Raw genomic sequence first — 54583 nt, 5'->3', positions numbered from 1 at the left:
CTCCCGGACGAAATAAACTTTCGCACCTTCTGAAAGTTCGCCAGTAATCTTGTTGTATTGTGTCCCGCTAACCTCCAATACTATGTCTATTGGAGTGGCCGCTGTGGATAAGTCTGGGCTCAATTCGAAGCTGTCGCTTGCAAGTCTAGCTCCAGTGTAACCAAGTAGTGAGAAGTCGGATCCGTTAAATGTTTTGGGCAGTCCGTATTGTGCTAAGTATTTTGCGAAGTCTTGTCTTTTTCTTGGAGGTACTCGACTCATAAATGCAGAAAGCGCATTGTCGAATACTTCGTTGCCATGAATTGTGAACGCCGGGAAACTAATAAATCCCTCGTTTACCGCTGCGTGATAGTCAGGGGTATCCTTCAAATAGCGAAATACGAAGGAGTCGTCAGTTTTAGTTAACTCTCCTACTATGCGACGATTTCGTGCAACGCCATCGGCCACGCTCGTCCAGACCAAAAAAAGACGTGTAGGTTCAAAAATGTGATCAATGGTGTGCATTTAATTTATCCGTAATCAGTTTCATGCGCCTCAAGGTGAGCCTGATCACAAAGCTGGCCCTCTCTTTCGTCAGTCTAGCATGGGGCGGCATCGGTAGGTCAACCAGGCGCTCCATCAGCTTGATAAATAGAGATTCGTCGAAATTTTTAAGCTTCCGAAGTAACATTGTTCGAACGTTAGGATTGTATTTGGAAATAAAACTCATCGACTCTAAATGACCAACCTGTACCAAATTGTCTGGCGCCCATCGGATATGGTGAGTTCCCTTCTTTATAAAATTGTCTAGGCGAACGTCGTCCCATTGAGAAAATTTTCTTTCCAATATTTGATAGCCCAGGCTCGTCCCGTTGTCGAACCAAGGGGCGAATTTTAATCTCAGTCCGTACTGCTCGCCTTTCCTTCTAGCAACGCTTTTCGTGTTAGGTGAGGAAGTAATCAAATATCCCCAGTTATCTTGATGACGGTCAGTATTGCCTATTACTGCGTCGAACATGAGCATAGACCAGAAATCAAAGATCTGACTGTCACCTATAAATTCTACACTCAATTTTTGTGCTGTAAGAAGGTTGTGTTGTGTTCCTTTGTCTTTGTCGAAGTTTCTTATTTCTCTATAAAAGAAATAGCCCGCAGCAAAAAATACTTCCTCATTGGGTGTATAGAACCATTCGCTAATTGATCCGCATTCGCCTGTCATAGAGTCGAAGGCTGCGTGGGCTGGAGGGACATCAACGTCTAGAAGTAGAGCAATTTGATATGCGATTAGCTCAGCCCAGTATTGCTCAGGATACTTTTCATCCGAAAGCTTGAACATATATTGCCAATCGGGCTTTATTACATCCTGTATAGGGGCATATGGTGAGACGACCAGGCGTTTGGGGCGAGCACCTTCCGGATACGCCTCCGAAAATTCGCGATGTCGCCGCCAATCAGATATGTCGATTGGATTTAGCTGGATTGGCAATTCTGGTCATCCTTGATTAGAGCCAGCCATGTAATAACTGGGTCGCTGGGTTACCGCGAATACATCGCCCACCAGAACACGTGCCCCAGGATCGATATCTGTTGCTCCTGGATCTGCTGGAACGTGTAGTCCTCGTCTGGGTGCTCATCCCGGTTAAAGCTGCGCAGCCTGATTCCCGTGGGTAGGCGGTAAACCTGTTTCACACGGAGCTGACCGTTATGGTTGATGGCGTACATGTCGCCGTCGACGATATCGCTCAGGGTGTTCTTGCCGATGTTCACGCCCACGGTAGCACCGTCACGCAGCACGGGAAGCATGCTGTTCCCACCAACCTTCACGCATTTGGCGTTGCTGAACTGTACGCCGTTTTGGCGTAGGTCCTTCTTGAAAAAGCGCAACCTGGCGCTGTCGCTTTCCTCAATTACAAACCGGCCGGATCCGGCAGCCAGCTCGACTTCCTGAAGGAAAGGGACGTAGACCTCGTCGTCGTCGAGGGGCGTTTCGTCGTCCCAAGTCTCAATGGGCGCGAGCGGAATATCGACTTGGATCCGATGCTTCGCGGCTCCAGTCGCAGACGCTGCCGATAACTCACCCTCGCTCAATGGACGATCAAGCGACCCAGGTACGAGACCGCACTTCATTTCGAAGTCGCGCGCCATTTTCTCCCCGATATTTCGGAGATGCTCAGTTTTGTCGGTGAATAGCCTGGAGATGTATGAAGGCTGTTTGTCCACCTTGGCGGCGAAGTCAGCATCTTTCCCACCGAAATCGCGATCGATGATCTGGCGGACCCGGGCCCTTCGTATGTCTTTGATATCCATCCCCCATTAGAACCTTTATTTCCCTTTAGGGAAATTACCTTTACTTGGTAAACATTTATGGTAAATTCATGCATAAATGAACCAGAAGGTAAATCCATATGGACTTCCCCACGTACGCAAAGCAGCTTCCGCGCGGCGGAAGAAAACGCCTCGCCTTCAGCCTCGGCATCCCTGCGAGCTACCTGTCTCGACTGATCTCAGGTGATCGCTCCATTACTGCCGAGCGCGCCATCCAGATTGAGCATGCAACAGGCGGAAAGGTGACGCGACAGGAATGCCTGCCGGACATCCAGTGGAAGCACGCTAGTTAAGCACTGCTTCCGCACCCCAACCCGTTGAGCAAATGATCGCCCGCGTACTGGCAGGGCGCCACGGAAACAGTTTTGAGGATTTACGAATGGAAAATTTTCTGCGGGCCTGCCAGAGCGCTGTCCTGGACAACGAAGCCAAGACCCTTGCGGGAAAGATGGGCGTTCCGCACGTCAGCCTGCTTCAGCGCGCCAACCCTGACAACGATGCTCACCACCTGACGGTGGAGCATCTGTTCGGGATTCTGCTGCACACCGGTGACATGCGGCCGCTGCAAGCGCTGGCAAATGAGTTTGGCTTCGACCTGGTTCCGAGGGCCGCACCTGAGCCGCAAGCGCTGACCCGATCGCTTATCAGCGTAGGCAAGGAGGTTGCCGACCTGACCATCGCCGTGCATCAGGCCTTGGAAGACAGTCATGTCAGCACGTTTGAAAAGGCCCTGATCCGCCAGGAGATCAACCATGTCCGCCAGAGCCTGGACGTGATGGATGCGTCGGTAAAGGTCGCTTGAAAATTTCCCGCGCATGCGCGGGTTTCATACACCCAAATCGGTGTACTTCAGGGTTGCACTATCGATTAGCGGACCCGAAGCGGCAGGCATGAAAAAGCCGACGGTCGAGAGTCGGCTAATTCGATAACACTTGAGAAGCGCAATTATGCAGAGCCAACCTATTTCAAGCAACACCCGGCCAGATGTCGCGACACGTTTTGGCAATACAGAAAACGTGTCGCGTGATTCGTCAGTTATTCCTTTCGACTTCGATGGCGCAGCCGTCCGGGTAATCACGGACAACCTTGGCGATCCCTGGTTTGTCGCACGTGACGTCGCCGACGCGCTTGGCTACTCCAAGCCAGAGAACGCCGTAGCCCGTCATTGTAAAGCTGCGACCACTACCCCGAAACAGGGTGGTGGTTTCATGACCATAATGCCGGAGCGCGACCTTTACCGCCTAGTGATGAAATCCAAGCTGCCTGCCGCGGAAAGGTTCGAGGATTGGGTAGTGGGCCAGGTCCTGCCGGCCATTCGAAAAAACGGCACGTTCTCCACCCAGGGCCCGAACAATTCCAAGATCGTCGGAGAGCTCGCCATCCTGGAATGCTTCGACCGTCTGCTCAAGCCTGCGCCGTCCAGCAAGATGATGATGCTGGCCCAAATCGCCACCAACAACGGGCTGGACGCCAAGTTCCTGCCGGGCTACGCCGTGGATGCCGCACCTGATGCCGCTGGCGGTTCTTCGATGCCTACCAAGGCAATCACCGCCCTGATCAAGGATCACTCCATCGCCAGCACCCCGCGGGCCTTCAACCTCGCACTCAAGGATCACGGCTTCTTGGCCCTGCTCCAGCGCAGAAGCTCCAAGGGCGACATGGTCGATTTCTGGTCCGTGACTGAAAAGGGCCTCCAGTACGGCAAGAACCTCACCAGCCCTCAATGCCCTCGCGAGACGCAGCCTCATTGGTATGTGGATCGCTTCCTTGAACTGGCCAAATTGGTCGGGAAGGCCTGACATGCAATACACCGTGACGATCAACCAAGCGAAGGCGCTGGAGTGGGGGCTGAATTCACAGCAGGCCCTGCTGTTCGCCTTCGTCTACGGCTGCCCGAGCTGGACCAAGCCAATCAAAACCGATGACGGGATCTTCTTCGCGTTGAGCAAGGCCAAGATTATTGAGGAGCTGCCGCTGCTCACTGACAAGCCAGACACCGCTTACCGCATGCTGAAGGCCCTGGAAGAGGGCGGTTTGATTGAGCTTCGCTCTGAAGCATTCCGGCTCACCGAAAAAGGCTGCGAGTGGAACCCGTACCGTATGGGCCGCGTCACCGCTCACCAGCCGCCAGTCCTCCCACCTCGACGGAAGACGAAAAAGAAGCCCATCCCGTCTGGTCTGCGTGCACAAGTATTCGCTCGCGATGGTCACGCCTGCCTGCCCTGCGGCTGTTCGGTACTGATGCGCCTGAGGGCTGATCATGTGATTCCTGAAAGCCAGGGCGGAGAAGCCTCTTTGGGCAACCTTCAAACACTTTGCATGTCCTGCAATAGCTGGAAAGGCGTGCAGACGATTGATTTTCGCGCCTTCGCTGGAGGTGCAGCATGAGCATGGGTCTTATGGTCGCCGCGATGAAAATTCGCGTCGGCAATCCGTTGCGCAAGCTGGTGCTGATCAAGCTGGCAGACAACGCCAGCGACATGGGCGAATGCTGGCCTTCCTATCAGCACATCGCCGACCAGTGCGAGATTAGCAAGCGTTCCGTCATGAACCACATCACTGCTCTGGAGCAGGCCGGCCTGCTGCGCAAAGAAATCCGCAAGGGCGGCCCCAAGGGTAACTCCTCCAACGTTTACTTCCTGACACTGGATGGTGGTGCACCTCCTGCACCAGGGGTAGCGCAGAAGATTTACCAGGGTAGTGCAGCAGGTTCACCCCCTAGTGAATCTCCTGCACCAGGGGGTAGTGCAGCAGTTGCACCCAGAACCAGTCACTCTTCTGAATCAGTCAATGAACCGGTCATTGAACCAGTTATAACCCCGGCTCACGCCGAGGCCGCGCCGGCTCAATCTCGCAACCTGGTGCTGGTGGTTGATCGCATCGAGGCGCCCCGGGTCGAGATCCCTGCCGACATGCCTGGCCCCAAGGACCGGACCTGCAAAACCTTCAAGGTCTGGGCGAACTACGCCATGGCCTACCGCAAGCGCTATGGCACCTGGCCGGTCTGGAACGCCAAGGTCGGCGGTCAGCTCGGTCAACTGGTCGATCGCCTCGGTGCCGATGTGGCTCACCACGTCGCTGCCCACTTCCTGAAGACCAGCGATGCCGCCGTACTGCGCAAGTGCCACAGCCTCAACGAATTGCTGGCCAACGCCGAGAGCTACCACACGCAATGGGTGACCGGGCAGCGCATCAACGGCACAACCGCCCGCCAGATGGAGCGCACTGAGGCGAACGTCTCCGCTGCCGAGCAGGCTGCGCAAATGGTCTTGGCCAAGCGCCAAGCAGGGGAGCGCAATGAATACCTTTGAAATGAACGATCAGCAGGTTGCCGGGCTGGCCGCCGCCATCTGCGCGACTGCTGAGGCCATGGGGCAGGAAATGAATCCGGGCACCGCTGCGATGATGGCTGAGGACCTTTGCGTTTACCCGGTGCCTGTCGTCAAGGCCGCTTTGAAGGCCTGTCGCTTCGAGGTGAAGGGCAAGCTGTCCATGGCCGACATTCTCCAGCGCGTCCAATCGTCCGACGGCCGTCCTGGCAAGGATGAGGCTTGGGCCATCGCCATGACCACGAACGACGAGTTCGAAACCGTAGTGTTGACCGATGAGATCCAGCTGGCCCTGGCCGCGGCCAAGCCTGTACTCGATGCCGGCGACAAGATCGGCGCCCGCATGGCGTTCATCAGCGCCTACGAGCGGTTCGTGGGCCGGGCGCGGGAAGACGCCAAGCTAGTCAACTGGCACGTTTCTGTGGGCTTCGATGCCAACCGGCGCATCCAGGCCGTCACCAAGGCTATGGAGCTGAAGCGAATTCCCAGCGAGCACGCGCAGAAATACTTGGCTGACCTGAGCGTGACCCCGGTCACGGATGACGGCCGTACCATCGCTGGGCTGCTGACGGGCACGGTCACGCGACCGGCACCGGCCATGCGCCAGAAGCTGGAGCTCGTCAAAAACTCGATGCTGCAAATGCGCCAGGCCAGCGCTGAAAAGAAAACAGAAATGCGGATTGAGGCCGCCAATGAACTGGCTGATCGCCGGGCTCTGCTGATCAAGCAGGCCCAGGAACTGGAAGAGAAGAGGGCGGAGCAATGAGCATCGACAAACAAAAACTCCAGGCCCTGCTGTGGGCCGAGGTAGCCGCCTGGAGCGCATCGTCGCCTGACTGGCTGAGCAACTCTGAAGCGCTGGAAGAGTTCCTGGGCAAGCAGACGCTCGAGGAGGTGGCGCTGGAGCTGTTGGACGAGAACGAGCGGCTCGCAGCAGGTGGGCAGCTTCTTGTGCGCGACCGAGACGAACTTCGGGCCGAGCGCGACCAGCTCAAGGCCGAGAACGGATTGTTGCGCCAGTTAGCGATCGATACAGGGCTGGAGCTGAGGAGGGCCTCGAGCTGGATTTGCCGCGAAGTGGAGGCTGGAACCAAGTCCGCAACCCACTGGGCAGTTCGTCTGCGCGAAATCGCTGACAAGATCGACGCCGCCGTGGGCAAGGCGGTGCAGCCATGACCAACATCATTTACAAACCCCGTCACTTCTGGTCGTCCGGTTCGAACCGCATCCGCGAAGTGTTCCGCCTAGCCTACCTGTTCGCCACCGAGCTCGCCGCCGCCGGCGCCGTCGAGATCATCGTTCGCCCGGTGAAGTCCCGCCGAACCCTTGAGCAGAACGCCAAGCTGTGGGCAATGCTGGGCGACATCTCGCGTCAGGTCGATTGGCCGGTAAACGGAGTGATGCATAAGCTCGACAGCGAAGACTGGAAGGCCCTCATGACCGCCGCAGCCCGCCAGGAGATCCGTATGGCCCAGGGAATCAACGGCGGGGTAGTGATGCTGGGCGAGAGCACCAAGCGCATGACCGTGGCCGAACTGGGCGACGTCATCGAATGCATGTACGCCTTCGGCGCCGACAAGGGTGTGGTCTGGAGCGAGCCGAAGGGGCAGATGCCAGAGCAGTGGGAGGCGGCGGCATGATCAATTACAGGGAGCCGACGCTCGCTGAGCTACTGACCAAGTGCATGGTGACTTGGAATCTGGGGGCTGATCGCATCGCATTGACTGCTGAAGCAAACCCGCCCAGTTGTGAACAGGTATTTTTCAAGGATGGCGCTCGCTACAGGGTCGTCGCGGTGTGCGGCCCCTACAGCTACCGCTGGGCTGACGTCCTTCTAGTGAGGATGGAGGGCGAACCATGCGCGTAGCCCTCAAGGAGAAGAAGGCGCCCCGGGCGAAGAAATGCCGAGTTGCAGAGTGCAGGGCCTCTTTCGTCCCTGCGCAGCCGTTTCAAACCTGGTGCTCGCCTGACTGCGCCGTGACGATCCTGCGTCAGCGACAGGAGAAGCAGCGCAAATCGTTTGCCCAGCGCGAGCGCCGGGAGATCAAGGTCCGCAAGGAGAAGTTGAAGACCAGGGCTGACCACCTGCGCGAAGCCCAGGCCGCGGTGAACGAGTACGTGCGCCTGCGTGATGCGTACCTGCCGTGCATCAGCTGCGACTCGATGCCGAACGACAACGACCTCATGACCGGCAGCCGCTGGGACGCCGGCCACTACCGATCCGTCGGCGCATGTCCGGAGCTGCGTTTCGAGCCACTGAACATCCACCGTCAGTGCGTGAAGTGTAATCGCAATCTATCCGGCAATGCCGTTGAGTATCGCATCCGCCTGGTGCTGCGCATTGGTGCCGACCAAGTGGCCTGGCTCGAAGGGCCTCATGAGCCCCGCAAGTACACCGTGGAAGAAATCAAGGCCATCAGGGCCGAATACCGGGCCAAGACCCGCGAACTGAAGAAGGGGCAGGCAGCATGATCTATCGCAACGTGATTTCCGCAGTGGTCCGGGCCCTGGCCGCAGAGACCATCAACTCGGCCGGCGGTTGTGATTTCGAGCCGAAGGTCCAGTGCGTCAAGCAGAAGGGGGAGATTGTCGGCAAGGAAGCTGCGTTCCTGATTGATTGCTGGGTGTTCGGTCGGCTACACAAGACTCTGGCCCCGGCGCACTGGCGCGCCCTGGTGGCGAAGTACTCAACCCACGACGAGCGCAAGCATGGTGCAATCCTGGAGCTGTTGAATTCGGTTCAGTCACCAGCGCCACAACGGTTCCGCGAGTGCGCCATTCTGACTTGGGCCATCCCTCAGGTGGCTGGTGCAGAGGGCAAGCGGTCGGCAACCGTGCTCCCAGCAGCCTGGTACGACATCACGAACTGGGACAACGACGGGAAGCCAGAATCCACCCGGTACCGGTGGCGGTCGAACATCCGGAAGGCTTTGGACGATCAAGTCAACGAGGCGCTTACCGCCGCGCAGGAACTGCTGGATGCGGAGGGGCTGATCGAAAGTTGCGCGGCGTAGCAAAAAGCCATTGCAATGAGTGAGAAAGTGAGAGAGTATTTATCCATCCTGTCGATCTTGCGCGTTGCGGATTGACAAAACTTCTCCCTGGAGCAGCGGCATCCGTTGTTGTGGCTGGAGTCGTAGCCGGCACCGTTGGAATCATGGCATTAGTGGCTGTATACATGCTTTATCTCAAGGTGCAAGAGCCGACCGTAGCGGCCTCGACTACGAAGGAGGATAACGAGATGGTAAAAAAAACCGATTTGGCGTTTCTCAACACGATTCACGCTACCGGTGCCGGTCTCGTCTCCAGCCTCATCATTGCCGGTCTGATTCGAGCCTAGCGGCTCACCGAGCCCCGCCAAGTGCGGGGTTATTTTTAAGCCCGCCCTGTGCGGGTTTTTTATTGCCTGAGATTTACCTGTTGCCAGGACAGCCTTCTGGGCAGCCTGGACGCGGTATAGCCGGAAGTCACGCGTCACGAAAGAACACCGGCAGCCCGCGCACTCTGTTCACATCTGACTTCCAGAGTGGCGCGAGACAGGAGCAGCGAGATCGATGCAAAGGGGTGTCGACGGTGCGAAGGTCTTTGGCGGACCGAGGGGAAAGACCCTCACATCATGCGGATGAATGCGCAGGCTGATGCGCTAATCAGGTGAACGAGATCCCCGCCGGTCCGTGATGCGGCACATTAGTGCCGGTCGCATCTGCTGCGGTTAGGTTGCCGAGCATTTCGGCAAGCTGGTCAGGGGGTAGCCGCGTAAGCGGAGGAAGTAAAACGAGGCGCCGGTACGCGCCTATCGTCACTAAGCCGGAGATCAGCGCCGGCCATCCGCACCTATTCAGGCTGCCTCGACAGACAGCGTTATGCGTTTGCCAAGTGCAGCGAGGGCTTTCTCGATCGCTTCCATCTTGGAGGTATGGAGAAAGTCCACCAGGCGATCGCCCTGGGTCTGGGCAACGCCCAGCAGGCGGCACAGGTCGGCCTTGCGCATATCCCGCGCCATCATTTCGTTCCACAGCGCGATCTTCGCAACGGTCACCGCTGGCAGGTGAACTACGTGCTCGCCATCCTGGGGAGCAGACGCAGAAGGAATCGCCTGGCGCTGATCGACATACAGCGACAGAGTCGTCTCGATAGCATCCATCGCCTCACGGATCGCATGCTCGACGTCATCGCCGAAGCTGTTCATCTCTGGCAGGTCCCGGCAGAAGACGGCCACACCGGTGGCATCCTGTTCAAATCGAATTGCAAAGTCGTACATGGTCACTCCTCGGAGGTGATCGTTCAGCTTGCAGAATGGCGAAGGGGGCCCTTAGAGCCCCAGTTGTTTAATGATCGCCTTGCGGGTCGGTTCCGGCATTTCCTTGGAGCCGTGATCCGCAAAGGTTGTCTTGTTGCCGCTAGGGGCGGTGACTTTGAAGTGGCTTCCTTTGCCTGCTTCGAAGGTCACCCCTTGGGCCTTCAACCATCGTCTGAACTCGCTGAACTTCATCACCTCGCCTCGTTGTTTGGATGAGTCCAGTATACAACAGATATGTGGTAATACAACAGTTTTGTTGTATTCGATTAGTACCTATTCAGGGCCTCGACATTGATGGGGCCTTTTCGTATTCGGCTCCCCACACCCATTGCCCCAAGCTGGGAGTGCAGCGGATGCCGACCTATTCAGTCATGCCCACGGAGTCGAGCGCATGGAGTATCTACAGCGCCTGCTCGACAAGATCGACAGGTTCGAATTGGTGATTGCGGGCCTCATTGGTGCCGTGGTCGCGAGCTGGTGGCACAAGGACGACTTGTCCGACTGGCGAGCCTGGATGGTGTTCCTGATCACTGGGGTTGCCTGCTCGCTGTACCTGACAAGCATGGTCAGCACCTACTTGAACGTCACCGAGCCAAAGATCGTTGCCGGTATCGGCTTTCTGCTGGGCACCTTCGGCGGTTCTCTTCTGGCTGCCATCAACCGGGCAATCAAAGCCGCTGATCTCTGGGCGCTTATTCGCCAGCGGTTCGGGGGAGGCAATCCACCATGAATCTTGAACTGATTAACTCCATCGCCTGCGGCTTGATTGCCTTGTGGGCGACCTGGTGTGTCCTCAGTGGCCGGGTGCGGGATGGGATCCTGGGCAAACTGATCTACTCGGCGGTCGCCATCAGCGGCTTTGTGGTGATGACACGTAGCCAGAATGTCTTCTTCGGCCCGACCACGGCCGGCCTGACGCTGCACATGTCCCTGGCGCTTGCCGGGCTGCGCCACATCTTCATGGTTATCTGGTGGCAGCGGGTGAAGGCCTGGCTCTGCCGCACGATGAACTGCGAGCACTGTTTGGGCTGTGACAAGGCCCCGGGCGGAATCGAGCGTCGAGCCAAGTGAGTCGCGACACATTTTGCGAATCAGCAAAATTGTGTCGCGATACCTGAAAGCGAAACGAACTGTCCGCAACTCCCCGATTTGATCGGTCTGAACTTCCACGGGTTCCGACCAATCTGGCCGGCCGATTTGGGTGGCAGCCCCTACAGATCAGAAAGGGGCACGGTTCGATACGATATGAGTTAATTGTTTAAGGGCATCCGAGTACTTTGTCGCCTTCACTCCAGCTTCGGGTGAGCCTGCCAGCGGGCTAGGGCCATGAGTAAAGTTGTTGAGTGTGGTGTTGATTTCTCCCTTTGCGCCGCCTGCACCTGGGGTGTACCACAGATCGACATTGTGATTGTTGCGCACGACTGTCTCAAACAACAGCGTGATCAAGTCGCCGGGGTTTTCGTAACTGAAACCGTCGTCATCTGTGAGGTATAGGTCTTTAATCGCGGGGAGCGGAGCGCGGTAGCGGGTCTGGGCGATGGATCGAACCACATCGAGCATTGTTTTAATGTCTTCTTGGCTCCCAGATTGAAGGTTGTAAAACCGCAATTCTTTGTCTTTCAGCAGCTCAGTTGCGTGATCGAGAACATTTTTCACTATCAGATCCTCAGGATTGGATCCATATCAATACCGGCAACGCGCCACTATTTCAATCCCGCCGTTAGGCGTACCTGGGACAATCTATGAAAATCAAGCAACCCGACTGGGAGGCGATCGAACGAGCCTACCGGGCGGGTTCGCTTTCCATAAGAACCATCGCTGAGCGCCACGGCGTGAGCGACACCGCGATCAGGAAGAAAGCCAAAGCCCTTGGATGGGCGAGAGACCTTTCTGACCAAGTGCGCAAAGAGGTTCGCAGCAAGCTGGTTCGCGGAGAGGTTCGCAACGACCAAGGCGCGAACTGCGAACTGGATGCCGAGATCATCGAAGAGGCTGCCGAGGAGGGCGCCCGGGTGGTTCGCAGCCACCGCCGCGACATCCGCAAGGCAACGATCCTTGCGAACCTGCTGATGGATGATCTGATGACCACCATCCAGCGCCGCGAAGAGATTGAAGACGCGATCGAGGATGAAACCTCTGAGGACAACAATGGGATGCGCCGGGCCTCTATGCTCGCCGCCGTGGCGCTGCCAAGCAATTCCAAGACGCTGTTCCAGCTTTCCTCTGCAATGAAGAATCTGCAGGTCCTGGAGCGCCAAGCATTTGGCCTGGACGAGAAGGAGAAGACGGACGACGCCGACGAACTCTCGAAGATGATGGACGAACTATCGAAGGACGCCTGACATGAAGCCCGAGCACATGAAGCTGCTCCGGGATAAGCGCTGGCGGTTGAACAATCTCTACTTCATCACCGACAAAGCGGGCAAGAAGGTCCGCTTTCGGATGACGGACGAGCAGATCGAATATTTCGACGGGATGCACACCCGGAACATCATCCTGAAGGCTCGCCAGCTCGGCTTCACCACTGAGTGCTGCATCATTCAGCTCGACGCCGCTCTTTTCGAGTCAGCCAAGTGCGCACTGATCGCCCACACCCTGAACGACGCCAAGCGCCTGTTCCGGGAGAAGGTGAAGTACGCCTACGACAACCTGCCGAAAGAGATCCGCGCCGCGAACCCTGCGAGCAACGATGCTGCCGGCGAATTGGTGTTCAGCAAAGGCGGCTCGATCTACGTCAGTACCTCGTTCCGGGGTGGTACGCTGCGCTACCTGCACGTTTCCGAGTTCGGGAAGATCTGCGCAAAGTTTCCGCACAAGGCCCGTGAGATCGTCACCGGCGCCTTCGAGGCCGTGGCCACTGACTGTTTTGTCACGATCGAGTCCACGGCGGAGGGTCGAGCCGGCTACTTCTTCGATTACTCACAGAACGCCGAGAAGCAGCAGTTGTCCGGTACGCCCCTGGGCAAGCTGGACTGGAAGTTCTTCTTTTTCAGCTGGTGGAAGAACCAGGCCTACTGGCTCGACCCGGCCGAGGCGGTCGTCCCGCAGCGTCTGACTGGCTATTTCAGCGAGCTGGCAGCCAAGCACGGTATTGTCACGAACCCGGGCCAGCGCGCCTGGTATGCGGCCAAGGAAAAAAACCTGGGCGACGACATGAAGCGGGAATACCCGTCGATCCCGGCTGAAGCCTTCCAGCAGTCGATGGAGGGCGCTTATTACGCCAAGCAATTCACCAAACTCTACGCGGCCCAGCGCATCGGCGTGCTGCCCGACAACAGCCATCTGCCCGTGCACACGATATGGGACATCGGCGTCGGCGACTCAACAGCCATCTGGTTCGTTCGGATCGTCGGCGAGGAATACCACGTCATCGACTTCTACGAGAACAGCGGCGAAGGCCTGCGGCACTACATGAAGGTGCTCAAGGATCGCAAGTACACATATGGCGATCACTGGGGGCCGCACGACATCGACAACCGTGAGTTCGGTAGCGACGGCAAGACCCGCCGTGAGTTGGCCCGCGAGGGCTACGAGATCGACGGGCAGAAATACAGCCTCAAGTTCAGCGTTGTTCCGAAGCTCGGCATCGACGAGGGCATTGAGCAGGTGCGGGAGATCTTGCCCGCCTGCGCCTTTGATGAATCCAAGTGCGAGCTGGGTATTTCCTGCCTGGAAAACTACCGAAAAGAGTGGGACGACAAGCGTGGCTGCTGGAAAGACAAACCACTTCACGACTGGTCATCGCACGGCGCGGACGCGTTCCGCTATTTCGCCGTCTCGATGGGCAGGCGCAAACGCACAGGCGGAACACGCCGAATTGGAGGCTTGGCCTGATGCCAGTGCAATCGACGAACCCAGACTACGACGCGCACATCGCCGAGTGGGAAATGATGGACGACGCCCTCGAAGGCGAGTGTGCCGTGAAGCGCAAGGAGCGCAATCTGCCCAAGCCGAGCGGCATGGTGGAGGCTGAAAAGCTCGACGGGGCGGGTAACAAGTACCTGTACCAGAACTACACCGACCGCGCTCAGTACGAGCACTGGGTGCGCGACTCGCTGCGTTCGATGATGGGTCTGGTCTCCCGGCTGATACCTGAAATCGAACTGCCCGGCGGCCTAAAAGGGCTGGAGGACAATGCCACGGCGGACGGCTTCGGGCTCAAGCAGCTGTTTTTCCGGATGGTGCGCCAGGCTATCTCCCACGGCCGGGTACCGCTTGTGGTGAACATCGATGATCGCGGCGAGCCGTACTTCTCGACCTATGCCACGCGCAACGCCATCAACTGGGACACTGCTGACCAAGGCGGCCGGCAGGACCTGGTCCTCTCGGTGTTCCGCGAATTCCGCAAAAAAGGTGGTGATCGCTACAGCCATGATTGCGATACGGTATTCCGCGAGTTCTTCATGGAGAACGGCACCTGCCGCACCGCCGTTCGAAACGAAGGTGGTGAGCTGGTCGAGGACGAAAAGCCCCTGGGGACCACGGGCACCGACAACCGGCTGATCAAAGGCCTTGGGTACCTGCCGGTGATCTACTGCGGATCCACGGACAACTCGCCGGAAGTCGACGAGGTGCCGCTACTAACTATGGCGCGTGCCGCACTGAAGTCCTACCAGCTCAGTGCCGATTACTTCACCGCTCTCCATCAGACCAGTCACCCGCAACCGTGGGTTTCTGGGCTGGATGAATCAGTGGAGTTGAGCGTGACCGGGCCGTCGGCCGCGTGGGATCTCGGGCCGAGCGGGCAGTGTGGCTATCTGGAGTTCCAGGGCGCCGGAATTGAAGCCGTGCGCAAGGCCATGGACGACCAGAAGAACGCCGCTCTTGAAGCTGGCGCCAAGGTCATGGACGTGAGCGGCACGGAGTCGGGTGAGGCGCGCAAGACCCGCCAGAACGATCAGCACGCAACATTGCACAGCGTTGTCGTCACGGTTGCCGAGGCGCTGGAGCAGGGACTTCGATACGCCGCCGAGTGGAAAGGATACGACCCCAAGCAAGTCAAGTTCACGGTTAACCCTGAGTTCGTAACGCCAGTGGTTGACGCCCAGGTGCTTGCCGAACTGCTCAAGGGTGTAATGGCTGGCACGATCAGCGCCGACACCTACTGGCAGTACCTGACCACCGGCAAGTTGCCGGAGCGCCCCTATGACGAAGAGGCCGAGTTGATCAGCGATGAGCGCGAGTCGGCCGGCATCAACTTGGACAAAGAAGATGTCGACGGCAAACCTGGAACAGGCGGACAGCCAACTGCTGGAGCAGACGACCCGTCACTCGGTGATGATCGAACGGCTTAAGGCTGGCGAGGTCAGGAAATTCGAGAAGTACCTGCGCCAGATTGACAAGTTGGTGCGGGACCAGTTGACCCGCAAAGAGCTGACCACCTACAGCCGAGACCGGCTTGAGCAGTTCCTGGCCCGTGTGGACGGCAAGCTGCTGGAGATCTACAAGGCCTATGGCGACCTGGTGCAAGCTGACCTGGTGGACATCGCCCTGTATGAGTCGGCCTTCGAGGCAAACAGCCTGAGCAATGCGCTCTCCATTGACGCGGTGGTGCCGAGTAACACGGTGATTCGCGCTGCGGTGTTCTCGTACCCGCTGCAGGTGAAGGGTATCGACAGCGGTAAGCTGCTGAAGAGCTTCCTCAGCGGCTGGACGCGCACGGAGACGATGCGCGTCACGAACACTATTCGGCTAGGCTTCGGCCAGGGCCAGACGAACGCCCAGATCATTCAGGCGATACGTGGCACCGCGGCGCAAAACTTCACCGACGGCATCCTGGCAGTTAGCAATCGCAACGCGGCCTCTGTAGTGCAGACAGCAATCCAGCATGTGGCCACGACGGCACGGATGGAAACGCTGAAAGCCAATAGCGACGTGGTGCTGGGCTACCGCTGGGTATCGACGCTGGACCGCAAGACTTCGCAGCAGTGCAAGGGCCTCGACGGGATGCGTTTCGACCTGGGCAAAGGTCCGCTGCCGCCGGCGCACATCAACTGCAGGTCAACCACGGTGCCAACCACCAGGCTTTCGGAGATGTTCGCCAAGGACGCCACGCGCGCCTCAGTGGGTGATAACGGCGGGGCCCAGGTAGACGCCAGCCTGAATTATTACGAATGGTTGGCAACCCAGCCGGCGGGCTTTCAGGATCATGCATTGGGTCCGGTTAGAGGGAGGCTCTTTCGCAATGGCGGTCTGACGCCGGAGAAGTTTGCCAAGCTGCAGCTCGATAAGTCGTTCAAGCCGCTGACACTGGCCCAACTCAAAGAGCTGGAGCCTGACATGTTCATCCGTGCAGGCGTTACACTCGGCGCTCAACCAGGCTGAGCACCCTATGCTGATCATTGTCGAGGATGGAACAGGAAGGCCAGGCGCCAATAGCTTCGTGCCCTTGGAAAAGCTGGTCTTTTACCGCGATTATTATGGCTTTCCGCTTCCTGCTGGCGAAAACGAGCAGAAGGCGTTGCTATTGCGGGCTGCTGCCGATATGAACGCCATGGAATGGAAGGGCGTCAAGACACGGGAGTCGCAGCCGATGGCCTGGCCCAGGCGTCACTGCAGGGTTGGATTGGAAATCCTGTCTGAAACGTTTGTCCCGTTTGAAATTGAGTGGGGTCAGTTGAGGCTTGCAGTAGAGCTGTATGCAGCAGACAACGGTTTCGGCATTCCCGAGCCCGCATTTGGCACCGAGAAAGACGGAGAGCGCGTGACATTGCTCCGCGGCAATCCCGGCGCCATGCTTCGACCTCCGCCGTATGCGCCGAGCAGGGCGCAGTTTGCTGATTACCTTGTGATGCGAGGCTTACAGGTCATTTACTCTCGGTAGCGACAGTGCCTTTATCTGGTTTTGGCTTGGGAAGCACGAACGGGAAATGCAGAGTTTTGCTTTCATAAAGTGTGGTCTCTTCGACGCACTTGCTTGAAATCGACTTATCAGCAATCAAGGGAGTTAAGGCCGTTATTGTCTCAGGGATTTTAGTGTCGGTTTCCTGTCCGATACTTGTGATCATTCCATTTGCTAAAGTTACATTTAGTTTGGCTGTTCCAAGCCCGCTTTTGAATTTCAGTGACCTTTTCTCTCCTGGGAGTGTGACTGCGGTTACGCTTTGCGAGCAATCTGCTTTGTTTGATACCAGTAGATAGGGAACTGGGTCGTAATAGGTAAGTCCGTCTTTCCCTAGGTCGATACCTGCACAGCCCATAAGCGCTGCTGAGCCACCCAGTGCTACGAAGCCTTTTATGATGGTTTTCATGCTTGTCTTCCTGCTTGAGCCGAAATGGCCACCTGGGAAGTGTAGTTAGAGTTTAAGACTTATGTCGGCTATTAATCGCAGCGAACTGACACGTTAATTTTTCCTAAATAATTATTTGCGCCTCGACTATGTCGGGGCTTTTTTATGCCTGCAAAGCGGGCCGACCAAACCCAAGGGGTGCACCAAGTGGCAGACGAAAACCAGATTGATCTTGAAGACCCGGCAGTCAAATCCGCGATCGCCGAAGCGGTGGAAGCGGCCACTCTGGGTCTGAAGAACAAAAACACCGAGCTGCTTGGCTCGCTCAAAACGACCAAAACTGAGCTGGAAGGCTTCAAAACCCAGTTCGAAGGGCTGGACATCAATGCGGTGAAGGCCCTGCTCACCAAGGTGGGCCAGGACGAGGAGACCCGTCTGCTGGCGGAAGGCAAGCTCGACGAGGTCATCACCCGTCGTACCGAGCGCCTGCGCACCGACTACGACACCAAGCTGGCCGCCGAGAAGGCCCGCGCCGACAAGGCTGAGCAGTTCGCAGCCAAGTACAGCGACAAGGTGCTGGCCGATTCGATCCGCGCTGCCGCCATCAAGGCCGGTGCGCTTCCCGAGGCCGCCGAGGACATCATCCTGCGCGCCAAGGGCACGTTCAAACTCAGCGACGACGGTGAGGCGATCGCTACCGACCGTGATGGCGAGGTCATCTACGGCAAGGACGGCAAGACGCCTCTGTCCCCGCTCGAATGGGCGGAATCGCTGCGTGAAACGGCAACACACCTCTGGCCAAGGGCTCAGGGTGCCGGGCAGACCGGCGACAACGGTGGCAAGGCCACGAAGAAGTGGGGTGAGTACACGGAAATCGAACGCGCTGCGATCGCCCGTGACAACCCCGAGCTGTTTAAGAAAATCCAGGCCACCAAAGGAACCTAATTCATGGCAACTACCCAACTGACCGACATCTTTGTCGGTGACTACTATGCCTCGCTGGAGCCGGTAAACAGCCCGGAAAAAACCGCTGTTTACGAGTCGGGCATCGTGACTCGCTCGCCTGTGCTGGATGCAATCGCCTCCGGCAGCCAGGGCACCGCCGAAATCAGCTACTGGCAGGATCTCAATGCTGATGAAGCGCCGAACATCAGCAATGATGACCCGAACGACCAAGGCGAAGTCGGCAAAGTCACCCAGGACAGCATGCGTGCCCGCGTCCTGTACCTCAACAAAGGTTACGGAGTGGCTGACCTGACTGCTGAACTGGCGAACAGCGAGCCTCAGCAGCAGATCCGCAACCGCTTCGGCACCTACTGGACCCGCCAGTGGCAGCGTTACACCCTGGGTGCGGCTCGCGGCATCATCGCCTCGAACATCGCGAACAACGGCGGCGACATGGTCATCGACGCGGGCGCGACCATCAGCGCGAATGCGTTTCAGGACGCCGCGTTCACCGCCGGCGATGCCGCTGACCAGTTCGGCGCGATCGGCGTGCACTCGGTGGTGATGAACCAGATGGTCAAGCAGGACCTCATCGAGTACCTGCGTGACTCCGACGGCAAGATCATCCTGGCCACCTACCTCGGCAAGCCGGTGTTCATGGACGACGCCCTGGTGTACGGTGCAGGCAAGTACCTGTCCGTGTTCTTCGGCCAAGGCGCTTTCGGCTACGGCGAGGGCACGCCGAAGGTGCCGGTAGAGCTGGAGCGCAAGCCTGGTGGCGGTAACGGCGGTGGCGCCGAAGTGCTGTGGGAGCGGAAGACCTACATCCTCCAGCCCGCCGGCTTCAGTTGGAAGGGCTCCGAGGCTCAGAACCTCAGCCCGACCGCGACCCAGTACGCCGCTGCTGCCAACTGGCAGCGGGTGTTCAGCCGCAAGCAGGTTCCGTTCGCCGCTGTGATTAGCGGTACCACCACGCCGTAACTCGGCCCACACAGCCAGGCGCCCTTATGGCGCCGGGATGCTTTTGAGGTGACTCATGAAAGTGATCTACACGGACAAGCCGGGCAAAGAGCGCGGCGTGTGCTACCGCCTGCTGAGCGAGTTTTTCGGCGTCATTGGCTCCGCCACTGAGGTGGTCGTCGATGGTGATGCACCGGATATCTTCGATGCCTACCAAGCAGCCGGCATCAAGGTTTCCGATGGCAAGGAGCAGGAAACCCCGGAGACCGACCCTCTGAAAATGAAGGTCCCGGAGCTGAAAGAGTGGCTGACCGGCAAGGGCATCGCCTTCGACGCGACCGCCAAGAAAGAAGACCTGCAGGCCCTGGTGCCAGCGGAATAAGGACAAGCACATGACCGACTTCATCACCGTTGCCGATGTTGATGCTTCGCTGGGTCCTGGCTGGGCCGGCACCGGTGATCCGGTCCTTGCTGTGACCATGGCCAACGCCTGGCTCACAGCCAAGATTAAGCGGGCTGTTCCTGATCCGGTCCCTACCGAGATCAAAACAGCCGGTGCCCAGGTCGCCAAAGAGGCGGCGGCGGGCAAGCTGTACACGTCCACACAGAAGGAAGTGCAGAGCAAGACGGTTTCAGCGCAGTCCGGCACCTCTGTGAGCAAGACCTATGTGGCCGGCTCTACTGATCAGTCGGCGGGTGTGAACTTCGCCTTGGCGCTGCTGGAGCCTTGGATCAAGCGTTCCGGCGTGATGATGCTGAAAAGGATCTGATCATGGGTATGCGCGAAGAGATTCAGGCTGAAATGGCTGAGGCGTTCGATGATCCCGACGGCCTGGCTGACGCAGTCCAGCCGGTGGTGGGCGTGCGGATGGTTCCCGGTGAGTATGACCCCGACTTGGGCGGCGAGACGCCGGAGACCACCGTCATGTACATGGGACGAGGTGTCTTGGGTAGCTACTTGTCCAAGGAAATCGACGGCTCCCTGGTCCAAACCACCGACAAGAAGCTACTGGTGCTGCAAAACGAGCTGTTCGTTTCGGAGGTTGGCGTGCCGACTGCGGTGCCTGCCGCGCCGGCCATCGGCGATATCGTCAACGGCATGCGTGTGATGGATGTGTCTGCCGATTCTGCTGACGCGACGTGGACAGCGCAACTGAGGAAATGACATGGCCGCACAATCCGGCAGCTTCGCCCTGAGCCTCGCCGAGTTCGCCGCCCAGACCGGTGAAGCAATCGACGCCAGTGTGCGCGAAATCATCATCGAGGTTGGCACAAGCCTGATCCGCATGTCTCCCGTGGGTAACCCGGAGATATGGGCTCAGAACCCTGTGGCGACCCAGTACAACAAGGCTGTCGACGACCACAACGCCGCTCTGCGCAGTGACCCGGCCAATCTCACCAAGGGCGGCAGGCTAAAAAAAGGCCGCAAGCTCAACGACGGCATGGACGTCAAGGCACCCGAGGGATACGTCGGTGGGCGGTTCCGTGCGAACTGGCACATCTCGCTTGGCGTAGTCGAGAACGTCACCTTTGACGAGGTGGACCCGAGCGGCGTCGAGACTAACGCCGCTCTGGTGGCTGCGATGAGCGACTTCACCGCAGGCCAGATGGCATACATCATCAACGATTTGCCCTACGCGATCCCGCTGGAGTTCGGCCATTCCACCCAGGCCCCCGGCGGCATGGTGCGGGTCACCGTGGCGCGTTTCCAACAGATCGTGCTGGAAGCTGTCAGGAACAACCAGGTATGAGCCACGCAATCATCGCCTCGATCTACGAGGCCAAGCTCATCGCCTGGAACAATGCCAGGCCGCAAAAGTTGAAGATCGTGTTCGAGAACATGGCCTACACCCCGGCAGCGGATGAAACCTACTTGCGAGCGTTCACGATCCCCGGCGATACCGCGAGCAACACGCTGGGCGGCGACCACCGTCTGTTCACTGGTGTGTTTCAGGTGAGCATCATCGCGCCGGCGGGCACCGGCAAGACCAAGACGAATCCCATTGCCGACGAGCTAATCGGACTTTTCCCCCTCTACGTGCGGGATACCAAAAACGGTTTTGTCGTCACGCCAATGACCCCGGTAGAGATGGGCCCAGGCATCACGGGCGATTCAACCTACACCGTACCGCTATCGTTCTCATACCGGTCCGACACCACTCCATAACCCGCCCGTTGGGCAAATCCTGGACCCGCCTTTGAGCGGGTTTTGTCATTTCTGCAAAGAGGAAAACCCATGTCTGTTTATTTCCCCAACGGGGCAACACTCTCGATTTCCACCGGATTCGCTGCCGCCAAGCTGATTTCTTCAATCAGCAACGCGAACCCTGGTGTCGCTACCAGCGCTGCAAACGGCTTTGCCAATGGAGATATCCTTCTGATCACCTCCGGCTGGGAGGACATCAATGAGCGAGCCGTCCGTGTATCCAACGCGGCCGCAGGCGCATTCACCCTGGAAGGCATCGATACATCCAATGTTGCTTTCTTCCCGGACGGCATCAGCGGCGGTACTGCCAAGAAAGTTACCGGCTGGGTAGCCGTCAACCAGGTGATCGGCAACTCCATATCCGGCGGCGAGCAGCAGTACTGGACTTATGCGCCGCTAGAGGCGCGTCGCGACAAGCAGATCCCGACCACCAAAAATGCGCAGGCGTTCGCCTTCCAACTGGCCGACGACGACAGCCTGGCCTGGTACGAAGAGCTCGATAAGGCCGATCGCGAAAAGGAAGTGCGGATCCTGCGCATGTCGCTGCCCAACGGCAAAACGATCTACTACGCCGGCTACGCCTCTTTCAACAAAACCCCAACGCTGGTGCGAAACGAAGGCGCGGCAGTCTCCTTTGGCTTCACCATCAACGCTGAAATCACCGCGTATCGCGCGCCTGTGGCTGCCGGCGGCGGGGCTTAATCATGGCTAAGTTCAAGATTGCCCAAGCACCGACTTTCCCGGGTACGGTAATGATTCCCGTGGTTGGCCAAGATCCGGTGAAGGTTGAGTTCACCTTCAAATATCGGAACCGGATTGAGCTGGCGGCATTATTCGATGAGTGGAACCAGCGTCGTAAGGATGGTCTGGATCGGTTAGGCGACACGCCTACCGTGTCCGAAATTGTTGCTGTCGACACCGAAAACCAGATGCGGCAGATCAAGGATCTGGTTGTTGGCTGGGAGTTTGACGACGAGTTCAACGACGAGGGAATCAAGGCGCTGGTGACCTCGTGCCACGGAACAACCGAGGCTGTTGTAGATGCTTACCAAGCTGCTTACGCCAAGGCCCGCACGGGAAACTGATTCGCGCCGCCCGCGCCCTGTATGAGCCTCCTCCCAATGCGGAGCAGCTTGCCGCATTTGGCTGGGACGCTGAGGACGTAGAGGAAGAGTTTGAGATTTGGCCATGTCTTTGGTCTGCCTTCCTCCTGTTCAACAGGATGTCCACTCAATGGCGTGCCGGCGCCGGCGGCGCAATCGGCCTCGACTACAGCTGCATCCGCGACGTGGCCGGCTTCCTCGGCATCAAGAAGAAAAAGCTCGCTGAAATCTTCCCTGACCTGCAGGTGCTGGAAGGCGAAGCCCTGCGCGTCATGGCGGAGGAAAGGGAAAACCGCCCGTGACCACGGGCATTTATTCAAGGTGAGTCGATGAACATTGCAGAGCTCGGCGTCAAGATCGACTCGGCCGATGCAATCCAGGCAAAAACGAGCCTGGACGAAATGGCGAAGGCCGGTGGCCGGGCCGAGCAGTCCGCCGTTTCGCTGATGAACGAAATGCAGGCGCTGGAGAAGTCGCTGTCCACCAGCGCTAAAACCACCCAAGACCTGGCGAAACAGCGTGACGCGCTGGCGAAGCTGACAAGGACAGGCGCCTATGGAGAGGCTGAGGCCGCGAAGATCTCGGCGCAGCTCGACAAACAGCAGGTAGCCCTGGCCAAGTCGGCCATGGATGAGCAAAAGGCCCTGAACAGCCTGCTGGGCGCCATTGATCCTGCTCGCGCTGCGCTGGCCAAACTGGATACCCAAGTTGAGCAACTGGGCAAGCATCTCGACGAAGGGCGAATCAGCCAGGAACAGTACAACAGTGCCCTGAGCAAGATCGATAAGGACTACGAAAAGCTCGAAAGGACCGCTACCGGCTTCGACAAGCTGCGCCTCGGCACTCGGCAAGCTCAGGAGAATGTCGTACAGCTCGGTAATGCGCTTTCTTCCGGCGATTGGGGCAGTGGTGCGCGCGCCGTAGCCCAGTTGGGCGCCGGAGCAGGAGCGGGCGCTGCAGGGCTGCTCGCTATCCTTGTACCGCTAGCTCTCGCCACTGCGGCCGTCGGCGGTTTGGCCTATGCCTACCACAGGGGCAGCGAGGAGCAAGACACCTATAACAAGGCCCTGATCCTGACGGGGAATTTTGCTGGAAAAAGTGCTGCTCAGCTGGGGGATATGGCGCGCCAAGTTGGCGCAACCGACGGGACGACAGGGCAGGCTGCTGAAGTACTGGCCCTGCTGGCGGACAACGGCAAAATCGCAGGCGACAGCTTTCTCGGCATCACCCAGGCTGCAGTGTCGATGCAGGAAGCCACCGGCAAGGCTGCCAAGGAAACGGTCGCCGAGTTCGCAAAGATTGCTGACGACCCGGTGAAGGCATCGGCAGCGCTGAACGAGCAGTATCACTACCTGACGGCCTCGGTCTATTCGCAGATTGCTGCGCTGGAGAAGCAGGGCGACCACGCCGGTGCTGTGAAGCTGGCGACCGAGCAGTATGCCGACGCCATCAACGAGCGCACCCCACGGATCCTAGAGAACCTCAGCTTCTGGGAAAAGGGTTACAACGCAGTCGCTAGGGCGGCGGACAGCCTAAAGAATATCGGCCGGCCAGACCTCAATTCTGACATTGAGCAGGCTCGCCGCGATTTGGCCGGGGCGCAGTCCGGCGATGTTGGCTTGTTTCAGAACAAGCAAGAGATGATCGATCTCTATCAGAATCGTCTGAACATGCTGGAGGATCAGAAGGCTGCCCAAGCGGATATCGCCAAATGGGAGGGTGAGCAGGCTAAAGCCCAAGCCGACGCCATCTCGTCGATGGCAAAGGTCGATGCTCTCGCCAAGTCTGCGTGGACGAATGAGCAGAAGCGCAACGATGCGATCAAGGAGTACAAGCGGCAGCTCGAGGACATCCGTAAGGTCACACCCAACGACCCGCGCCTGAATCAGGCGGTAATTGACAAGAACCTGGCGAACATCAACGACCAATTCAAAGATCCGAAGGCCGCCGGAACCCAGGTCGATTTGACCGGTTTCAACAACGCCAAGAACAACTTGGCGGTCATCACCGAAGAGTACAAAAATGCCCAGAAGGAACTGGACGCGGAGCAGAAAGCAGGACTTGTTTCCCAGGCCGACTATGCGCTTAAGCGCGAAGCGCTGATCGGTAACGAGCGCGACGAGGTAACCGCTGCCTACGAGGCGGAGATTGCGGCTCTGAAGGCGGCCAAGGGCAAGAAGACCACGACTGCCGCGCAAAGCATTCAGTTGGATCAGAAGATCGCCGATGCGCGTGCTGGGATGGTCAAGGCGCAAAAGGATGCGGATAGCCAGCTTGAAGTGTTGGCGACCAATGAGACCGGGCGACTCGCCAAGCAAGAGAGGGCGATTAGTTCCTACGTCCAGGCGCTAGGCCAGCAACAGCGCGCCCTCGAACTGGCTGGTCAGCGTGCTGTGCTGGGCATAGGTCAGGGAGACCGTCAAAACGCGCTCAACAGTGAATTGAACAGCCAGCAAGACCGCTTCGCCCTGCAGGCTCTGGAACTTGAGAACCAGCGTTCCGACCCTTCGAGAAACATGTCGGATGAGGAGTTTGCTCGCAAGTCCCAGGCTCTCGCAGACGCGAACAAAAAAGCCACTGATCAAATCCGCCAGAACTATGCAGATGTTGAAGCCGCCCAGGGCGATTGGACGAAAGGCGCGACATCGGCGTGGGCCAACTACTTGGATTCGGCGCGCAACATTGCCGGCCAGACGAAAGCGTTGTTCGGTAACGCCTTCAGCTCGATGGAAGATGCCGTCGTCAACTTCGCGATGACCGGGAAGGGCTCGTTTTCGGATTTCACCAAGTCGGTGTTGGCGGACATGGCTCGGATTGCTACCAGGACGGCGGCTTCGGAAGGGTTGAGTGCGCTTTTCGGGCTGGCTGCATCCGCTGCTGGCTCCTACTTTGGCGGTGCTTCGTCCGCCGGTTCTACCCAGGCGGGATACTCCGGAGACCTATCAGGCTTTACCCCGGGCAGCATTCAGGCCAAGGGCGGCGCCTGGTCGGGCGGCGTGCAGATGTTTGCCAATGGCGCCGCATTCACCAACTCCGTGGTCAGCAAGCCGACAGCGTTCGGCATGGCTGGGGGCGGGATCGGGATCATGGGTGAGGCCGGGGAAGAGGCGATCATGCCTCTGACTCGCACGGCTGGCGGCCAGCTTGGCGTGCGAGCGGTAACTGGCGGGGGAGGAGGTAGCGGGGGGAACATGTACAACTTCCCGGTCGCTGTATCGGTCCAGACTTCTGGCGCTGGCGGCACAACCCAGGAGGACACAACCCAACTGGGCAAAGGCATCCAGCAAGCGGCCAAGGCTGAAGCAGAAACTGCGATTGCCAGAGGCTTGCAGCCAGGCGGCGCCATCTGGCGCGTTATCAATGGGAGGACCTGATGGCTATTGAAACGTTCACTTGGCTCACCCAGCGCGGCGACTCGCCAGAAATCACCTACCGGGTGCGGACCTCGCAGTTCGGGAGCGGCTACAAGCAGACGGCAGGCGACGGGCCGAACAACAAGGAAGACTCCTACCCGATAACGGTCATCGGCCAGAAGGCCGTGGCACTGGAGATCATGGGCTTTTTGGATCGGCACGCCGGCGCGAAGGCCTTCCTATGGACGACTCCGCTCGGCGAGCTGGGCCTGTTCACCTGCGTCAACCCTGTTCCGACCCCAATCGGCGGCGGGGTTTACAAACTCACCGCCACATTCAACCGGGCTTTCCAGCCATAAGGGGCAACCATGCCGCTGATCAGTGACATCCAGGTTCTTGAGCCTGGCAGCGAAGTGCTGCTCTTCGAATTGGACGGGTCGGACTACGGCGCGGATGTGCTGCGCTTCCATGGGCACGCCATCCCGCACACCGAGGCCGAGTTGATCGTCGCCGGTTCGGCTGCGGACGAACTTCCGGCCAAGGCCATCTGGTGGCAGGGCAACGAGTACGGCGCCTGGCCGATGCAGATTGACGGCATCGAATCCAACGGCGACGGCACGGCGGTCCGACCAACGCTGTCGGTGGGTAACGTCAACGGGCGGATCACGGCGCTGTGCCTAGCCTTCGATGACCTGCTCGAGTTCAAGCTGACGATGCGGCACACGCTGGGCACGTACCTGGACGCCGAGAACTTCCCCGATGGCAATTCTCAGGCCGACCCAACACAAGAGACGATCGAGGTCTGGTATATCGACCAGAAGACGAACGAGGACGGGGAGACAGTGACCTGGGAACTTGCCAGCCCGGGCGATGTTGGTGGTGAGTCAATCGGTCGCCAGGCCACGACGCTGTGCCACTGGTGCCTCACCGGCGGTTACCGTGGGCCGAACTGCGGTTATACCGGGCCCTACGTCACCAAGGACGGCGTCGTCACTGACAACCCAGAACTGGACGAATGTGACGCGACCCTAGGCCGTGGCTGCATCCCGCGCTTCGGTGAGGGAAACCCGCTGCCGTTCGGTGGTTTCCCTGCTGTTTCCCTTATTGCCAGGAGCTGACCGTGCGCAAACACATTTTGAGCGCCATTCAGGCGCACGCAGCGGCTGAGTACCCGAAGGAGTGCTGCGGGCTTCTGCTGGCCGTCGGTCGAAAGCAGCAGTACTTCCCTTGCACGAATACCGCGACCGAGCCGAACGAGGAGTTCCGCATCGATCCTGAGGAATACGCCGCGGCGGAAGATCTGGGCGAGGTGATCGGCATTGTTCACTCCCACCCTGACGCCACCAGCAGGCCTTCGCCCCGGGACCTGGCCATGTGCGAAGCAACCGAGCTTCCCTGGCACATCCTGAGCTGGCCGGAGGGCGACCTTCGGACGGTTGTGCCCACCGGCGAGACGCCACTGCTCAAGCGGCCATTCGTCCACGGCGCGTGGGACTGCTGGCAGGTTTGCGCGGACTGGTACAAGCGCGAGTGGGGGCTGGAGTTCGAAGCCTTCAAGCGCGCCGACGGCTGGTGGGAAAGCAAGGACAACACCAGCCTCTACGAGGCGAACTATGAAGCGGCCGGCTTCTACCGGGTCGACAAGCCGCAGCGCGGCGACATGATCGTGATGGAGGTGGGACGGACGGTGCACCCGAATCATGCGGGGATATTCCTCGGCACTGAACCAGCACTGCCTGGCGAGCACGCTGAGACGTTCGGTCCCGGGCCTTTCCTGCTGCACCATCTCTACGGCCGGCCGAGCGAGATCATCGTCTTCGGCGGGCCCTGGCTGGATCGTACTCGCCTGATTCTCAGGCACAAAGATGCACAACCAATCCCATAACGCGGCAACGTCGCAGGAGAAATACATGAAAAAGAACATCACGCGGGCCAAGATCGCCGACGTCATTTGCAGTTCTGCAAAAAATCCAGATGGTTCGCCGGTTTGGAGTCTTTCCAAAGACGGCAGCGTTATTATCTCGCAGGAGTTGGTCTATTCTGCTGCCGTCCGAAGCGGGAAAATTACTGCTTAGGCTTGCTCGCCATCGTTTCCAATATGTCCCCGGAAGTAGGCGTCGGCAGTGGCTGGCCCGGGAAACACTTATTCCATAACTCCATTCCGATTTCATCGCCGCTTCCGTCATTTCTAGAAGCGTAAATCGCGGCGCCGATGAAAACTTTGGTCTCGGTTGGGTGGGTGTGAGCAAGAATTCGGGAAAGGCCCAAGACTAGATTACTAAGCTGAGCTATGGCTTTTTCTGCCGTCATTGCTGACATGTTGACCTCCAGGTCATAAACGCGCCGACATTGGCGCAATCCCAGTCCTTGGGCTTGCAGGCAATGGACTGGGGAATCCGTAGCGTGAAGGCAAGAGGCTACTATCGGAGCGAGGCGGGGCGTTACTGGGGATTCGTACAGGGTGGTCGGAATTGTTTGCATGGTGGCTAGGCGATATCATCCAAGCTCTGGTTCCATCCAAGGACGAAGTGTGAAAAAGATTCTCTTGTGCGTCTTGCTGATCCTTAAAGCTTGCAGCTCCCACAACGCCCCGCCAGTTCCACTACCTCAACCTGTCGACTTCGTGAAGGTGGACTACGATCCTGCAACTATGGCAAGAGTGCGCATTTATACAGGGTCTCCGTCATTGGAAGCGAGTTATAGCACTGGGTATTCTTGCGAAGAGTTGAGTAAAGAATTGCCGGTGAAACCTCTAAATAGGCCTGGCCCTAAGGCGCGTTTGCAACGTGTTCAGCACTACTCCAAGCTCAGTATTGGCATGCCCAGCTCGTGGCGACTTTCGGAAGGAACGGCTCTGAATGAAAAATATTCGGAGATGGTAGTGCTCGCAGGCAAGCCGTTTGTAGTGGACATAAAGAACATTGGTGGCGTGCTTTGCATGCCTCCGGCGCTTACATTTATCCCTGAACCAGGCGTCGACTACGAGGCGTATTTCCTCGCAATAGTGGAGGGCGGGAAATTTAAGGGTTGTCGGACGGTAGCCCATAAAGTCAGCCTACTACCACCGAGTCAGATTCCACCAATGCGGTTGGGTGCATGCATCCAGCCGGATAACTCTGTGAAAAGCTCCATTACACGCTGGGATTCGAAGTGACGGGTGTGAGTGATATCTTGCACTCTTCCCCACAGGAGTGACCCCATGAGATTTTTTGTAGGCGCGGTGGCTGTTGCTTTGCTGGCGGGGTGTGTTTCGCCGGGCGACCTGGAATCGAAGGACCCAAGCATATCGGCCAGCACCACGAAGGACCCGAAGCGTTACGCGCTTTGCGTCCTCCCGAGATGGCAGGATGCGCGCAGCGACGTCAACATGTCCGAGACGGAGTATGGCTACCGCCTCATCGCAGCGACCAACAACATGACCGACGAATTGCTAAGCATTCGCAAGACGTCGAAGGGCAGCGCTGTAAAGCTGTATCAGCGCATGGCCTGGGCCCCTGGATATGGGCGGGCCGATATGGAGCAGGCGGTGAGAGGCTGCCTGTAAGTCGAATCAAGTACGTCGAGCCGCCTTCGGGCGGCTTTTTTATGTCCGGAGAAAATCATGTCGGCGATCAACTGCAGCCATCAAACAATGACCACCATCCTGCTGTCGGGGCCCCTGATCAAGTTGTTTGGCCGGGTCCACCGCCGTGAACTTGGTAGCAAAACGGTCGGTGAGGCGTTCAAGGCCCTGAAGTGCACGCTCGACGGCTTCGATGTGGCAATCAAGGATCTGGAGCGACGGGGCATGAGGTTTGCGATCTTTCGCAACCGGAAGAATGTCGCGGAGAAGGAATTCGCCCTTGGTGGCGCCGAGGAAATTCGGATTGTTCCGGTTATCTCTGGTAGCAAGCGGGCAGGTTTGCTCCAGACAATTGTCGGGGCTGTGCTGATTGCAGCATCGTTCATCCCTGGATTTCAGGCTCTGGCACCAGTAGGCATTGCCCTCGTCGCCGGCGGCGTCATCCAAATGCTCAGTCCCCAGGCCTCGGGCCTCAAGCAAAGTGCAGGCCCCGAGAACGCCCCGTCCTACGCCTTCGGCAGCGCCAAGAACACCACGGCCAGCGGCAACCCTGTACCGATCTGCATCGGTGAGCGCAGGTGGGGCGGGATGATCATTTCTGCATCGATCTACGCGGAGGATAAAACGTGACCGACGCTACCTACAGCATCACGATCAATGATCTGCACCGGCTCGAAGGCGGCTTTATTTGCGGCGACGAAGCAGTGGTCGCCGTTCTGGATAACGGGCGCGAGATCCACCGCGAGAGTTTCATTGGGAAATGCACATCGCTAGGCGGCTACACGCGAAATTATCGTGGAAAGCCCGGTCTCACCGCCGCTCTGATCTCAGGAAACTGTCGCATGGATTTCAGCCTGAGCAGCCCGTCAAAGGCGGCTCCCCGGCGACCATAAAATCGTCGGTGCCCAGCCGGTGAGATCCGTAAACGACTCGACATCCCGGACCATGAGCCTCCGCAGCAGTCTCGGCCACATCTTTCGAGGCGTATATGTCGATGAATTGCCATGGCGAGCTTTGTACAACGCCCCAGCCCAATACCCAGCCTGAGTTATCTGGATCCTTCGGAAGGTTTTTAGCAAGGCTTCTGATTGTCATGACCGCTCCTTGGATTTTGAAGGCGTAACGCTACTACCGCCCACAGCCATGGCGTTACTGGAATTTCATCCACTCTGTACAGATACACAGACCGCCCACAAGGCGGTTTTTTTTCGCCTGGAGGAAAGCATGGGCGCAGCACGCAAGATTGAAATTCACGGCGCGAAGGGCGGAGACAAAAAGCCTAAGTCCCCGACCGAGGCCAGCGACAACCTGCGCTCCACGAACATTGCCAAGCTGCTGATTGCTGTGGGAGAGGGCGAGTTTGAAGAGGCGCCCTCGGCGGCGAGCATCTTCCTGGACAACACGCCGATCAACGACGCCAGCGGCAACGTCAACTTCCCGAACGTTAAGTGGGAATGGCGCAGCGGGTCGGTCGATCAGACCTACATCCCGGGCATCCCCTCGGTTGAGAACGAGACCTCGCTCAACATCGAACTGCGCAGCGATGCAGCTTGGGTTCGGTCGGTCACTAACACTCAGCTGTCGGCTGTGCGCCTGCGGTTCGCCTGGCCCGCCCTCCAGCGCCAGGACGACCAAGGCAACATTGGCGGCTACCGGATCGAGTACGCCATCGACGTGGCCACGGATGGCGGCGCCTATCAGCAGGTGTTGGTCGATGCGGTAGACGGCAAGACAACCACCCGGTACGAGCGCTCCAAGCGCGTTGATCTGCCCGCGACCACCACCGGCTGGCAGATCCGCGTGCGCCGCCTGACGCCCAACCAGAACAGCAACAAGATCGCCGACACCATGCTGGTCGCTGGCTTCACTGAGGTGATCGACGCCAAGCTGCGCTACCCGAACACAGCGCTTCTCTACATCGAGTTTGACGCCGAGCAGTTCACGAACATCCCAGCAGTCACGGTGAAGTGCAAGGCCCGGAAGTGGCAGGTGCCAAGCAACTACGACCCAATCACCAGGACCTACACCGGCACCTGGGACGGGAGCATGAAGCAGGCCTGGACCAATAACCCCGCCTGGATCACCTACGGGGTCTGCACCGAGGACCGTTTCGGCCTGGGCAAGCGCATCAAGTCGTTCATGGTCGACAAGTGGGAGCTGTACCGGATCGCGCAGTACTGCGACCAGCTGGTGCCGGACGGCTTGGGCGGGACCGAACCGCGTTTCCTTTGCGATATGAACCTGCAGGGCAAGGCCGATGCCTGGACGCTGCTGCGGGACATTTCCGGCATTTACCGGGGCATGACCTACTGGGCCCAGGGCCAGCTCATTATGCAGGCCGACATGCCGCGCGCTCAGGACTTCGACTACGTCTTCACCCGGGCGAACGTCATCGACGGGAAGTTCTCCTACGGTAGCGCCTCGGCGAAGACTCGCTACACCAGGGCCCTGGTCAGCTACGACAACCCGGCGAACAACTACGACACCGACGTCATCCCGTTTTCCGACCTTACTCTACAGCGGCGCTATGGCGACCGGCCAACCGAACTGAGCGCCATTGGCTGCACCCGGGCATCCGAGGCCCAGCGCCGAGGCAAGTGGGCGATCCTGAGCAACAACCTGGATCGCACTGTCACGTTCAAGACAGGCATGGAGGGCGTGATTCCGCTCCCGGGCCACATTATCCCGGTGGCCGACTCGCTGCTGGCTGGCCGGGAGATCGGCGGGCGCATTTCTGCCGCCGCCGGACGGGTTGTGACCTTGGACCGTGATACCCAGGCCAAGGCCGGTGATCGGCTGATCATCAACCTGCCAGGCGGTCGCGCGGAAGGCCGCACCGTGCAGAGCGTGGCCGGCCGCGCGGTCACCGTGACAGTCGCCTACAGCGAGGCGCCCCGGGCGCAACTTCAGTGGGCGCTGGATGCGGATGACCTGGCGATCCCGCTGTATCGGGTGCTCAGGACCAAGCGAACCACCCAGGGCGACTTCGAAATCAGAGCGCTGCAGTACGAGCCGAGCAAGTTCGCGAACATCGACACAGGGGCGCGCCTGGAGGACCGTCCGATCAGTGTCATCCCGATCACTGTCGTTCCGGCGCCGGCGAGCGTGACGGTCGCGTCGACCTCATCGGTTGTTCAGGGGCTGGCCGTTGCCACCATGACCATCAGCTGGTCCGCCGTGGAAGGGGCAGTGGCGTACGACATCGAGTGGCGCAAGGACAGTGGTAACTGGATCAAGGTTCAGCGCACCGGTTCGACCAACGTGGACGTTGTCGGTATCTACGCTGGTGCCTACGTCGCTCGCGTGCGTGCCGTCAGCGCCTTCGACATCTCGTCCACCTGGCGCAACTCGGCTCTGACTGACCTCAAGGGAAAGGAAGGCCTGCCGCCGGCGGTGTCGTTCCTGACGGCAGCGTCGTTGCTGTTCGGCATCGGCTTGAAGTGGAGTTTCCCTGCTGGCGCAGAGGATACCCAGCGGACGGAGATCTGGTACGGGCCAACGAACGTACTGGAGAACGCTACGAAGCTGGCCGACCTGGCGTATCCCCAGAGCGACTACGCGTTGCAGAGCCTGTTGGCAGGCGCCACGTTCTTCTTCTGGGCGCGCCTGGTGGATCGGACCGGCAACATCGGGCCCTGGTACCCGGTTGGCAACGGAGTCATTGGGCAGGCCAGTTCGAATGCTGGGCCGATCCTAGACCTGATCGCCGGTCAGATCACCGAGGCGGAGCTCGGCCAGCACCTGCGGGACGAGATCGAGAAAATCCCAGGCCTCCAGGCGCAGATCGATGCACTCGACGGCCTGTCAGCCTACAAGCCTGATCAGGTGTATGAGATCGGGCAGATGGTGATCGAGGACGAGCGGATCTACCAGGCGAAAGTTCAGGTTCCCGTTAATAGTCCGCCGCCGAACACCACCTACTGGCTGGATGTTGGTCAGTCTGTTGAAACTGCGAACGGCCTGGCGCAGCAGGTGGCAACCAACACCGCTGAGATTGTTGAGCTTGACGGGGTGGTCACCGCCCAGGCTACGGCATTCGAGGCGTTACGGGCTTCTTACCGCGACGACAACGGAGAGGGCGACCTCGCCGATGCCATTAAGGGCTGGACCAGCACCGCTGCAATCGCTCAGGAAACCAGTGTTCGGGCTTCGGAAAGTGAGGCGACAGCCACCAGGCTTACAACCTTTGACGCCCAGATCGGGGAGAACGCAGCGAACTTAACCGAGCTGGAACAAGTGGTGGCCACGAACGATTCGGCAACCTCGACCAGGATCGACCAGCTGACCGCAACGGTGGGGCAGAACTCGGCAGCGATTCAGCAGACGGCCACGGCCTACGCGGATACCAACGGAAAGCTGAGCACAATGTGGTCGGTGAAAATGCAGCTCACCGCCGACGGAAAGTATGTGGCCGCCGGCATCGGTTTGGGCATCGAAAATACCGCAGCAGGCTTGCAGAGCCAGTTCCTGGTCAGTGCTGACCGGTTCGCCATCGTCAACACGATCGCCGGCGGCGCTGTCTCGGTGCCGTTCGCGGTCCAGGGCGGCCAGGTGTTCATGAACTCTGCGTTCATCCAGGACGGCAGCATCACGATGCTGAAGATCGGCCAGTACCTGCAATCCGACAACTATGTTGCTGGGGTACAGGGTTGGCGCCTGGATAAAGCCGGGAATCTGGAGTTCAACGGGCCTGCGCCGGGCGGAGGCAGGCTGACAATGACAAACAGAGCCGTGAAGGTCTTCGACCAGAACGGTGTGAAACGCGTGCAACTCGGAGATCTTGACGCATGAGCCATGGAGTAAGGATGTGGGGCGCCGATGGGGCGCTCCTGTTTGATACCGGTACCGCGACATGGCGCATCGTTTTATCTCAGCTCGTTTCGTTCGCTGCCTCTCAAGATAAGGAGACCCGTCAGTTCTCCGTACCAGGGTGCAATCCATCAAATACTGTCGCGCTTGCACTTCCAATAACAATTCCAACAGACGACGACAGGCAATTCGAAACAGAAGTGGCGAATGATGTCGTTTACGTGCGCAATTATATAAATGGATATTCTGGGCCCTTCATATCAAAATCCACTATGCGGATTATTATTATGAGGTATTACTGATGGCTTACGGCCTAACAGTGCTCAATGACTCTGGCTTGATTTCAATAGACTCTGAATTTGCACGATTATGTGTCATGCAGTCAGGCTCTTATACGCAGTCTGTGTCTATCCAGTTTAGCCCGACTATTACAAGTCAAGAGCCACCATTGTTCTTTATTCGTCCAAACAACAATGGCGGAGTAGTAAACCTAGGGTGTAGATTTTCAGGATCTGCTGGTAACTGGACAGGGGTCACAGTCGTTTCAAATAGCTCTACTACGGGCAGCTACTTTGTAGCGACTTTTTCGCCGACGCCAAAGTCAGGGTATGGGATGAGGCTGTGGAATTCGGCAGGAGGTCTAATCTTTGATAGTGGGAGTCAGCCAGCAGTTTTTTCAAGATTTGCTCAGAATTGGACATACGAAACATCAACTTTGGATGACCAGGGTTATTATATTAATTGGTACTCAATCCCGATGATTGCTGCCGGGGAGTATCTTCTAATTAATAATGCAGGCATGAGGATGGTGGCGGGTAATGTTCGTGGTAGATCCACAAGTATTTACTTTGATTTTTCATTGTCTAAGTTGTGGTTTACTACAACGGCCCTTAGTAATCCTTTCGCATTTTCGCTACCCGCTGTTCTTGCAAAATTGACAGCCTAATTTTAAGAGATTCCATCATGCCTTGGTATAAAACTGGGACGGTCTCCGTCACTCTGAATTCCAATGCCGTAACAGGCACTGGCACAGCGTTCATTGTGAACAGCCGGGTTGGTGATGCCTTCCGTGGTCCGGATGGCCGCTGGTATGAGGTCACGAATATTGCGAGCAACACCGCGATGTCGATTGATCCGCCGTATTTGGGCACAACCGCGGCCGCTGGCGCCTATGCCCTGGCTCCCATGCAGGGTTATGTAAAGGACTCGGCCGACGCTCTGCGTGCGATTGTCACCACTTACGGAGCGCAGCTAGCCGCCCTCAAGACCACTGGTAACTACGACGTCTTGCCTGTAAGTAAAGGCGGGACGGCGGGCACCACACCGGCAGAAGCCCGCACTGGAATCGCGGCAGCTAAGTCAGGTGCAAATAGCGACATCACGTCTTTGACCGGGCTCACCACCGCGCTCAGTATCGCGCAAGGCGGGACCGGCAGTACCAACGCTTTCGGCTTGGGCAGCCTCACCTCAGTGCCGATTTCCATATCCGATCTTGATTCGCCTACCCTGGCCACAGGCATGTACAGCCTGGTCACTGCATCGGGAGGCACGAGAGGGCTCCCATTCGGAACCTATAACTTGTGGGTCAATCGTTTCAACAGCACAACCAGCGCCGGGCAAATCGCAATAAGCGTAAACACCGGCATCATGTATGTTCGTCATTTGCAGACGGTTTCCTTCACCGATACACGCAGTCTAGGACTTTCGCAAAGCTGGGTTGACGTCACGTCAAGTCGTGCACTTGGAACAAGCTACACGAACACAACGGGGCGTCCCATTCAGATCGCCGGTATTATTGGCCCTACATCTACTGCAACCACTGTAGCGCTCGCTTCGGTCGGCTCAACTACGATTTACGGAAATTACGCCGGCGTTGCTGGCAACTACATCTCACTACCTCAAGTTATAGTACCGCCAGGTGCGGTCTATAGCGCTTCTGCGGGTAACGGTACTGCCGCGTTGGTCAATTGGCGCGAACTGATATAAGGGCAAGTTAATGGATGGCGATGAAATGGCTATTGAGTCTATTTATGTCCCGCACAAGTATTATGTGGATGAAACGACCGGCTTGGTTTATGCCTACCCTGAGGATGGGAGCCAGGATAGTTACATTGGCGTCAATCTGCGGAAGATGTCAGCCGACGAGATTGTCGCGCACCTGAACCCACAGCCCCGTTATTGGACTGACGGTATCACCCTCATTTTTTCCGCCGCGAGCGTCATGCTCGGCATGCGCCTGGCTTCCCAAGAAGAGATTGAGCAGCTCCTGCCGGCGATGAAGTTGCGGGAGGCGACCGAGAAAATAGCAGGCCTGCGGCAAGTTGCAGATCAGGCCATCGCCCCGTTGCAGGATGCCGTCGACATCGATGAGGCAACCGCCGAGGAAGTTGCGGCGCTGAAGGCCTGGAAAAAATTCAGGGTTGCGCTCAATCGCTTACCCGACCAGCCGGGATACCCGGACGACGTTGCCTGGCCGGTACCCCCTGCCTGAACTCTGCACATCTGACGAGCCCGCCGCTGAGCGGGATTTTTTTTGCCTGGAGAAAAGTTATGACCGTTTCCGAGAAGGACCGTGACATCCTCGCCCGCACGCTGTGGGGGGAAGCCCGCGGCGAAGGCCTGGCCGGGCAGATCGCCGTTGCCTGGACCATCCGCAACCGGGTGGAAGATGGCCGGGCCAAGTCCTGGTGGGGCGAAGGCTACGCCGGCGTGTGTCTGGCGCCGTACCAGTTCAGTTGCTGGAACAAGAACGACCTGAACTACCCGTACCTTAGCGGCGCGAAGCCAATCCCGCCGAAGCAGTTCGCTCAGGCCCAGCGCGCGGCGGACCTGGTGATCTCCGGCGCCGAGCCAGACCTGACCAAAGGCGCGACCCACTACTACGCCACGACCATGCCGAAGGCTCCGGCCTGGGCAGCCAAGGCCACGCAGACCCTGCGCCTGGGCAACCACCTTTTCTTCAAGGACGTCCCATGAATCCCGCCTCAGTAAAACTGATGGTCGCCGGCATGGCCGTAGCCTTGATCCTTGCCATGAGCGCGACCTGGCAGGTTCAGGAATGGCGGATGGGCAAGAAGCTCGCCGAGCAGGCCGGCTTGCACCAGGCTGACTTGGCCAGCATCGGCAGCGCCGCCACGGCCCAGGCCCGTGCCGAGCAGGACAAGCGCTTGGCCCTGGAACTGCAAGTGTCAGCCAGTGAACAAACCCACTACAAGGAATTGAGCGATGCCCAACGTGATCAAGATCGCCTGCGCGATCGCCTTGCCACTTCTGATTTGCGGCTGTCAGTCCTTCTCGACACCGCGGATCCAGCCAGTTGCAGCCCAGTGCCTGCCACCGCCGGCGCCGGCGGCGTGGTTCATGGAAGAGCGAGAGCCCAACTTGACCCAGCGCATGCTCAACGAATTATCGCCATCACCGACGCCGGCGACCGGGGGCTGATCGCGCTGAAGGCGTGCCAGGCGTATGCAAAAGGAATATCTGGAGGAAAGTGAAAACAGTCCGGCTGTAGTTGGTGCGGCGAATATCCGTCGTTTCCTTGCCACTACTACCGTTCCCTGAGTTGCTAGAATGTTCTGACGTGATATGGCCGGGGCAAAGGAATGGACAGGTTGACGAAAGATGAAATAGAGGGGGCCTTGCACGAATTGCTGCCTGGCTGCACCGTTGAGTGCACCATCAGCCCGGACGGAACCACCTCTCTACTAATCGGAGGTGAAGACGGGGACAGCTTTGCGGTTGTCGGCTTAGTCAGAAGCCAATATCGAGGCGAAGCCGGTCTCAACAGGCTGGCTCGTTATATCGCCGAAGACATCGGATTGGCGCGTCAGCGCTTAAAGACCCGGCGGGTCCAAAAGGTCTCTTCCAATGCTCCCCAAGTTGATGCGCCTGCTTTGTCGAATAAAACACGTCATTGAGGCCTGGAGACTCGGTCACTCGGGAAAATCCGGATTCAGGACGGGCTGATATCCAACGTTAGGAGGAATGCGCCCGATCATCGGCCACCGGTCATGAATCCATGCGTACTCTGGGGGCGGGGAGGTGGTGACAACGTACACGCGCTGCTCTTCGCCATCGCCCAACACCAAGCATTCCAGTCCGTAGCCTTCGTTCATGTCAAACCAGTGGGAAACCCGCTCTCCGTCCTTCTCCATGTATCGCTGCACCAGGCCTAGCGCCCGCCGTGGGTGATATTTCTCCCATCCCCCACGTTCTAACGTTTCAAGCTTTGCCCACCCCCCTGACGGACCGGTGCCTTCTTCTTCTCGGCGACGTCCCCATCGCACCCATCCAAGATCTGTCCCGTCCGGGAGCAGCACGGGAAACGCTGCCCTTGGATTTGGGAAGTACACCTTGACCCTTTCGTACGCGCGGTTTTTGTCCGCTGCCTCAACTCCACCGCACATATCTCATCCTCAATTGCACTGGTCCTGGACAGATGACACCGTCGCTCCTGTGGAAGTTTGCTCGGGAACTAGCGGTTTTTCGACGAAACCTCTGCCGGCGCAGGGCCCGCAGTCCTCGCGCTTGCCAAACCGGTCCAAGCAGGTTGGGCATTGGACGAACCTCGCCATTTCATAGAAAGGCCGGATCCTCAGTAGGATCTTCAAAAGCTTGTTTTCGGTGGCAACCTGGATAAGGTCGGTCATCCAACGATATACGTCCGGATCATCAATCTTGTCGTAGATGACTCCTTGGACCATCCCCTTCGTTTCGACCAGGTCAAACTGTCGTCCATCCTTCAGCTTGAGGACCAAGCCCTCTACTGTGCCATGCAGATGGTGGTAGTCCTGATTTAGCTCCAGCCCGTTCTCCGTGTGATAAATCTTGCCGTTAAACCCACGAACCTCTGAAGCGTTGTCTCCGTCGAGCGTCAATACAGAATGGAATAAAGTTCCAAGCCTAGGTCCACCGCCACGGGGCATGACGTCATAGCCATAGGAGGAACGATAGACCACTGGGTTCGCATGCAGCTCTTCTATGGCTAGCCAATACGCGGCGTTTGCCATTTCGTCCATGTCGAACTGCTCAAGCCTGTCGATCAGGTTTTCTTCAGCCAGCTTGGCACTCAAGTCACGAAGGCTTGAGCGGTGCGCCTCCGGGTTCTCACGTCGAAAATTTTGATCATCCAGCGTGTCTCGCCATTGCCTGATCCTTAGCGCCTTGGCCTGTTCGAAGTTCATGAGGGAATCGCTTATGCAATTACTGTTTATATGTACAGTAGTCGAGTAAGGAGGAGGCTGGCGAGGGGGAGCCGACGAGCTGTATCGGAAAGAGGCGACGGTGAAGATATTTACAATTCTTGTACCTGTTTTTATATTTTGTACAGGTTTTGCGAAAAGGTAACGACGAAGTGACCCCGCTCGAAAAATTGGTTTTGTGGCATGAAAGCTGGTCTCTAATCAACCAGACCGTCAGATGTAAAGGCTGCGGTGTAGAGCAGTCAGAAGCCGACAGGGAGACTGCATTCGCCCATCGTCCGGGCTGCAAAAATGCGAGATTCCACTCCCAGCCTTGGCACGCCTTGGATGAGGTGAGAGACGCATATTGGATTGCCCCGCCTGAATCTGCATCGACGACAGAATAGGGCTTATTCGGGGGTGCTTATCACGGCCAGTGCCGTTTTCACGAATTCATCGTTCCGTTCGAGAGTAGCCAACGCCCCACGGACGTTTTGATCGACGACGGCGAAGCCGTTCGCCGCAGCCCAGTTGGACAGTTCCATGATTGCTGCCTCCAGGGCGAGCTGGTTTTCGGCAATCTTGGTGAGCAGTTGAGGGAGCAGATCAAGGTTATGCATTTATGACTCCTACTTCGTAGAAATCAGCGTAGCAGGGGGAGTGGTGATAGGTCGGCAGAACGCCGTAGGAAAGGGGGCATTACCGTAGGAATATCCAACTCCTGACAGCTCTCGAAGTTGATAGAAGAGCCCCGCACCGAGCACGGGGCAGGGGAGCCTACTTGCCGAGTTTTTTGCGGACATCGACAACCATCGGCCCAGCGGCTTTGACAGCGGCCTTCAGTTCTTCCTCCGTCACACCGAACTCATTGCACCAGTACTTAACCTCCCAGGCTTCAGACGTATTCACGCGAGCCCGGTCTTGCGGTCCGCGATTGCTCAAATCGTCACCCATCACAAATCTCCTTTTGGCAGACCTGGGACAGTCCAGGCCATAGCAGCATAGACCAGCAAGTTAAGCTCGCCTTGACCCTTCTCAAATGCGCAAAACCTCCTCTGGAGGCCGCGTGTTTTCGTTTGCATAAGCACAAAAATCCTTTCTTTTTGCGCTGCCGTAAATATGAATAAAATCTTATAAAACAGTAAGTTAGTCTTCTACAGCTCCCAGCATGGGGTGCTAGGGGTCGAGTGTTCGAATCACTCCGTCCCGACCATATTTCTGAGTAACATCAGACACTTAAGCCGATCAGTAGATCGGCTTTTTTGTGCCTGCGTAAAACCTGCGCAAAGCAACTCCGTGTGCGCGCGGTGTGATCCCCGCATTTAGCCCAACCCTAAACAAGTCGGACGCGTGCCCACACCCTCCCGTCCTCTCAAATCACCACCCGCCGAACCCTCCCACTCAACGGCACAATCCGCTCCCCCGGCGCCTGTAACGGCCGCCCCGTCAAGCCCATGCCTTCGCTGATCAATACCGCACCGTCCACCACGCAAAGGACTCGTCAGGGGCTCCAGCAGACCTTGTCAGAGATCGATCACCAGGTCCGACGTCGGCTTGCTGCAGCACAGCAGGCGCAGGCCCTTGTCGATTTCCCGTTGGCGGATCCCGCCGTTGTGGTTCATGTCCACCGTGCCTTCGAGCAGCGCCGTCTTGCAGGTGCCGCACACGCCCTGGCTGCAAGAGGAGGGCACGATGGCGCCGGCTTTCTTGGCCGCACTCAGCACGGTCTGGGTGCCGGTCATGGTGAAGGTCTTTCCCGAGCGGGACAGGGTCACCGTGAACAGGCTCGCCTGATCCAGCGAAGGGGCCTGTTCGATCATCGGCTCTGCGTTCAGCACCGAGATGTCGAAGCTTTCCTGGTGGTAGTGGGTGAAATCGAACCGCGCGTCCTTGAGCAGCGATTTGACGGCCTCCATGTAGCCTTGAGGGCCGCAGGTGAACACTTCGCGCTCCCTGAAGTCCGGGACGTGTTGGCTGAGCAAAGGCAAATCGAGCCGGCCGATGGGGTGTTGCCAGTCGACGCTGGTGCCCGGGCTTTCGCAGACGTGCAGCACGCGCAGGCCGGCCATGCGCGCCTGCATGCCCTGGAGTTCGTCGTGGAAGATGATGTCGGTCGGCGTACGGGCGCTGTGCACGAAGACGATGTCCAGGTCGCTGGCCATGTCGAAGGCTGTGCGGGTCATCGACATCAAGGGCGTGACGCCGGAGCCTGCCGACAGGTAGAGCCATTTCTTCGCCGGAATGCCGACCGGGGTAAAGCTCCCCGCCGGGCCGGACGCGCGCAGGCAGTCCCCGGACTGGAGGCGGTCGTGCAGCCAGTTCGACACGAGCCCGCCCGGCACCCGCTTGACGGTGATGGCGAACGCGAACGGGCGAGTGGGGGACGACGACACGGTGTAGCAGCGGGCGATGGGCTGGCCGGCGATGACCGGTGATAGCGTGATGAATTGGCCCGCTTCGAAACTCAGCGCGCTGAAGTCCGCGCAGCGAAACACGAACGTCTTCACGTCATGGGTTTCCGGGTACACGGCGCAGCACACCAGGGTTTTCTGTTCGCCGCTGTTCCATTGCGCGCCAAACGTGCTCCACGTCTGTGGGTCGGTAAAGCGTCTGGCAGCGTCGGTAGGCTCAAGGGAGGCAAGGTTTTCGTAAGTTGTCATGTCCATTGCTCACACGCCATGGGCGGCCAGGCGCGCCGAGTACCAGCGCGAGAACTGATCGACATAAGACTCGGTGAAGGCCGAGAACGGTCCCGGTGCATAGGCCGGGTCCTGGGTACCGCTGTGGGTGATGCCCACGAGGCTGGCGTCCTGGAGGTTGGTCGCGGCCCAGACTTCGGTCAGTTTATCCAACTGGTAGTCCACGCCCTCGATGGCGTCCGCGTGCACCAGCCACTTGGTCCGCACCAGGGTTTTGTCCGGCGCCAGGGGGATGATGTAGGAGATCACGGCGTGGTCGCTCATGACGTGCGTCCATGAGTTGTGCGTCCACAGGTGCATGTCCCCCAGGTCACGGCGGGTGAGGTGGCCGAACAGGCGCGTGCAGGCCACTCGGGTATCGAGGGTCTGGGATTCGCCATGGCCGGCGATGACCAGGCGTTGCGAGCGGAATTGAGTGACGACGTCCTCGCCCAGGTGTTCGACGGCGTCGCAGAGGTAGCCCTCGTTCTCCCAGTTGCGCTTGGTGTCGGCATTGCGACGGTGGTATTCGTCGAGCGCCTGAAGCGAGTCCTCGCTAAGCCCGTCGGTGCAGAAGCCGAAATCTTCCGGCAGGAACGACGCTGTCAGTTCGGGATGAGTACCGGCGCAGTGATAACACTCACGGTTATTCTCGATGACCAGCTTCCAATTGCCGTTCTCGATAATTTCCGATTCATGGGCAATCTTTGAATAAGTAAGTTCGTATTGGGCAAAGCGCGGCGACATGACGTGGTCAAGGTAACTGATATCTTCCGGCGCTTCGTCACCCAGGCAAACGAATATATGCGTGCCCACCACTTTGGTGTGAACCGGTATCAGACTCTTGCAGGTAGGGTCGAAGTTCTGGCCCATGTGCGCGGTATGTTTCAAACTGCCGTCCAGGTCATAAGTCCACTGATGATAAGGGCAGACCAACAGGCCCACGGTGGATTTGCCCGCCGGCTTCAAACGCGCCCCGCGATGCCGGCAGACATTGCGAAATGCCTGCACCTGCTCGTCATCGTCGCGTATCAGGAGGATCGAAGACTTGCCGATGTCGAGGCTGGAGACATCCCCGGGCTCGGCAATGTCGCTGGTCACACCGACCAGTATCCAATGCTGGGTAAAGAAGATATCCACGTCGTTTTCGAAGACATCCTGTCGACCGAACAGGCCGCCGGGCATGCCGTGCCCGGTTGCGCGATCGGATAGAAGTTCACGGTGGGTTTTCACGGCGCTGAGGGTCATTGAGGGATCTCGCTCGAACTAATAAAAGTCGCTAAGTGGCGGCCAGTACAGTATCGAAACGGGGTATTTTTCCGTCAACGCGCTTTATTTTCACCTTGGCATAACCCGCAGTTATGCCAACAAAGCATTACTGTCGGTCAATGTTTCAGGTAGCTGTCGTCCTGTAACCAATCAACTAATGTGGGGGTGATCGCGCCCGGTTCTCGACCGGTGGGCACGACCACGTAGTAGGCGTCCTTGGGCTTGACCACGTAGGGGGTGATCCTGACCAGTTCGCCACTGTTGAGCAGGTGCGCAATCAGTCGGCCCCAGCCCAGCGCGATGCCATACCCCTGGAGAGCGGCCTGGATCGCGTCGTTGTAGGCGCTGCACCGCAGTGAATAATTCAGTTTGGGATGCATGTCCCCGAGTTCCCGGCACCAGCCGTTCCAGGTCATCCAGCCTTCGAGGGTGGCGTCGGAGTCGATCAGGGCCACGTCCAGGAAATCATCGATCGACGTTGGCGCCGGGTGGGCCGCCAGCCAGGCGGGCGAGCACACCGGAAACACCTCTTCGTCGAACAGGAAGATCGAGCGGCCGTCATCCCATTTGCCGTTGCCGAAGCGGATGGCCAGGTCTGCGTCATCCCGGTAGGCGCCCGTCGAAAGCAACGGCGTGATCAAGCGCAGTTTCAATTGCGGTTGCAGCGTGCGCAGCGACATCAACCGAGGCAGGATCCTCATGTGGGAAAACGCCCCGGTGCAGGCCAGGGTGATCTCCTGTTCGCCGATGCCCTCGGCAATCTTGTCGAATACGCTGGCCATGCGGTGAATGGATTCGGCCACGACCGAATGCAGCAGATAGCCCTCGTGTGTCAGCTTGATGGCGCGGTGCAGGCGATGGAACAGCTTGGTGCCCAGCGTATCTTCCAGCAGGCGGATCTGCTTGCTGACGGCCGCCTGGGTCACACCCAGTTCCTGGGCCGCGAGGGTAAAACTGGCAAGCCGCGCCACGGCTTCGAACTCCAACAGGGCAGTCATGGACGGGATCAACCGTCGATAGCCCTTGACCTTTTTATCCATCTCGCTGGGTTGCATGGGCACATTCCGCTGCGGGGCTTGTGGGCGTTCATGGGCGGGGTTTGCATCGAAGAACACGAACCGGATCAAGCCTGCCTGCTCTCAACTATTTGGTCAATGAAATGTACTCAGATGTACATTTTTCGGTCGGCACGGTACATTCGGTTCAGGTTTTTTGAAGAAGGTGAAGCGAGATGTCCCAGTTAGGGAAGGCGCGTGGCAAGGCCCAGGACAGCGGTTGGCGCGGGTCGCCGGAAGGTTGGCTGGAGGCCGCCTACGACGCCTTGAAGGAATCGGGCATCGACGCCGTCCGGGTCATGCCGCTCGCCAAGCGCCTGGGTCTGTCACGAACCAGCTTCTACTGGTTTTTCGAGGATCGCGAACAGTTGCTGGCGGCTCTGCTCTCCCGCTGGCGGGAGACCAACACCGGCGGGCTGATCCGCCAGACCGAAAGTTATGCCGAGAGCATTTCCGAAGCGATTCTGAACGTGTTCGAGTGCTGGCTCAACCCGCAACTGTTCGACTCGCAATTCGAGTTCGCGGTGCGCAGTTGGGCGCTGCAGTCGGCGGAGGTGGCCCAGGAAGTCGCTACCGTGGATGAACAGCGGATGAATGCGCTGGCGAGCATGTTCAAGCGCTTTGGCTACGACAGTCAGGGGGCCGACACCCGGGCCCGGACGATCTACCTGACCCAGATCGGCTACATCAGCATGAACACCCGTGAGCTGATCACCACGCGTTTCGAGCGTATTCCGCATTACGTGAGCATCTTCACCGGCAAGGTGCCCAAGCAGCGCGAGCTGGATCGTTTCTATGGGAAGTTCGGCTACGCCGAAAAAGAACCGGGAGTCTTCGTGCCCTTGGCCGAGACGTTCGAGGAAGGGGCGGGTGATGATCAGTAAGACCCTGGGGATCATCGGCGGAACCGGCTGGCTGGGCGGGGCAATCGCCAACGCGTTGCTGGCCACTGCGCGGCTGCCGGCCGCTAACCTGGTGCTCTCCAATCGCTCGGGCAGCCATCCCCTGGCCGGGCAAGGTGTTTGCCTGGTCACGGACAACCAGGCCTTGGTGGCGCGCAGCGATGCGGTGATCATTGCCGTGCGACCCGAGCATTTCGCCAGCCTGGACATCGATGCGACAGGCAAGGTCGTCATTTCATTGATGGCCGGGATCACCGCGCAGGCGATTGCCACGCAAACCTCGGCTTTGGCGGTGGTGCGGGCGATGCCCAACGCGGCGGTGGAAATCCGGCAGTCCTTTACGCCCTGGTTCTGTTCGGGAGCGGTGGACACCGCGACGCGAGAGCTGGTGCAGCAGCTGTTCGAATCCGTGGGCACGGCGGCAGAGGTCCAGGAAGAGGGATTCATCGACTACCTGTCTGCACTGTCGGGCACCGGCCCGGCTTTTCCGGCCTTGCTGATGACCGCGCTGGCCAACCAGGCAATGGCCGCCGGCCTGCCTGCCGATATCGCGCAACTGGCCGCCAGGAACGTGGTGGTCAACAGCAGCCAACTGCTGCAAACCCATGACGCGCAGCAAATGATCGAGGCCTTGGTGGCCTATCGAGGCGTCACGGCCGCGGCGTTGCAGTCAATGGTCGACAGCCGCTTCGAAGAACACCTCGGCCAGGCCTTGCAGGCCGGGGCGGCGGTGGCTCGCAAAGGGCTTCATGGCTGAGACGGATGACCCCTGCGGCGAGAGCCCTCGCCACAGGGGTCAGGACCTCAAATGTCCTTGAGCAAGCGCAGTGCATCGTAGATGGCCGCGTGGGTATTGCGTGCCGACACGGCATCGCCGATGCGGAACAGTTGGAAGCGGCCTTCCGGGTGGGTCACGATGTTCTGGGGCTTGCCGGCGATCAGATCCTGCTGCTCGATCGCGCCGTTGTTGCGCGAGTAAGGGCGCAATTCGAAGTACAGATCATCGAGGGGAAGGGTGCCATGGTTGATCACCACCTGATCGACCACGCGCTGCTTGTGCACCTGGCCATAATCGCTGCCGAAGGTTGCCACCAGTTGCCCGTCGCGTTGCTCGACGGTGTCGACCCGGTAGGTGACGGTAAAGGTGACGTTCAGGTCTTGCAGGCTGCGCATATAGGGCACCAGGTTCATCGCCATCACTTCCGGGGCGAATGAGCGGTCCGGTGTGACGATCTCCAGTTTCGCGCCGCTGCTGGCGATGACTTCGGCCGCCTGCAGTGCGGCGTGGTCGCCCGCGTCGTCGAAGATCAGCACATTCCTGCCGGGTTTGACGTCGCCGCAAATGATGTCCCAGGTCGACACCACCAGTTCATTGCCGTGCTTGAGCACCTCGGTGTGGGGCAGGCCGCCGGTGGCGACGATTACCACGTCCGGTTCCTCGGCCAATACCGTCTCGGCCTCGGCCCAGGTGTTGAAGTGGAACGTGACGCCCAAGCGTTCGCATTGCGCCATGCGCCATTCGATGATGCTGATCATCTCGCGGCGGCGTTCGCTGAGGGCTGTCAGGCGGACCTGCCCGCCGGGTTGGTCCGCCACCTCGAATACCGTGACGGCATGCCCGCGTTCACCGGCCACCCGTGCCGCCTCCAGGCCTGCCGGGCCGGTGCCGATCACCACCACCTTGCGCTTGAGCGGCGCCTTGGAAATCTCGTGGGGCATGGTGGTTTCGCGCCCGGTGGCGGCGTTGTGGATGCAATACGCCGCGCCCCCCTGGTAGATGCGGTCCAGGCAGTAGTTCGCGCCCACGCAGGGGCGGATGTCCTCTTCGCGTTTTTCAATGATCTTGCGCACGATGTGCGGATCGGTCATGTGCGCGCGGGTCATGCCGATCATGTCCACCTTGCCGGAGGCGATGGCGTGTCGTGCCGTGGCGACGTCGGGAATCTTGGCGGCGTGGAAGGTCGGGAAACCGGTGGCCGAGCGGATCTCGCCGGCAAAGTCCAGGTGCGGGGAATTGCGCATGCCCTGGATCGGGATCACATCGGTGAGGCCGGCGTCGGTGTCGATGTGCCCGCGAACGACGTTGAGGAAGTCGACCAGGCCGCTGTCCTTGAGCATATGGGAGATCCGCAGGCCGTCGCTGGCCCCGAAACCGCCGGGCAGGTCTTCATCGCCGGTGTAGCGAATCCCCAGCAGGAAGTCTTCGCCGCAGCGTTGGCGGATGCCGCGCAGGATATCGAAGGTAAAGCGCAAGCGGTTCTCCAACGAACCGCCGTAGGGGCCATCGAGGTCGTTGGTCAGGGGCGACCAGAACTGGTCCATGAGATGACCGTAGGCCTGCAATTCCAAGCCATCGAGTCCGGCCGCCTTCATGCGCTCGGCGGCGTCGACGTAGTCCTTGATGATGCGATCGATGTCCCAGTCTTCCAGCTTTTTCGGGAAGGCCCGGTGCGAGGCCTCGCGGCGATGCGAAGGCGAGACCACCGGCAACCAGTCGGCCTTGTCCCAGCGCGTGCGCCGCCCCAGGTGGGTCAGCTGAATCATCACCGCCGCGCCGTGCTCGTGGCACTCGTCGGTCAGGTCCTTCATCCATTTGACCACTTCGTCCTTGTACGCCAGCACGTTGTTGAACACCGGCGGGCTGTCCCGCGATACCGCGGCGGACCCGGCGGTCATGGTCAATGCCACGCCGGCCTTGGCACGTTCGACGTGATAGGCCCGATACAGGTCTTTCGGCATGCCGTCGACTGGGTAAGCCGGCTCATGGGAGGTGGTCATGATCCGGTTTCTGAGGGTCAGGTGTTTGATCTGGTAGGGCTGCAGCAAGGGATCGCTGGACATGGTGTTGCGCTCCGGGAACAGAACATCAGGCTGGGTTTTGACATGACGGTATGTGCAATGTTCACCTGTGTCAACGGTTGTGACACTGGTGTACATTTCCCTTGCCCAACCCCAAGGCCGGGATTACTATCGGCTTGAAATTTTTTCTACTGCCCTGCCAATAACCATTAATACAGACGCGGAGACGCACCATGATCACGTTATCCAGTAGAAGCTGTATCGGCTGGCTCGCCGGCCTGGCGATGGCCTCCAGTTGCCTGGTTGCACAAGCCGAGGAACCTACGCCTATCCGGATCGGGTGGGTGAATTGGTCGGATACGGAAATCGCCGTGAAACTGGCAGACACGGCCCTGCGAGACCATCTCAAGCAACCGGTCAAGTTGGTCCTGGCCGATATCGGCATTCAGTTCCAGGCACTCGCCAACGGCAGCATCGACCTGATTCCGATGGTCTGGCTGCCGAACACGCACAAGTCGTTCTATGACAAGTACCAGGACAAGCTCGAAGACCTGGGCTGGCTGTATGAGGGGCGGATCGGCATGGCGGTGCCGACGTCCGTTCCCACCAGCGAACTGGCCAGCGTCGAAGACCTCAACAAGCCTGAGGTGCGGGAGAAACTCGGCGGCAAGATCCTCACCTCCGAAGTGGGCAATGGGCAGTACAAGCTCACCGAGAAAGCCATCCAGGCCTACAAGCTCGATGGCTACAAGATGGTCGCGTCCTCGGAGTCCGGCATGCTGAGCGAGCTGGACCGCAACCTCAAGCGTGACCGGTGGTCACTGATCAACGCCTGGAGTCCCCATTGGATGTTCTCCAAATGGTCGCTGCGCTACCTCGATGATCCCAAGCAGATCTTTGGCGGCGCCGAGCAGATCCACGCCGTTGCCCGCAAAGGCTTCAGCGCGCAGCACCCTGACGTCGCGCGGTTTTTCGCCAATTTCAAGATTCCCCAGGCTGATCTTGAGAAGTTGATGGCCAGCGCTCGCGACAGCTCGGCTGACAAAGTGGTTGCCGAGTACTACGCCGCGAACAAGCCGCGTTTCGAAGCCATGTTCGGCAACCAGACGGCGTCCGCGACAACGGGCCAGCAATGATCGCCGGCGTTGAGTGATGGGGCGGGCCGGTGCCCTTGATGGACGGTGAGGGGCACCGGTTTCGTTGGCAGTTTTTGCAGGAGCATCGTCGCTGATGACGATTGATCGATCAGGCGATGCATTAGACAGTCTGACCCCGGAGCCGTCCCTGGCTCCCTTGGGGCCATCTCTTAGAACTTGAAGCGTCCCACCAGCCCCTTGAGCTGCCCGGAAATGTCCGTCAGGCGGCCCGAACCGGTTTGTGCCGAGTGGGCGAATTCCTCGACCAACTGGGCGTCGGCATGGATCTGCGCGATGTGCCGGTTGATGTCTTCCGCCACCTGATGCTGTTCCTCGGCGGCCGTGGCGATCTGGGTGTTCTGGTCGCGAATCGAGTCCACCGAGTGGCGGATCTTGTCGAAACTGTCGCGGGCCTGCTGGATGCGCTCGACACTGGTTTGCGACACTTGCAGGCTGCTCTGCATCTGCTGCGTCACTTCCTGGGTCCGTCGGGCCAGGTTGCCCAGCAGGCTGTCGATTTCACCGGTGGAGTCGGCGGTGCGCCGTGCCAGTGCCCGTACTTCATCGGCCACCACGGCAAACCCGCGGCCCTGGTCGCCGGCGCGCGCGGCTTCGATGGCGGCGTTGAGGGCCAACAGGTTGGTCTGTTCGGCAATCGAGCGGATGGTGTCGAGGATGGTGTTGATGTTCTTGCTGTCCTGCTCCAGGGCCTGCATGGTCTGGGTCGACTTCTGCAGGTCCTCGCTCAGTTTCAACACGCTGCCGGTGGCTTCGCCGATGTGATGCTGGCCGTCGTGTACGTCACGGTAGCCGGTGTCGGCACTGGAGGCGGCTTCGCTGCACGAGCGCGCCACTTCGTTGGCGGTGGCGACCATTTCGTTGAACGCGGTGCTCACCAGTTCCACGGCCTGGCGCTGGCGCCCGGCGGCTTCGTTCATGTTCTGGGCGACATCGCTGGTATCGGCGGCGGCGCTCTGCAGATCGGACGACGCACTGCCGATGCGTTGCACCAGCTGGGCGATCATGCCCAGGAACTGGTTGAACCAGCTCGCCAGGGTGGCGGTTTCGTCCTTGCCTTGCACGCTGAGCTGACGGGTCAGGTCGCCTTCACCTTCGGCGATTTCCTGCAGGCCGTTGGCCACGCCGCGGATCGGACGCACGATCACGCTGGCAAAGCTCGCCCCGACCACCGCGAACACCGCGGCCAGTACGGCGGCAATCACTGCGATCAGCCACGTCAGGCTCGACGCCTCGGCCATCACTTCGTCGCGCTTGATCAGGCCGATGAAGCGCCAGCCCAGGCCCTTGGAACTGACCACGTTGGCCATGTAGGGCACGCCGTCGATCTCGATCTGAGTCACGCCGTCGCCGCTCTTGGCCAGTTCGGCATAGTTGGGGCCGAGGTCGGCGAGGGGCTTGAAGTTGTGCTTGGCGTCACTGGCATCCACCAGCACGTTGCCGTTGCCCTCGATCAGCATCAGGTAACCGCTGTCGCCCAGCTTGATGGCCTTGACCAGTTCGGTCAGTTGCTTGAGCGACACGTCCAGGCCGACAACGCCGATGACCTTGCCGTTGGCGTCGGTGACGGTGTGGACCGTGCAGATCAGTGTCACGTCGTCCGGCGCCCAATAGTAGGCGTCGGTGCGGGTGGTGGTGCCGGGCGAGGCCAGGGCAGCCTTGTACCAGGGGCGCACGCGCGGGTCGTAGTTGGACAACTTGGCGTCGTCAGGCCAGCTGGCGTAGCCGCCGTCATTCTGGCCCAGGGAAAGGTACGCGGTGGTCGGATGGGACTTGGCGAAGCCGTCGAAGATCGCCAGCAACTGCTGGTTGGTTTCCGTCAGGGGAATTTGTGCGGCGTCGGCGCTCGAATAGTTCTTCAATCCCTTGGCCGAGACAATCCGCGGATCCTTGGCGAAGAACTCGACGTTTTGGCTGATGCCGTCGAAGAACATCTTCATCCCGTTGTCGATCTGGCGGATCTCGCGGCCGCTGCTGTCCAGGAAGTTGGTCTTTGCCGCGTCTCGCAGGTTCAATACGACGAGCACCGCCACCAGGATAACCGGGAGGCAGGCAATGGTCGCGAACGCCCATGTCAGCTTTTGCTTGATATTCATGACTTCTCCCGCGGAATATTTTTGATGTTGGAACGGCGGAAACGATAGCGGTTGGCGTTGCGAGTTTCTGGAAAGGGAAAAGCGCCCATGCCCACACCCGGTATATCGACCAAAGTCGTAGGCACTTGAGACCATTCAGCGTAATTTGGACCGGCCGCTGCGCCGCGCAGCAAGGTGATTGCAGCGAACGCGGCCAGGCTGGAAAATAGCGCGGATGGCCCTGCCGCCTTTGCGCGAACGCAAAAGTGAAGCAAGTCCTGATCGTCTTCTGTATTCACGAGGCCCTATGCCAAGCGCATTCGAGAGCGTACTTAAAAACAAGAACATGGCTTATCGACCCCAGGGGGCGACCCCGGCCAGCCAAGCGCCCATTCGCGTCGCGTTTGTATTGATGGACAATTTCTCGATGATGTCTTTCACCGGCGCGGTCGATGCGCTGGTGACCGCCAACCTGATGAGCGACAAGCCCCTCTATGAGGTGCTGACGGTGGGCGTCTCGGGTGGGCAGGTGACGAGTGACCTGGGAATTGTCATCTCGACCGACATCGAGCTGGCACAGATGCCGGAAAACCAGGACGTGATGATCGTCGCCGGCGGTTTTCGCGTGAAACTGCAAGGTCATCCGTTGCTGCGCCGCAAGCTGCGCGCCAATGCCACGGCCGGGGCGATCATGGGCGGGCTGTGGAACGGTGTGTTCTTTGTCGCCGACGCCGGCCTGCTGGAGGGTTTCGAGTGCGCCGTCCACCCGGAAAGCCGGGCGATGATGGCCGAAGTGTTCCCCAACGTGAAAGTGTCCAGCCGTGCCTATGTCCTGGACCGCGGACGCGTCAGCTGCGCCGGGGCCAACAGTTCGTTGCGCATGATGCTCCAGTTGATCCGCCAGACGGGCGGCGAGGCGCTGGTGGGCGCGATCGAGGAAATCCTGCGCTGTGATGAATCGGGCGATGCGTCGGACCTGCCGCCGGTGTTCGTCGAGACCGACCCAACGCTGCCGGAAAGCCTCAAGTTGGCCTTGGAATTGATGTGGCAAAACGTCGAGGAGCCGCTGACGATCGATGAGCTGGCGGCCTGCGTGAAGATTTCCAAGCGCCAGCTGGAGCGGCGTTTCTGCAGTTTTCTCGGGGCGACCCCGACGCGTTACTACCTGGAGCTGCGCCTGACCCGCGCCCGCCAGCTCATCCAGCAGACCAATCGCTCGGTGACGGAAATCGCCGTGGCAACGGGGTTCGTCAGCTCGCCGCACTTCCAACGGCGCTTCCGGGACTTCTTCGGCGTGCCGCCGGGCAGCTACCGTTCGACGTTCGCGCGCAAATAAACGCTGCGGGTGGGGAATGCGCCGAGGCCTCGTCTTGTCGGACGAGGCCTGCGCCTTGTGGGGTATTGCGGTCGCTTGAACGTTGCCTCGGTCATGCCCGGAGCCCTGTCGCGGCTCATGGCATTTGCGGCAGTTCCCGCGGTTGCAGGTCGAACACCAGCACTTCCGAATCCACGCCGTTGCTCAATGTCAGCACCTGTTCCTCGCGGACTCGCACGCCGTCGCCTTCCTGCAGTGACAGGCCATTGAGTTCGACCGAGCCCCGGGCGACGTGCACATAGGCGTAACGGTCCGGTGCCAAGGTCAGGGTGGCGCTTTCGTTGCCGTCGAACAGCCCGGCATAGACCCGTGCATCCTGGCGCACCTCGAGCGAGCCGTCGGCGCCGTCCGGGGAGATGATCAGTTGCAGGCGACCGCGTTTCTGCTCGGCGCTGAAGTGCTCCTGTTGGTAGCGTGGCTTGGCGCCGCTGACATTGGGCACGATCCAGATTTGCAGGAAGTGCACCCGTTCGTCCGCGCTGTGGTTGAACTCACTGTGGGCCACGCCGCTGCCGGCGCTCATCAACTGTACGTCGCCGGGGCGAATCACCGAGCCTGTGCCCAGGGTGTCCTTGTGTTCCAGCGCGCCTTCGAGCACGTAGGAGAAAATCTCCATGTCCCGATGGGGATGCTGGCCGAAACCTTTGGCGGCGGCGACGCGGTCATCGTTGATGACCAGCAGGTCGGAGAAGCCCTGTTGGTTGAGGTCCCGGTAGTTGGCGAAAGAAAAGGTGTGGAACGAGGTCAGCCAGCCGTGGCGGGCGATGCCGCGATCCGAAGCTTTGCGAAGGGTCAGCATGATGGATTCTCCTGATGTCTGTGGGCGGCGGCTGGGCCGTTCGCCGGGTTCAGAAGAAGATTAATGGTTATCGTAATCTTCGATAAGTAGATGAAAAACGAAATACTGTCTCTTGTGAGTGGACAATAGTCAGCTCGCCCCCGGCGCTTGGCTTCGTCATAATGCCCCTCCACCGACCTTGTGGGCTTGAACGTTTACTGTGTCTCTCTGATTTCCTGGCGTTTCTACTGATGAAAACCGTTGCAATGGTGCTGTTCCCCGATTTCTTGTTGCTCGACATGGCCGGGCCGCTGGAAGTGTTTTCGATTGCCAATCGGTACCTCGACGCGGATAACCATTATCAACTGTTGACCCTGGGCACCGAGCGCGGCCCGATGCGCGCTTCCAACGGCGTGACCGTGCAGGCCGACATCCACATCGACCAGGCGTGGGCCGCCTACGACGTGTTGCTGGTGCCGGGCGGGCCGGGCGCCTACAACGACCGGCACCCGGGCTTGCACATCTGGCTGAAGGCCGCCGCGCAGCGGGCCACGCGCTACGGCTCGATTTGCACCGGCGCCTTTGTACTGGGCGAGGCCGGGTTGCTTGACGGTTACCGCGTCACCACCCACTGGCACTACACCGAGCGGCTGATCCAGCGTTTCCCCAAGGCGCTGGTGGAGACCGATAAAATCTTCCTGCAGGACCGGCGCCTGATCACGTCCGGTGGCGTCACCGCCGGTATCGACCTGGCGCTGTCCATCGTTGCCCAGGATCACGGCCGCAAAGTGGCGCTGGACGTGGCCAAGGTGTTGTTGGTGGTGATGAAGCGCCAGGGCGGCCAGGCGCAGTTCAGTCCGCTGGTGGCCGCGGTGGCGGCGCAGGAATCGGCCATTACCCGGGTGCAGAACCATGTCATGGAACACCTGGAGGAACCGTTCACCATCGAGCGCATGGCGGCGCTGGCTTCCATGAGCTCGCGGCATTTCGCCCGGCTGTTCGCTCGCGAAGTGAAGATGACCCCGATGGAGTTCCTGCAAGGCGCGCGCATTGACCGGGCCCGCCAGTTGCTCGAAAGCACCGACCTGCCGCTCAAGACCGTGGCCTTTCGCAGCGGCTTCGGCAGTGTCCGGCACATGCGCTCGCTGTTCAGTGAAAAGCTCGGCCTGACCCCCGTCCAGTACCGCCAACAGTTCAGTTGAGCCGAAGATGTCCGTC

65 protein-coding genes and 1 pseudogene (1 of these 66 running past the window's edge) are annotated in these 54583 nt (G+C 59.1%); 48 read left to right on the top strand and 18 right to left on the bottom strand.

The features are described from left to right. The 3 genes in view from AD664_RS27375 to AD664_RS25470 are tightly spaced (at most 50 nt apart) and all read right to left on the bottom strand, a layout consistent with a single transcriptional unit that may run on beyond the window. Positions 1–504: the 5' portion of an HIRAN domain-containing protein gene (locus AD664_RS27375; protein ID WP_083454262.1), read on the bottom strand. Its footprint begins 189 nt before the window's first position; the window shows 504 of its 693 coding nt (coding positions 1–504); it begins with the start codon at positions 502–504; its stop codon lies off the left edge, out of view. Beyond that, complete coding sequence (locus AD664_RS25475; RefSeq protein ID WP_157061603.1) at positions 491–1465, bottom strand: hypothetical protein; 975 nt, start codon at positions 1463–1465, stop codon at positions 491–493. The genes AD664_RS27375 and AD664_RS25475 overlap by 14 nt, the downstream gene beginning before the upstream one ends. Positions 1466–1515: 50 nt before the next feature. Further along, entirely contained in the window at positions 1516–2286 is a 771-nt protein-coding gene (locus AD664_RS25470; RefSeq protein WP_256207166.1) for a S24 family peptidase, read from the bottom strand. Between the two features lie 98 nt (positions 2287–2384). Here AD664_RS25470 and AD664_RS25465 point away from each other — a divergent pair, with 98 nt between their 5' ends. The 10 genes from AD664_RS25465 to AD664_RS25415 all read left to right on the top strand — a co-directional run bounded on the left by AD664_RS25465 (position 2385) and on the right by AD664_RS25415 (position 8647). After that, positions 2385–2597 carry a YdaS family helix-turn-helix protein gene (locus AD664_RS25465; RefSeq protein ID WP_053151110.1) on the top strand — a complete coding sequence of 71 codons (213 nt, stop codon included), beginning with the start codon at positions 2385–2387 and terminating at the stop codon, positions 2595–2597. 86 nt (positions 2598–2683) lie between these two features. Continuing rightward, positions 2684–3106 carry a phage regulatory CII family protein gene (locus AD664_RS25460; protein WP_053151105.1) on the top strand — a complete coding sequence of 141 codons (423 nt, stop codon included), beginning with the start codon at positions 2684–2686 and terminating at the stop codon, positions 3104–3106. 145 nt (positions 3107–3251) lie between these two features. Beyond that, positions 3252–4103 carry a BRO family protein gene (locus tag AD664_RS25455; RefSeq protein ID WP_053151102.1) on the top strand — a complete coding sequence of 284 codons (852 nt, stop codon included), beginning with the start codon at positions 3252–3254 and terminating at the stop codon, positions 4101–4103. 1 nt (position 4104) lies between these two features. After that, the gene (locus tag AD664_RS28295) at positions 4105–4692 is read left to right on the top strand and encodes an HNH endonuclease (protein ID WP_083454261.1); all 588 of its coding nucleotides are present in this window, start codon (positions 4105–4107) and stop codon (positions 4690–4692) included. Continuing rightward, on the top strand, positions 4689–5615 hold the full coding sequence (locus AD664_RS25445) for a helix-turn-helix domain-containing protein (protein ID WP_053151100.1): 927 nt from the start codon (positions 4689–4691) through the stop codon (positions 5613–5615). Before AD664_RS28295 ends, AD664_RS25445 begins: the two co-directional genes overlap by 4 nt. Then, a complete protein-coding gene (locus AD664_RS25440) occupies positions 5602–6399 on the top strand; it encodes a hypothetical protein (RefSeq protein WP_053151098.1) in 798 nt (265 codons plus the stop codon). Before AD664_RS25445 ends, AD664_RS25440 begins: the two co-directional genes overlap by 14 nt. Then, entirely contained in the window at positions 6396–6809 is a 414-nt protein-coding gene (locus AD664_RS27725) for a hypothetical protein (RefSeq protein ID WP_053151095.1), read from the top strand. Before AD664_RS25440 ends, AD664_RS27725 begins: the two co-directional genes overlap by 4 nt. Next, positions 6806–7273 carry a recombination protein NinB gene (locus AD664_RS25430; RefSeq protein WP_053151092.1) on the top strand — a complete coding sequence of 156 codons (468 nt, stop codon included), beginning with the start codon at positions 6806–6808 and terminating at the stop codon, positions 7271–7273. Before AD664_RS27725 ends, AD664_RS25430 begins: the two co-directional genes overlap by 4 nt. Before the next feature lie 217 nt (positions 7274–7490). Then, positions 7491–8105, top strand: a complete 615-nt coding sequence (locus AD664_RS25420; protein ID WP_053151087.1) for a recombination protein NinG — start codon at positions 7491–7493, stop codon at positions 8103–8105. Continuing rightward, entirely contained in the window at positions 8102–8647 is a 546-nt protein-coding gene (locus AD664_RS25415) for a hypothetical protein (protein WP_053151084.1), read from the top strand. Before AD664_RS25420 ends, AD664_RS25415 begins: the two co-directional genes overlap by 4 nt. An 824-nt stretch (positions 8648–9471) precedes the next feature. Here the strand turns inward: AD664_RS25415 and AD664_RS25405 are convergent. Continuing rightward, the gene (locus AD664_RS25405; RefSeq protein ID WP_053151079.1) at positions 9472–9894 is read right to left on the bottom strand and encodes a type II toxin-antitoxin system HicB family antitoxin; all 423 of its coding nucleotides are present in this window, start codon (positions 9892–9894) and stop codon (positions 9472–9474) included. A 51-nt stretch (positions 9895–9945) separates the two neighbouring features. Next, positions 9946–10125, bottom strand: coding sequence for a type II toxin-antitoxin system HicA family toxin (locus AD664_RS25400; RefSeq protein ID WP_053151076.1), 180 nt, complete (start codon positions 10123–10125; stop codon positions 9946–9948). Positions 10126–10324: 199 nt separating this feature from the next. Between AD664_RS25400 and AD664_RS25395 the strand changes: the two genes are divergently transcribed. Further along, complete coding sequence (locus AD664_RS25395; RefSeq protein ID WP_053151073.1) at positions 10325–10663, top strand: hypothetical protein; 339 nt, start codon at positions 10325–10327, stop codon at positions 10661–10663. Continuing rightward, positions 10660–11004, top strand: coding sequence for a hypothetical protein (locus AD664_RS25390; protein ID WP_053151070.1), 345 nt, complete (start codon positions 10660–10662; stop codon positions 11002–11004). The genes AD664_RS25395 and AD664_RS25390 overlap by 4 nt, the downstream gene beginning before the upstream one ends. Positions 11005–11151: 147 nt before the next feature. On the opposite strand, the gene AD664_RS25385 is transcribed toward AD664_RS25390, so the two are convergent. Beyond that, a complete protein-coding gene (locus AD664_RS25385; protein ID WP_053151067.1) occupies positions 11152–11589 on the bottom strand; it encodes a hypothetical protein in 438 nt (145 codons plus the stop codon). Between the two features lie 86 nt (positions 11590–11675). Here AD664_RS25385 and AD664_RS25380 point away from each other — a divergent pair, with 86 nt between their 5' ends. Genes AD664_RS25380 through AD664_RS25360 form a run of 5 tightly spaced genes read left to right on the top strand, consistent with a single transcriptional unit; the run spans position 11676 to position 16756 of the window. Continuing rightward, complete coding sequence (locus tag AD664_RS25380; RefSeq protein ID WP_053151064.1) at positions 11676–12275, top strand: hypothetical protein; 600 nt, start codon at positions 11676–11678, stop codon at positions 12273–12275. A 1-nt stretch (position 12276) separates the two neighbouring features. Continuing rightward, positions 12277–13767 carry a terminase gene (locus AD664_RS25375; protein ID WP_053151061.1) on the top strand — a complete coding sequence of 497 codons (1491 nt, stop codon included), beginning with the start codon at positions 12277–12279 and terminating at the stop codon, positions 13765–13767. Next, on the top strand, positions 13767–15227 hold the full coding sequence (locus AD664_RS25370; protein WP_053151057.1) for a DUF4055 domain-containing protein: 1461 nt from the start codon (positions 13767–13769) through the stop codon (positions 15225–15227). Before AD664_RS25375 ends, AD664_RS25370 begins: the two co-directional genes overlap by 1 nt. Beyond that, positions 15145–16257: a minor capsid protein gene (locus AD664_RS25365; protein ID WP_177330203.1), complete on the top strand. Its 1113-nt coding sequence runs from the start codon at positions 15145–15147 to the stop codon at positions 16255–16257. The genes AD664_RS25370 and AD664_RS25365 overlap by 83 nt, the downstream gene beginning before the upstream one ends. Positions 16258–16264: 7 nt before the next feature. Continuing rightward, positions 16265–16756, top strand: a complete 492-nt coding sequence (locus tag AD664_RS25360; protein WP_053151255.1) for a DnaT-like ssDNA-binding protein — start codon at positions 16265–16267, stop codon at positions 16754–16756. Here the strand turns inward: AD664_RS25360 and AD664_RS27590 are convergent. Beyond that, positions 16740–17183 (bottom strand): hypothetical protein, encoded by a 444-nt coding sequence (locus AD664_RS27590; protein ID WP_157061602.1) that lies wholly within the window; start codon positions 17181–17183, stop codon positions 16740–16742. The two genes, AD664_RS25360 and AD664_RS27590, sit on opposite strands and share 17 nt — an antisense overlap. 186 nt (positions 17184–17369) lie before the next feature. Here AD664_RS27590 and AD664_RS25355 point away from each other — a divergent pair, with 186 nt between their 5' ends. From AD664_RS25355 to AD664_RS27345, 26 genes are all read left to right on the top strand, one after another. Further along, entirely contained in the window at positions 17370–18107 is a 738-nt protein-coding gene (locus tag AD664_RS25355; RefSeq protein ID WP_053151252.1) for a hypothetical protein, read from the top strand. A gap of 3 nt (positions 18108–18110) precedes the next feature. Further along, entirely contained in the window at positions 18111–19088 is a 978-nt protein-coding gene (locus AD664_RS25350) for a major capsid protein (RefSeq protein WP_053151051.1), read from the top strand. A 55-nt stretch (positions 19089–19143) separates the two neighbouring features. Continuing rightward, positions 19144–19449 (top strand): HeH/LEM domain-containing protein, encoded by a 306-nt coding sequence (locus AD664_RS25345; protein WP_053151048.1) that lies wholly within the window; start codon positions 19144–19146, stop codon positions 19447–19449. Positions 19450–19459: 10 nt separating this feature from the next. Next, positions 19460–19837 carry a hypothetical protein gene (locus AD664_RS25340; RefSeq protein ID WP_053151045.1) on the top strand — a complete coding sequence of 126 codons (378 nt, stop codon included), beginning with the start codon at positions 19460–19462 and terminating at the stop codon, positions 19835–19837. A gap of 2 nt (positions 19838–19839) precedes the next feature. Further along, on the top strand, positions 19840–20232 hold the full coding sequence (locus AD664_RS25335; protein ID WP_053151042.1) for a hypothetical protein: 393 nt from the start codon (positions 19840–19842) through the stop codon (positions 20230–20232). 1 nt (position 20233) lies between these two features. Continuing rightward, positions 20234–20818 carry a hypothetical protein gene (locus AD664_RS25330; RefSeq protein ID WP_053151039.1) on the top strand — a complete coding sequence of 195 codons (585 nt, stop codon included), beginning with the start codon at positions 20234–20236 and terminating at the stop codon, positions 20816–20818. Further along, positions 20815–21234, top strand: a complete 420-nt coding sequence (locus tag AD664_RS25325; protein ID WP_053151036.1) for a phage tail terminator-like protein — start codon at positions 20815–20817, stop codon at positions 21232–21234. Before AD664_RS25330 ends, AD664_RS25325 begins: the two co-directional genes overlap by 4 nt. Before the next feature lie 69 nt (positions 21235–21303). After that, positions 21304–21975, top strand: coding sequence for a phage tail tube protein (locus AD664_RS25320; protein ID WP_053151033.1), 672 nt, complete (start codon positions 21304–21306; stop codon positions 21973–21975). Positions 21976–21977: 2 nt separating this feature from the next. Next, positions 21978–22358: a phage tail assembly chaperone gene (locus tag AD664_RS25315; RefSeq protein WP_053151031.1), complete on the top strand. Its 381-nt coding sequence runs from the start codon at positions 21978–21980 to the stop codon at positions 22356–22358. A gap of 17 nt (positions 22359–22375) precedes the next feature. Continuing rightward, the gene (locus tag AD664_RS25310; RefSeq protein ID WP_053151249.1) at positions 22376–22678 is read left to right on the top strand and encodes a DUF1799 domain-containing protein; all 303 of its coding nucleotides are present in this window, start codon (positions 22376–22378) and stop codon (positions 22676–22678) included. A 27-nt stretch (positions 22679–22705) separates the two neighbouring features. Further along, positions 22706–25750 (top strand): phage tail tape measure protein, encoded by a 3045-nt coding sequence (locus tag AD664_RS25305; RefSeq protein ID WP_053151028.1) that lies wholly within the window; start codon positions 22706–22708, stop codon positions 25748–25750. After that, positions 25750–26088 (top strand): phage tail protein, encoded by a 339-nt coding sequence (locus tag AD664_RS25300; RefSeq protein ID WP_053151025.1) that lies wholly within the window; start codon positions 25750–25752, stop codon positions 26086–26088. The genes AD664_RS25305 and AD664_RS25300 overlap by 1 nt, the downstream gene beginning before the upstream one ends. A gap of 9 nt (positions 26089–26097) precedes the next feature. After that, complete coding sequence (locus AD664_RS25295; RefSeq protein WP_053151022.1) at positions 26098–26847, top strand: phage minor tail protein L; 750 nt, start codon at positions 26098–26100, stop codon at positions 26845–26847. A 2-nt stretch (positions 26848–26849) separates the two neighbouring features. Then, positions 26850–27614 carry a C40 family peptidase gene (locus AD664_RS25290; RefSeq protein ID WP_053151019.1) on the top strand — a complete coding sequence of 255 codons (765 nt, stop codon included), beginning with the start codon at positions 26850–26852 and terminating at the stop codon, positions 27612–27614. A 25-nt stretch (positions 27615–27639) separates the two neighbouring features. Next, complete coding sequence (locus AD664_RS27585; RefSeq protein ID WP_157061601.1) at positions 27640–27804, top strand: hypothetical protein; 165 nt, start codon at positions 27640–27642, stop codon at positions 27802–27804. Between the two features lie 455 nt (positions 27805–28259). Then, entirely contained in the window at positions 28260–28883 is a 624-nt protein-coding gene (locus AD664_RS27580; protein ID WP_157061600.1) for a hypothetical protein, read from the top strand. A gap of 45 nt (positions 28884–28928) precedes the next feature. Beyond that, positions 28929–29273 carry a hypothetical protein gene (locus AD664_RS25280; protein WP_053151012.1) on the top strand — a complete coding sequence of 115 codons (345 nt, stop codon included), beginning with the start codon at positions 28929–28931 and terminating at the stop codon, positions 29271–29273. Positions 29274–29330: 57 nt separating this feature from the next. Beyond that, on the top strand, positions 29331–29921 hold the full coding sequence (locus AD664_RS25275; RefSeq protein ID WP_053151009.1) for a tail assembly protein: 591 nt from the start codon (positions 29331–29333) through the stop codon (positions 29919–29921). Beyond that, positions 29918–30184 carry a hypothetical protein gene (locus tag AD664_RS27360; protein ID WP_083454260.1) on the top strand — a complete coding sequence of 89 codons (267 nt, stop codon included), beginning with the start codon at positions 29918–29920 and terminating at the stop codon, positions 30182–30184. The genes AD664_RS25275 and AD664_RS27360 overlap by 4 nt, the downstream gene beginning before the upstream one ends. Before the next feature lie 331 nt (positions 30185–30515). After that, positions 30516–34082: a phage tail protein gene (locus tag AD664_RS25270; protein ID WP_053151007.1), complete on the top strand. Its 3567-nt coding sequence runs from the start codon at positions 30516–30518 to the stop codon at positions 34080–34082. Between the two features lie 259 nt (positions 34083–34341). After that, on the top strand, positions 34342–35046 hold the full coding sequence (locus AD664_RS27575) for a DUF6453 family protein (protein WP_371260998.1): 705 nt from the start codon (positions 34342–34344) through the stop codon (positions 35044–35046). Positions 35047–35063: 17 nt separating this feature from the next. Continuing rightward, complete coding sequence (locus AD664_RS27985; RefSeq protein ID WP_256207162.1) at positions 35064–36086, top strand: hypothetical protein; 1023 nt, start codon at positions 35064–35066, stop codon at positions 36084–36086. A gap of 10 nt (positions 36087–36096) precedes the next feature. After that, complete coding sequence (locus AD664_RS27980; RefSeq protein WP_083454258.1) at positions 36097–36591, top strand: tail fiber assembly protein; 495 nt, start codon at positions 36097–36099, stop codon at positions 36589–36591. Between the two features lie 59 nt (positions 36592–36650). After that, positions 36651–37076 (top strand): cell wall hydrolase, encoded by a 426-nt coding sequence (locus AD664_RS25250; RefSeq protein WP_053151003.1) that lies wholly within the window; start codon positions 36651–36653, stop codon positions 37074–37076. Further along, on the top strand, positions 37073–37594 hold the full coding sequence (locus tag AD664_RS25245; RefSeq protein ID WP_053151001.1) for a lysis system i-spanin subunit Rz: 522 nt from the start codon (positions 37073–37075) through the stop codon (positions 37592–37594). The genes AD664_RS25250 and AD664_RS25245 overlap by 4 nt, the downstream gene beginning before the upstream one ends. A 117-nt stretch (positions 37595–37711) precedes the next feature. Further along, positions 37712–38017, top strand: a complete 306-nt coding sequence (locus AD664_RS27345) for a hypothetical protein (protein WP_256207161.1) — start codon at positions 37712–37714, stop codon at positions 38015–38017. Between the two features lie 498 nt (positions 38018–38515). On the opposite strand, the gene AD664_RS25235 is transcribed toward AD664_RS27345, so the two are convergent. The 6 genes from AD664_RS25235 to AD664_RS25215 all read right to left on the bottom strand — a co-directional run bounded on the left by AD664_RS25235 (position 38516) and on the right by AD664_RS25215 (position 44282). Further along, positions 38516–39283, bottom strand: a complete 768-nt coding sequence (locus AD664_RS25235; protein ID WP_053150998.1) for a hypothetical protein — start codon at positions 39281–39283, stop codon at positions 38516–38518. Positions 39284–39690: 407 nt separating this feature from the next. Then, positions 39691–39900 (bottom strand): hypothetical protein, encoded by a 210-nt coding sequence (locus tag AD664_RS25230; protein WP_053150994.1) that lies wholly within the window; start codon positions 39898–39900, stop codon positions 39691–39693. Positions 39901–40057: 157 nt separating this feature from the next. After that, a complete protein-coding gene (locus AD664_RS27340) occupies positions 40058–40234 on the bottom strand; it encodes a DUF3606 domain-containing protein (protein WP_083454256.1) in 177 nt (58 codons plus the stop codon). Between the two features lie 569 nt (positions 40235–40803). Further along, the gene (locus AD664_RS25225) at positions 40804–41940 is read right to left on the bottom strand and encodes a hybrid-cluster NAD(P)-dependent oxidoreductase (RefSeq protein WP_053151241.1); all 1137 of its coding nucleotides are present in this window, start codon (positions 41938–41940) and stop codon (positions 40804–40806) included. Positions 41941–41949: 9 nt separating this feature from the next. Further along, the gene (locus AD664_RS25220) at positions 41950–43206 is read right to left on the bottom strand and encodes an SRPBCC family protein (protein ID WP_053150991.1); all 1257 of its coding nucleotides are present in this window, start codon (positions 43204–43206) and stop codon (positions 41950–41952) included. 137 nt (positions 43207–43343) lie between these two features. Beyond that, on the bottom strand, positions 43344–44282 hold the full coding sequence (locus AD664_RS25215; protein ID WP_053150988.1) for a LysR substrate-binding domain-containing protein: 939 nt from the start codon (positions 44280–44282) through the stop codon (positions 43344–43346). Between the two features lie 176 nt (positions 44283–44458). On the opposite strand from AD664_RS25215, the gene AD664_RS25210 reads away from it, so the two are divergent. Together AD664_RS25210 and AD664_RS25205 are read left to right on the top strand one after the other, a co-directional pair. Beyond that, entirely contained in the window at positions 44459–45166 is a 708-nt protein-coding gene (locus tag AD664_RS25210) for a TetR/AcrR family transcriptional regulator (protein WP_042729775.1), read from the top strand. Further along, positions 45156–45941 (top strand): pyrroline-5-carboxylate reductase, encoded by a 786-nt coding sequence (locus AD664_RS25205; protein ID WP_053150985.1) that lies wholly within the window; start codon positions 45156–45158, stop codon positions 45939–45941. Before AD664_RS25210 ends, AD664_RS25205 begins: the two co-directional genes overlap by 11 nt. 47 nt (positions 45942–45988) lie before the next feature. On the opposite strand, the gene AD664_RS25200 is transcribed toward AD664_RS25205, so the two are convergent. Next, entirely contained in the window at positions 45989–48025 is a 2037-nt protein-coding gene (locus AD664_RS25200; protein ID WP_053150982.1) for an NADH:flavin oxidoreductase, read from the bottom strand. Between the two features lie 191 nt (positions 48026–48216). Between AD664_RS25200 and AD664_RS25195 the strand changes: the two genes are divergently transcribed. Continuing rightward, a complete protein-coding gene (locus AD664_RS25195; protein WP_042729772.1) occupies positions 48217–49119 on the top strand; it encodes a glycine betaine ABC transporter substrate-binding protein in 903 nt (300 codons plus the stop codon). A 170-nt stretch (positions 49120–49289) separates the two neighbouring features. Here the strand turns inward: AD664_RS25195 and AD664_RS28290 are convergent, their stop codons facing one another. From AD664_RS28290 to AD664_RS27565, 3 genes and pseudogenes are all read right to left on the bottom strand, one after another. Continuing rightward, positions 49290–50057 carry a methyl-accepting chemotaxis protein gene (locus AD664_RS28290; RefSeq protein WP_371260997.1) on the bottom strand — a complete coding sequence of 256 codons (768 nt, stop codon included), beginning with the start codon at positions 50055–50057 and terminating at the stop codon, positions 49290–49292. A 93-nt stretch (positions 50058–50150) separates the two neighbouring features. After that, a pseudogene (locus tag AD664_RS28285) lies at positions 50151–51233 on the bottom strand (cache domain-containing protein); the annotation flags it as partial. After that, the gene (locus AD664_RS27565) at positions 51230–51511 is read right to left on the bottom strand and encodes a hypothetical protein (RefSeq protein ID WP_152622915.1); all 282 of its coding nucleotides are present in this window, start codon (positions 51509–51511) and stop codon (positions 51230–51232) included. The pseudogene AD664_RS28285 and the gene AD664_RS27565, both read right to left, overlap by 4 nt. An 8-nt stretch (positions 51512–51519) precedes the next feature. Here AD664_RS27565 and AD664_RS25185 point away from each other — a divergent pair, with 8 nt between their 5' ends. Continuing rightward, entirely contained in the window at positions 51520–52548 is a 1029-nt protein-coding gene (locus tag AD664_RS25185; RefSeq protein ID WP_042729770.1) for a GlxA family transcriptional regulator, read from the top strand. 115 nt (positions 52549–52663) lie between these two features. Here AD664_RS25185 and AD664_RS25180 read toward each other — a convergent pair whose 3' ends face one another. After that, positions 52664–53386, bottom strand: coding sequence for a pirin family protein (locus tag AD664_RS25180; protein ID WP_047737234.1), 723 nt, complete (start codon positions 53384–53386; stop codon positions 52664–52666). Between the two features lie 230 nt (positions 53387–53616). On the opposite strand from AD664_RS25180, the gene AD664_RS25175 reads away from it, so the two are divergent. Beyond that, positions 53617–54567: a GlxA family transcriptional regulator gene (locus AD664_RS25175; protein ID WP_042729768.1), complete on the top strand. Its 951-nt coding sequence runs from the start codon at positions 53617–53619 to the stop codon at positions 54565–54567. Positions 54568–54583 lie beyond the last annotated feature (16 nt).

This window comes from Pseudomonas sp. P97.38 (assembly GCF_001269745.1).
GTDB lineage: Bacteria > Pseudomonadota > Gammaproteobacteria > Pseudomonadales > Pseudomonadaceae > Aquipseudomonas > Aquipseudomonas chlororaphis_E.
The sequence above is the reverse complement of the archived record's forward strand: the minus strand, read 5'-3'. Positions and strand labels throughout refer to the sequence as shown.

Bases quoted from the DNA above. Each gene is read 5' to 3' on its own strand.
- AD664_RS25180 (WP_047737234.1), bottom strand. From the start codon at position 53,386: ATGCTGACCCTTCGCAAAGCTTCGGATCGCGGCATCGCCCGCCACGGC.
- AD664_RS25395 (WP_053151073.1), top strand. From the start codon at position 10,325: ATGGAGTATCTACAGCGCCTGCTCGACAAGATCGACAGGTTCGAATTG.
- AD664_RS25380 (WP_053151064.1), top strand. From the start codon at position 11,676: ATGAAAATCAAGCAACCCGACTGGGAGGCGATCGAACGAGCCTACCGG.
- AD664_RS28290 (WP_371260997.1), bottom strand. From the start codon at position 50,057: ATGAACGAAGCCGCCGGGCGCCAGCGCCAGGCCGTGGAACTGGTGAGC.
- AD664_RS25275 (WP_053151009.1), top strand. From the start codon at position 29,331: ATGTCGGCGATCAACTGCAGCCATCAAACAATGACCACCATCCTGCTG.
- AD664_RS25465 (WP_053151110.1), top strand. From the start codon at position 2,385: ATGGACTTCCCCACGTACGCAAAGCAGCTTCCGCGCGGCGGAAGAAAA.
- AD664_RS25225 (WP_053151241.1), bottom strand. From the start codon at position 41,940: ATGACAACTTACGAAAACCTTGCCTCCCTTGAGCCTACCGACGCTGCC.
- AD664_RS25330 (WP_053151039.1), top strand. From the start codon at position 20,234: ATGGCCGCACAATCCGGCAGCTTCGCCCTGAGCCTCGCCGAGTTCGCC.
- AD664_RS25455 (WP_053151102.1), top strand. From the start codon at position 3,252: ATGCAGAGCCAACCTATTTCAAGCAACACCCGGCCAGATGTCGCGACA.
- AD664_RS25195 (WP_042729772.1), top strand. From the start codon at position 48,217: ATGATCACGTTATCCAGTAGAAGCTGTATCGGCTGGCTCGCCGGCCTG.
- AD664_RS25175 (WP_042729768.1), top strand. From the start codon at position 53,617: ATGAAAACCGTTGCAATGGTGCTGTTCCCCGATTTCTTGTTGCTCGAC.
- AD664_RS27980 (WP_083454258.1), top strand. From the start codon at position 36,097: ATGGATGGCGATGAAATGGCTATTGAGTCTATTTATGTCCCGCACAAG.
- AD664_RS25470 (WP_256207166.1), bottom strand. From the start codon at position 2,286: ATGGATATCAAAGACATACGAAGGGCCCGGGTCCGCCAGATCATCGAT.
- AD664_RS25205 (WP_053150985.1), top strand. From the start codon at position 45,156: ATGATCAGTAAGACCCTGGGGATCATCGGCGGAACCGGCTGGCTGGGC.
- AD664_RS25315 (WP_053151031.1), top strand. From the start codon at position 21,978: ATGGCTAAGTTCAAGATTGCCCAAGCACCGACTTTCCCGGGTACGGTA.
- AD664_RS25325 (WP_053151036.1), top strand. From the start codon at position 20,815: ATGAGCCACGCAATCATCGCCTCGATCTACGAGGCCAAGCTCATCGCC.
- AD664_RS25440 (WP_053151098.1), top strand. From the start codon at position 5,602: ATGAATACCTTTGAAATGAACGATCAGCAGGTTGCCGGGCTGGCCGCC.
- AD664_RS25405 (WP_053151079.1), bottom strand. From the start codon at position 9,894: ATGTACGACTTTGCAATTCGATTTGAACAGGATGCCACCGGTGTGGCC.
- AD664_RS25340 (WP_053151045.1), top strand. From the start codon at position 19,460: ATGACCGACTTCATCACCGTTGCCGATGTTGATGCTTCGCTGGGTCCT.
- AD664_RS25375 (WP_053151061.1), top strand. From the start codon at position 12,277: ATGAAGCCCGAGCACATGAAGCTGCTCCGGGATAAGCGCTGGCGGTTG.
- AD664_RS27585 (WP_157061601.1), top strand. From the start codon at position 27,640: ATGAAAAAGAACATCACGCGGGCCAAGATCGCCGACGTCATTTGCAGT.
- AD664_RS25220 (WP_053150991.1), bottom strand. From the start codon at position 43,206: ATGACCCTCAGCGCCGTGAAAACCCACCGTGAACTTCTATCCGATCGC.
- AD664_RS25360 (WP_053151255.1), top strand. From the start codon at position 16,265: ATGCTGATCATTGTCGAGGATGGAACAGGAAGGCCAGGCGCCAATAGC.
- AD664_RS25445 (WP_053151100.1), top strand. From the start codon at position 4,689: ATGAGCATGGGTCTTATGGTCGCCGCGATGAAAATTCGCGTCGGCAAT.
- AD664_RS25305 (WP_053151028.1), top strand. From the start codon at position 22,706: ATGAACATTGCAGAGCTCGGCGTCAAGATCGACTCGGCCGATGCAATC.
- AD664_RS25250 (WP_053151003.1), top strand. From the start codon at position 36,651: ATGACCGTTTCCGAGAAGGACCGTGACATCCTCGCCCGCACGCTGTGG.
- AD664_RS25200 (WP_053150982.1), bottom strand. From the start codon at position 48,025: ATGTCCAGCGATCCCTTGCTGCAGCCCTACCAGATCAAACACCTGACC.
- AD664_RS25400 (WP_053151076.1), bottom strand. From the start codon at position 10,125: ATGAAGTTCAGCGAGTTCAGACGATGGTTGAAGGCCCAAGGGGTGACC.
- AD664_RS25280 (WP_053151012.1), top strand. From the start codon at position 28,929: ATGAGATTTTTTGTAGGCGCGGTGGCTGTTGCTTTGCTGGCGGGGTGT.
- AD664_RS25415 (WP_053151084.1), top strand. From the start codon at position 8,102: ATGATCTATCGCAACGTGATTTCCGCAGTGGTCCGGGCCCTGGCCGCA.
- AD664_RS25210 (WP_042729775.1), top strand. From the start codon at position 44,459: ATGTCCCAGTTAGGGAAGGCGCGTGGCAAGGCCCAGGACAGCGGTTGG.
- AD664_RS25365 (WP_177330203.1), top strand. From the start codon at position 15,145: ATGTCGACGGCAAACCTGGAACAGGCGGACAGCCAACTGCTGGAGCAG.
- AD664_RS27985 (WP_256207162.1), top strand. From the start codon at position 35,064: ATGCCTTGGTATAAAACTGGGACGGTCTCCGTCACTCTGAATTCCAAT.
- AD664_RS25245 (WP_053151001.1), top strand. From the start codon at position 37,073: ATGAATCCCGCCTCAGTAAAACTGATGGTCGCCGGCATGGCCGTAGCC.
- AD664_RS25420 (WP_053151087.1), top strand. From the start codon at position 7,491: ATGCGCGTAGCCCTCAAGGAGAAGAAGGCGCCCCGGGCGAAGAAATGC.
- AD664_RS28295 (WP_083454261.1), top strand. From the start codon at position 4,105: ATGCAATACACCGTGACGATCAACCAAGCGAAGGCGCTGGAGTGGGGG.
- AD664_RS25270 (WP_053151007.1), top strand. From the start codon at position 30,516: ATGGGCGCAGCACGCAAGATTGAAATTCACGGCGCGAAGGGCGGAGAC.
- AD664_RS25230 (WP_053150994.1), bottom strand. From the start codon at position 39,900: ATGCATAACCTTGATCTGCTCCCTCAACTGCTCACCAAGATTGCCGAA.
- AD664_RS25295 (WP_053151022.1), top strand. From the start codon at position 26,098: ATGCCGCTGATCAGTGACATCCAGGTTCTTGAGCCTGGCAGCGAAGTG.
- AD664_RS25320 (WP_053151033.1), top strand. From the start codon at position 21,304: ATGTCTGTTTATTTCCCCAACGGGGCAACACTCTCGATTTCCACCGGA.
- AD664_RS27340 (WP_083454256.1), bottom strand. From the start codon at position 40,234: ATGGGTGACGATTTGAGCAATCGCGGACCGCAAGACCGGGCTCGCGTG.
- AD664_RS27725 (WP_053151095.1), top strand. From the start codon at position 6,396: ATGAGCATCGACAAACAAAAACTCCAGGCCCTGCTGTGGGCCGAGGTA.
- AD664_RS27590 (WP_157061602.1), bottom strand. From the start codon at position 17,183: ATGAAAACCATCATAAAAGGCTTCGTAGCACTGGGTGGCTCAGCAGCG.
- AD664_RS25350 (WP_053151051.1), top strand. From the start codon at position 18,111: ATGGCAACTACCCAACTGACCGACATCTTTGTCGGTGACTACTATGCC.
- AD664_RS25215 (WP_053150988.1), bottom strand. From the start codon at position 44,282: ATGCAACCCAGCGAGATGGATAAAAAGGTCAAGGGCTATCGACGGTTG.
- AD664_RS25235 (WP_053150998.1), bottom strand. From the start codon at position 39,283: ATGAACTTCGAACAGGCCAAGGCGCTAAGGATCAGGCAATGGCGAGAC.
- AD664_RS25370 (WP_053151057.1), top strand. From the start codon at position 13,767: ATGCCAGTGCAATCGACGAACCCAGACTACGACGCGCACATCGCCGAG.
- AD664_RS25390 (WP_053151070.1), top strand. From the start codon at position 10,660: ATGAATCTTGAACTGATTAACTCCATCGCCTGCGGCTTGATTGCCTTG.
- AD664_RS25300 (WP_053151025.1), top strand. From the start codon at position 25,750: ATGGCTATTGAAACGTTCACTTGGCTCACCCAGCGCGGCGACTCGCCA.
- AD664_RS25460 (WP_053151105.1), top strand. From the start codon at position 2,684: ATGGAAAATTTTCTGCGGGCCTGCCAGAGCGCTGTCCTGGACAACGAA.
- AD664_RS25335 (WP_053151042.1), top strand. From the start codon at position 19,840: ATGGGTATGCGCGAAGAGATTCAGGCTGAAATGGCTGAGGCGTTCGAT.
- AD664_RS25430 (WP_053151092.1), top strand. From the start codon at position 6,806: ATGACCAACATCATTTACAAACCCCGTCACTTCTGGTCGTCCGGTTCG.
- AD664_RS25185 (WP_042729770.1), top strand. From the start codon at position 51,520: ATGCCAAGCGCATTCGAGAGCGTACTTAAAAACAAGAACATGGCTTAT.
- AD664_RS25345 (WP_053151048.1), top strand. From the start codon at position 19,144: ATGAAAGTGATCTACACGGACAAGCCGGGCAAAGAGCGCGGCGTGTGC.